General features: G+C 47.2%; 51 protein-coding genes and 1 pseudogene (2 of these 52 cut by a window edge). 14 read left to right on the top strand and 38 right to left on the bottom strand.

Annotated features, from left to right (window positions below; genetic code table 11):
* The 8 genes from AC6EJC_RS15405 to AC6EJC_RS15370 form a co-directional block, all read right to left on the bottom strand.
* Nucleotides 1–1044, bottom strand: partial view of a response regulator gene (locus AC6EJC_RS15405; protein ID WP_444954731.1) — the 5' portion only. 615 nt of this gene lie to the left of the window's left edge; the window shows 1044 of its 1659 coding nt (coding positions 1–1044); it begins with the start codon at nt 1042–1044; its stop codon lies off the left edge, out of view.
* Complete coding sequence (locus tag AC6EJC_RS15400; RefSeq protein WP_444954730.1) at nt 1037–2827, bottom strand: cache domain-containing sensor histidine kinase; 1791 nt, start codon at nt 2825–2827, stop codon at nt 1037–1039. Before AC6EJC_RS15400 ends, AC6EJC_RS15405 begins: the two co-directional genes overlap by 8 nt.
* 179 nt (nt 2828–3006) lie before the next feature.
* Entirely contained in the window at nt 3007–3585 is a 579-nt protein-coding gene (gene def / locus AC6EJC_RS15395) for a peptide deformylase (RefSeq protein ID WP_444954729.1), read from the bottom strand.
* A 391-nt stretch (nt 3586–3976) separates the two neighbouring features.
* Nucleotides 3977–4951, bottom strand: coding sequence for a polysaccharide pyruvyl transferase family protein (locus AC6EJC_RS15390; protein WP_444954728.1), 975 nt, complete (start codon nt 4949–4951; stop codon nt 3977–3979).
* Nucleotides 4926–6305, bottom strand: a complete 1380-nt coding sequence (locus AC6EJC_RS15385; protein ID WP_444954727.1) for a lipopolysaccharide biosynthesis protein — start codon at nt 6303–6305, stop codon at nt 4926–4928. Before AC6EJC_RS15385 ends, AC6EJC_RS15390 begins: the two co-directional genes overlap by 26 nt.
* Before the next feature lie 72 nt (nt 6306–6377).
* Nucleotides 6378–7331, bottom strand: a complete 954-nt coding sequence (locus tag AC6EJC_RS15380; RefSeq protein WP_444954813.1) for a glycosyltransferase family 2 protein — start codon at nt 7329–7331, stop codon at nt 6378–6380.
* A 39-nt stretch (nt 7332–7370) separates the two neighbouring features.
* Nucleotides 7371–8312: a glycosyltransferase family 2 protein gene (locus tag AC6EJC_RS15375; RefSeq protein WP_444954726.1), complete on the bottom strand. Its 942-nt coding sequence runs from the start codon at nt 8310–8312 to the stop codon at nt 7371–7373.
* 205 nt (nt 8313–8517) lie between these two features.
* Nucleotides 8518–9318, bottom strand: coding sequence for a DUF1836 domain-containing protein (locus AC6EJC_RS15370; protein WP_444954725.1), 801 nt, complete (start codon nt 9316–9318; stop codon nt 8518–8520).
* 225 nt (nt 9319–9543) lie between these two features.
* On the opposite strand from AC6EJC_RS15370, the gene AC6EJC_RS15365 reads away from it, so the two are divergent.
* Both AC6EJC_RS15365 and bacA read left to right on the top strand, forming a co-directional pair.
* A complete protein-coding gene (locus AC6EJC_RS15365; RefSeq protein ID WP_444954724.1) occupies nt 9544–10914 on the top strand; it encodes a hemolysin family protein in 1371 nt (456 codons plus the stop codon).
* 125 nt (nt 10915–11039) lie between these two features.
* Nucleotides 11040–11837: an undecaprenyl-diphosphate phosphatase gene (gene bacA, locus AC6EJC_RS15360; RefSeq protein ID WP_444954723.1), complete on the top strand. Its 798-nt coding sequence runs from the start codon at nt 11040–11042 to the stop codon at nt 11835–11837.
* A 129-nt stretch (nt 11838–11966) separates the two neighbouring features.
* On the opposite strand, the gene AC6EJC_RS15355 is transcribed toward bacA, so the two are convergent.
* Nucleotides 11967–12293, bottom strand: a complete 327-nt coding sequence (locus tag AC6EJC_RS15355) for a thioredoxin family protein (protein WP_013312008.1) — start codon at nt 12291–12293, stop codon at nt 11967–11969.
* A 208-nt stretch (nt 12294–12501) separates the two neighbouring features.
* The gene (locus AC6EJC_RS15350; protein WP_444954722.1) at nt 12502–13413 is read right to left on the bottom strand and encodes an aldo/keto reductase; all 912 of its coding nucleotides are present in this window, start codon (nt 13411–13413) and stop codon (nt 12502–12504) included.
* A 224-nt stretch (nt 13414–13637) separates the two neighbouring features.
* Between AC6EJC_RS15350 and AC6EJC_RS15345 the strand changes: the two genes are divergently transcribed.
* Together AC6EJC_RS15345 and AC6EJC_RS15340 are read left to right on the top strand one after the other, a co-directional pair.
* Nucleotides 13638–14165 carry an RNA polymerase sigma factor gene (locus tag AC6EJC_RS15345; RefSeq protein ID WP_444954721.1) on the top strand — a complete coding sequence of 176 codons (528 nt, stop codon included), beginning with the start codon at nt 13638–13640 and terminating at the stop codon, nt 14163–14165.
* On the top strand, nt 14158–15594 hold the full coding sequence (locus tag AC6EJC_RS15340) for a DUF4179 domain-containing protein (RefSeq protein WP_444954720.1): 1437 nt from the start codon (nt 14158–14160) through the stop codon (nt 15592–15594). Before AC6EJC_RS15345 ends, AC6EJC_RS15340 begins: the two co-directional genes overlap by 8 nt.
* A gap of 101 nt (nt 15595–15695) precedes the next feature.
* On the opposite strand, the gene AC6EJC_RS15335 is transcribed toward AC6EJC_RS15340, so the two are convergent.
* The 5 genes from AC6EJC_RS15335 to AC6EJC_RS15315 are packed head-to-tail and all read right to left on the bottom strand — an operon-like array spanning nt 15696 to nt 20114.
* Entirely contained in the window at nt 15696–16439 is a 744-nt protein-coding gene (locus tag AC6EJC_RS15335; RefSeq protein ID WP_444954719.1) for an alpha/beta hydrolase, read from the bottom strand.
* Nucleotides 16440–16472: 33 nt separating this feature from the next.
* Entirely contained in the window at nt 16473–17456 is a 984-nt protein-coding gene (locus AC6EJC_RS15330) for a siderophore ABC transporter substrate-binding protein (RefSeq protein WP_444954718.1), read from the bottom strand.
* A 12-nt stretch (nt 17457–17468) separates the two neighbouring features.
* Nucleotides 17469–18227: an iron ABC transporter ATP-binding protein gene (locus AC6EJC_RS15325; RefSeq protein WP_444954717.1), complete on the bottom strand. Its 759-nt coding sequence runs from the start codon at nt 18225–18227 to the stop codon at nt 17469–17471.
* On the bottom strand, nt 18221–19171 hold the full coding sequence (locus tag AC6EJC_RS15320; protein WP_444954716.1) for an iron chelate uptake ABC transporter family permease subunit: 951 nt from the start codon (nt 19169–19171) through the stop codon (nt 18221–18223). Before AC6EJC_RS15320 ends, AC6EJC_RS15325 begins: the two co-directional genes overlap by 7 nt.
* Nucleotides 19161–20114, bottom strand: coding sequence for an ABC transporter permease (locus AC6EJC_RS15315; RefSeq protein WP_444954715.1), 954 nt, complete (start codon nt 20112–20114; stop codon nt 19161–19163). Before AC6EJC_RS15315 ends, AC6EJC_RS15320 begins: the two co-directional genes overlap by 11 nt.
* 328 nt (nt 20115–20442) lie before the next feature.
* Here AC6EJC_RS15315 and AC6EJC_RS15310 point away from each other — a divergent pair, with 328 nt between their 5' ends.
* From AC6EJC_RS15310 to AC6EJC_RS15295, 4 genes are all read left to right on the top strand, one after another.
* On the top strand, nt 20443–21120 hold the full coding sequence (locus tag AC6EJC_RS15310; protein WP_444954812.1) for a response regulator transcription factor: 678 nt from the start codon (nt 20443–20445) through the stop codon (nt 21118–21120).
* A gap of 1 nt (nt 21121) precedes the next feature.
* Nucleotides 21122–22039 carry a sensor histidine kinase gene (locus AC6EJC_RS15305; protein WP_444954714.1) on the top strand — a complete coding sequence of 306 codons (918 nt, stop codon included), beginning with the start codon at nt 21122–21124 and terminating at the stop codon, nt 22037–22039.
* 108 nt (nt 22040–22147) lie between these two features.
* A complete protein-coding gene (locus AC6EJC_RS15300; protein WP_444954713.1) occupies nt 22148–22825 on the top strand; it encodes an ABC transporter ATP-binding protein in 678 nt (225 codons plus the stop codon).
* The gene (locus AC6EJC_RS15295) at nt 22822–25380 is read left to right on the top strand and encodes an ABC transporter permease (protein WP_444954712.1); all 2559 of its coding nucleotides are present in this window, start codon (nt 22822–22824) and stop codon (nt 25378–25380) included. The genes AC6EJC_RS15300 and AC6EJC_RS15295 overlap by 4 nt, the downstream gene beginning before the upstream one ends.
* Nucleotides 25381–25934: 554 nt before the next feature.
* On the opposite strand, the pseudogene AC6EJC_RS15290 reads toward AC6EJC_RS15295, so the two are convergent.
* Nucleotides 25935–26450 (bottom strand): annotated as a pseudogene (locus AC6EJC_RS15290) (GNAT family N-acetyltransferase); the annotation flags it as partial.
* Nucleotides 26451–26699: 249 nt separating this feature from the next.
* On the opposite strand from AC6EJC_RS15290, the gene AC6EJC_RS15285 reads away from it, so the two are divergent.
* On the top strand, nt 26700–27671 hold the full coding sequence (locus AC6EJC_RS15285) for a ring-cleaving dioxygenase (RefSeq protein ID WP_061828937.1): 972 nt from the start codon (nt 26700–26702) through the stop codon (nt 27669–27671).
* Nucleotides 27672–27759: 88 nt separating this feature from the next.
* Here the strand turns inward: AC6EJC_RS15285 and AC6EJC_RS15280 are convergent, their stop codons facing one another.
* The 4 genes from AC6EJC_RS15280 to AC6EJC_RS15265 form a co-directional block, all read right to left on the bottom strand.
* On the bottom strand, nt 27760–29457 hold the full coding sequence (locus AC6EJC_RS15280) for a M3 family oligoendopeptidase (protein ID WP_444954711.1): 1698 nt from the start codon (nt 29455–29457) through the stop codon (nt 27760–27762).
* Between the two features lie 255 nt (nt 29458–29712).
* Nucleotides 29713–30522 (bottom strand): bifunctional hydroxymethylpyrimidine kinase/phosphomethylpyrimidine kinase, encoded by an 810-nt coding sequence (gene thiD / locus AC6EJC_RS15275; protein ID WP_444954710.1) that lies wholly within the window; start codon nt 30520–30522, stop codon nt 29713–29715.
* A gap of 196 nt (nt 30523–30718) precedes the next feature.
* Complete coding sequence (locus AC6EJC_RS15270; RefSeq protein ID WP_444954709.1) at nt 30719–32125, bottom strand: DNA-binding protein; 1407 nt, start codon at nt 32123–32125, stop codon at nt 30719–30721.
* 248 nt (nt 32126–32373) lie between these two features.
* Nucleotides 32374–34281, bottom strand: a complete 1908-nt coding sequence (locus AC6EJC_RS15265) for a bifunctional 2',3'-cyclic-nucleotide 2'-phosphodiesterase/3'-nucleotidase (RefSeq protein WP_444954708.1) — start codon at nt 34279–34281, stop codon at nt 32374–32376.
* Nucleotides 34282–34538: 257 nt separating this feature from the next.
* On the opposite strand from AC6EJC_RS15265, the gene AC6EJC_RS15260 reads away from it, so the two are divergent.
* From AC6EJC_RS15260 to phnE (AC6EJC_RS15245), 4 genes are all read left to right on the top strand, one after another.
* Nucleotides 34539–35507 carry a phosphate/phosphite/phosphonate ABC transporter substrate-binding protein gene (locus AC6EJC_RS15260; protein ID WP_444954707.1) on the top strand — a complete coding sequence of 323 codons (969 nt, stop codon included), beginning with the start codon at nt 34539–34541 and terminating at the stop codon, nt 35505–35507.
* A gap of 132 nt (nt 35508–35639) precedes the next feature.
* On the top strand, nt 35640–36410 hold the full coding sequence (gene phnC, locus AC6EJC_RS15255; RefSeq protein WP_023990372.1) for a phosphonate ABC transporter ATP-binding protein: 771 nt from the start codon (nt 35640–35642) through the stop codon (nt 36408–36410).
* Nucleotides 36407–37264, top strand: coding sequence for a phosphonate ABC transporter, permease protein PhnE (gene phnE, locus AC6EJC_RS15250; RefSeq protein WP_444954706.1), 858 nt, complete (start codon nt 36407–36409; stop codon nt 37262–37264). Before phnC ends, phnE (AC6EJC_RS15250) begins: the two co-directional genes overlap by 4 nt.
* Complete coding sequence (phnE, locus tag AC6EJC_RS15245) at nt 37261–38058, top strand: phosphonate ABC transporter, permease protein PhnE (RefSeq protein WP_013312028.1); 798 nt, start codon at nt 37261–37263, stop codon at nt 38056–38058. Before phnE (AC6EJC_RS15250) ends, phnE (AC6EJC_RS15245) begins: the two co-directional genes overlap by 4 nt.
* Nucleotides 38059–38142: 84 nt before the next feature.
* On the opposite strand, the gene AC6EJC_RS15240 is transcribed toward phnE (AC6EJC_RS15245), so the two are convergent.
* From AC6EJC_RS15240 to deoR, 15 genes are all read right to left on the bottom strand, one after another.
* Nucleotides 38143–39273: an aminotransferase class V-fold PLP-dependent enzyme gene (locus AC6EJC_RS15240; RefSeq protein WP_444954705.1), complete on the bottom strand. Its 1131-nt coding sequence runs from the start codon at nt 39271–39273 to the stop codon at nt 38143–38145.
* 162 nt (nt 39274–39435) lie between these two features.
* Nucleotides 39436–40311 carry a sulfate ABC transporter permease subunit CysW gene (gene cysW, locus AC6EJC_RS15235; RefSeq protein WP_444954704.1) on the bottom strand — a complete coding sequence of 292 codons (876 nt, stop codon included), beginning with the start codon at nt 40309–40311 and terminating at the stop codon, nt 39436–39438.
* A 118-nt stretch (nt 40312–40429) separates the two neighbouring features.
* A complete protein-coding gene (cysT, locus tag AC6EJC_RS15230; protein WP_444954703.1) occupies nt 40430–41263 on the bottom strand; it encodes a sulfate ABC transporter permease subunit CysT in 834 nt (277 codons plus the stop codon).
* Nucleotides 41264–41342: 79 nt separating this feature from the next.
* The gene (locus AC6EJC_RS15225; protein WP_444954702.1) at nt 41343–42407 is read right to left on the bottom strand and encodes a sulfate ABC transporter substrate-binding protein; all 1065 of its coding nucleotides are present in this window, start codon (nt 42405–42407) and stop codon (nt 41343–41345) included.
* A gap of 367 nt (nt 42408–42774) precedes the next feature.
* Nucleotides 42775–43458: a hypothetical protein gene (locus tag AC6EJC_RS15220; protein WP_444954701.1), complete on the bottom strand. Its 684-nt coding sequence runs from the start codon at nt 43456–43458 to the stop codon at nt 42775–42777.
* 115 nt (nt 43459–43573) lie between these two features.
* Nucleotides 43574–44068: a hypothetical protein gene (locus AC6EJC_RS15215; RefSeq protein WP_444954700.1), complete on the bottom strand. Its 495-nt coding sequence runs from the start codon at nt 44066–44068 to the stop codon at nt 43574–43576.
* A 131-nt stretch (nt 44069–44199) separates the two neighbouring features.
* Entirely contained in the window at nt 44200–45390 is a 1191-nt protein-coding gene (locus AC6EJC_RS15210; protein ID WP_444954699.1) for an MFS transporter, read from the bottom strand.
* A 48-nt stretch (nt 45391–45438) separates the two neighbouring features.
* Nucleotides 45439–46011, bottom strand: coding sequence for a TetR/AcrR family transcriptional regulator (locus AC6EJC_RS15205; protein ID WP_444954698.1), 573 nt, complete (start codon nt 46009–46011; stop codon nt 45439–45441).
* A 205-nt stretch (nt 46012–46216) separates the two neighbouring features.
* Nucleotides 46217–47518: a pyrimidine-nucleoside phosphorylase gene (locus AC6EJC_RS15200; RefSeq protein ID WP_444954697.1), complete on the bottom strand. Its 1302-nt coding sequence runs from the start codon at nt 47516–47518 to the stop codon at nt 46217–46219.
* A 32-nt stretch (nt 47519–47550) separates the two neighbouring features.
* A complete protein-coding gene (gene deoD / locus AC6EJC_RS15195; RefSeq protein ID WP_013312036.1) occupies nt 47551–48258 on the bottom strand; it encodes a purine-nucleoside phosphorylase in 708 nt (235 codons plus the stop codon).
* 39 nt (nt 48259–48297) lie between these two features.
* Nucleotides 48298–49482, bottom strand: a complete 1185-nt coding sequence (deoB, locus tag AC6EJC_RS15190) for a phosphopentomutase (RefSeq protein WP_444954696.1) — start codon at nt 49480–49482, stop codon at nt 48298–48300.
* Nucleotides 49483–49511: 29 nt separating this feature from the next.
* Nucleotides 49512–50690 (bottom strand): NupC/NupG family nucleoside CNT transporter, encoded by a 1179-nt coding sequence (locus AC6EJC_RS15185; RefSeq protein WP_235306383.1) that lies wholly within the window; start codon nt 50688–50690, stop codon nt 49512–49514.
* Between the two features lie 76 nt (nt 50691–50766).
* On the bottom strand, nt 50767–51162 hold the full coding sequence (locus AC6EJC_RS15180; RefSeq protein ID WP_444954695.1) for a cytidine deaminase: 396 nt from the start codon (nt 51160–51162) through the stop codon (nt 50767–50769).
* A 30-nt stretch (nt 51163–51192) separates the two neighbouring features.
* Complete coding sequence (deoC, locus tag AC6EJC_RS15175) at nt 51193–51855, bottom strand: deoxyribose-phosphate aldolase (RefSeq protein WP_444954694.1); 663 nt, start codon at nt 51853–51855, stop codon at nt 51193–51195.
* Between the two features lie 211 nt (nt 51856–52066).
* Complete coding sequence (gene deoR, locus AC6EJC_RS15170) at nt 52067–53002, bottom strand: DNA-binding transcriptional repressor DeoR (protein ID WP_444954693.1); 936 nt, start codon at nt 53000–53002, stop codon at nt 52067–52069.
* Nucleotides 53003–53278: 276 nt separating this feature from the next.
* Here deoR and AC6EJC_RS15165 point away from each other — a divergent pair, with 276 nt between their 5' ends.
* A complete protein-coding gene (locus AC6EJC_RS15165; RefSeq protein ID WP_444954692.1) occupies nt 53279–53692 on the top strand; it encodes a chemotaxis protein CheW in 414 nt (137 codons plus the stop codon).
* Between the two features lie 59 nt (nt 53693–53751).
* Here AC6EJC_RS15165 and AC6EJC_RS15160 read toward each other — a convergent pair whose 3' ends face one another.
* From AC6EJC_RS15160 to AC6EJC_RS15150, 3 genes are all read right to left on the bottom strand, one after another.
* Nucleotides 53752–54870 (bottom strand): slipin family protein, encoded by a 1119-nt coding sequence (locus tag AC6EJC_RS15160; RefSeq protein WP_444954691.1) that lies wholly within the window; start codon nt 54868–54870, stop codon nt 53752–53754.
* Nucleotides 54871–55215: 345 nt separating this feature from the next.
* Nucleotides 55216–55353, bottom strand: coding sequence for a hypothetical protein (locus AC6EJC_RS15155; protein ID WP_444954690.1), 138 nt, complete (start codon nt 55351–55353; stop codon nt 55216–55218).
* A 354-nt stretch (nt 55354–55707) separates the two neighbouring features.
* Nucleotides 55708–57671: the 3' portion of a glycosyl hydrolase gene (locus AC6EJC_RS15150; protein WP_444954689.1), read on the bottom strand. The gene runs 949 nt beyond the window's last position; only the last 1964 of its 2913 coding nucleotides appear in the window; its start codon lies off the right edge, out of view — the gene reads right to left on this strand; its stop codon occupies nt 55708–55710.

Raw genomic sequence — 57671 nt, 5'->3', positions numbered from 1 at the left:
CATATCCAGTGCATAGTACAGCTTTTCTGCATAGCGTATGGGATCATCCGCGGCTCTATCATTCAATGCATCCATTCCAGCATCAACAGTCTCCAATTCGTGTAGATCACCGGGAAGCATTACCCTTTCTGCCCGGAACAAAAACGTACGCTCCAATAATCGTAGCGCCTGCTCAAAAGATCTGGCGATATCGTTAAGAATGTCTACCGGATCACCGGCAGCCACATAGATTTCCGTTACCCACGGCTGTAGCTCCTGTCGCCAAGAAGCCAGTAGCTGAACAGCATCTTCCTCCGTTTTTAACGTGGCGGGAAGCAATAGGCCCGTATATATTCCGGCTTCAAACACAATGCCTCTGCCCTGCTCACGGCACATTTCTGTTAGTCGCTGCTTTGATGCCGACTGCCGGGCTTGCCGATCCCAGTCGGGTATACGCAAATCCAGCAAAATGACCTGATAGCTACCCCAGTCCAATGCTGGTAACGCCAGCTGTTGTCCGTGTTTTCCATCGCCGCTTTGATGTTCAGCTTCCTTGGATGCTCTGTGAAGAGAGTTGCTGCGTTCCACATCATCAGGAGCCTGCTCTCCATGAACCGGAAACAGTAGTGCTTCGATCCAATCACGCTCATAGGAAGGCGGACTCCCCCATTTGCCGTCTTCCTTTTCGTCCTCAATGCTTTGCCGTACCCGTTTCAGCTCTGTCGTCATTTCTTCCTCATCAACTGGCTTCAATAGATAACCATCCACCCCGAAGCCCATGGCTTGCCGTGCATAATCAAAGTCTGCATATCCGCTTAATATGAGAAAATGAAACGGCTCCCCGTTCATTTCACGTATGCTTCGTATGACCTCCAGTCCACTCATCCCGGGCATACGAATATCTACAATGACCAGTTCCGGCCGATGCTCTCCGAATTTTTCCAAAGCCTCGCGTCCGTTCCCTGCCGTATCTACAATACGGAAGCCACAATCCCCCCAGTCAATAATGGAGGACAATCCTTCACGAATCGCGGGCTCATCATCTACAATCATTGCTTTATACATTCGACTCTTCCTCCCTTGGTATGGAAAAGTATACGGTTGTTCCTGCCTGTAATGCGCTTTCAATATGCAGACCATAACGTTCACCATACATCAACGTTAGACGTTGGTGAACATTACGCAGACCAATACTGCTCCCTTCCGGCTCATCCGTACCCGTGATACGAGCCAGCAGACGGGTCAGTTGCTCCGCTTCCATGCCAATCCCATCATCCGCCACTTTAATTTGCAGCTCTCTTGGTTCTATCGTAATATCCACTTTCACGGTAACTGGCTCTTCTTTATTTTCTAGGCCATGAATGACTGCATTTTCCACCAGCGGCTGTATAATTAAGGGAGGAATCGACATGTCCTTCGCGCTTTCATCCAAGTTCACTTCATAGATCAAGCGATTTCCAAACCTGAACTGCTGAATTTGCAAATAGGATCGCACCATATCCAGCTCCTGAAGTACCGTCGTTTTGCCACTGCCAATCTCCAGATTCCTGCGCATCAGCCTGCCAAGCAAACGCACCGTCGTTGCAATCTCCGCTTCCCCGTTCAGATGTGCTTTCATTCGGATGGACTCCAGCGCATTAAACAGGAAATGCGGATTAATTTGGCTGGCCATCATTTTTAGCTTGATATCCTTTTGCGCCAATTCAAGCCTGTTGTTGTGCTCACTCGTTTCATAGACCTGCGCCATGAGCTGGCGGATACTACTCACCATATAGTTGAAACGGCGGGATAAATCCCCGATCTCGTCCCTTCCCTCCACACTCGATACCACATGAAAATCGCCCGCAGCTACCTTACCCAGTTCATAGCTCAACCGCTGTAGCCGTTTGGTAATAAGCCAGGAAATGATGGTAATCAGAATCAGCGCCATAACCAGCACTGCAAGAACACACAAAGCACCAATCAGGCTGATTCGGTTTGCTCCCTGCACGATATGTTCTGTCGAAAACACCGAAATAATCGTAAATCCGCTCACACTAGAGGCTGGAAGCAGCTCATCTACGATGATGTTTGAGGGCTTTCCGTTTATTTTTGCTTCATATATACCCTTACCCGCACGCTGGACATCAAAGCCCAAATGTAAATCCGTCAACGTCTGACCCACCGACTGGGGACGAGTAGCTGCGACCACAATTCCGTTACGATCCGCAATCAGTGTTTCAAACGGCTCCTTGCTCAACATATGATTCAACTCGGTCTGACTCAGCGCTATCATCAGAACTCCCTTGGTATTGTATTCGGGAAATGGAATTTGCCGTACCAGACTCAGGCGATTGATCGGGTTATCCTCCTTATCCTGAATGTAAAACCAGTTAATCGCCGTCCCCTTCAAGGCCGTCTGGAACCACGGCTGCTGCTCAATGTTGGAGTTCACAGGAATAAACTCCAGATTATTGACGAGCGTCGGATTGTACGAATAGAACCGGATGCTAGCAATCTCTCTATATTGCTGGGCATACTCATTAAAATCCTTGTATTGATGATACGCATTCATCAGCTCTACCATACCCGAATAACGTCGGTTCGACATATCCCTCAGCCTTTTATCGAACATGAGCCCATTTGAAATATCCGTTGGCACTCGTAGTAAATTCGCCGTCTGACTCTTGATCTTTTCCACATTATTTACCGTCTGGGCAATCGCACTATTCAATGCCTGCTCTCGCAAATAAAAAGTAACGCAGCCGCCAACCACCAGCACCGGAATCATGACAATTAGTACGTAGGAGAACAGCAGCTTATTCCGCATACGCATATTATTCATCAGAAGCCGTACGCCACGATACATGCCATCCCCCCATAAGATAAGCGCTTACATTTTTATGTATATTTCATATACTCCATCCCATACTCCATCACTACCTACATGTTTCCAGTTTAAAGCTTCGCAACATCTATATCTATATTTTTTTGCAAATTAAAAAAATGTGGCGAACGGAGTCACCACACTTTACGGATCATGAACAATTAACGTACAAAAGGTTCGATATGCACTCCCTGCGGCAGCTTATGCGGATCTTCCGGGTTGATACGGTCATAGAACATAATACCGTCCAAATGGTCCATTTCATGCTGTACTACAATCGCTGCATAGCCTCTGAAGGTCAGTAGTTCCTGAGTTCCGTCCGGCAAATTGGCCTTAATGCGAATTTTTTCATAACGCGGAACATATCCGGGTATGTAACGATCCACTGACAAGCATCCTTCACCCTGTTCCAAATAAATCATGGATGTAGAGTGGCTGACCAGCTTCGGATTAAACAGCGCATACTCTATCGTTTTGTCTCCATCCTCATAATAGATAGCGCACATTCTTTTATTCAACCCTACCTGGTTGGCGGATAGCCCCACACCCGGGCGTAGATCATAGCGGGTGGCCAGCTCTTCATTTTGGCTATTTTTCAGATAATCCAGCATCCATTGCATCTGTTGAAGGTCCTCTTCAGACAGCGGCAGGCATACCGGATCAACCTTTGTGCGCAAAATCGGTTCCCCTTCACGCACGATATCCTTCGTGAGAAGCATGTCCATCGATTGATTGCTCATTCGTCAGCCTCGATTCATTTAAATAAATATACTTTCATGTGATGTACTGCCATGTGATGTGCTGCAAAAAATGGGGAATTCCCCGGTTTTCTGCAAGTTTTATCCCATAAATTATATCTATTGATGAAATGAATTGTCAAAATAAAGCGACATTTGAAGGGAAGGTTGGCGCAATAGAGGCCGCTACGCTTCTTCAGAACGATTCCGCCCTCTTCGCTACTGTTTTTTTAGATCATGTCATTAAATATTCATTGCCTTATTTGTTCATCACATTAAACCATATCTTTGTTCTACATAGAACGAAACAGAAAACCTCCTAAACCAATTAATGATCAGGAGGTTTTGAATGTTTTAGTGCGTTAGAAGCCGCCTCTCAATAATTTTCTTTCTATTAAGAGGGCTGCTCCAACGTATTTGGAGCTTCGCTGAACAGCTTCGCCTTCGGATTCGGCTGTGTCCAGGTATTATAATATTGCGAGTTCTTGCCGTAGGAATTGTCAATGACCACATGCGGCATGTCAAGCAGGCAGGCCAGAATGTGACCGTGCAGCCGTGAAGTGCGAACCTCGCGGTAAGAACTGAACAGCGTAACCGCCTTGTTCATGAGATGGTCGGTATACTTGTACCAGAATGTACGCGTAGGCAACGGGCCGCCGATTTTCTTATCCAGACGGTAAAACTTCTGGAAATAAACGATCCCCTTCACTTCCAGCGGAGTGAACAAAGTGTCCCAGTCCAGACGGTGGGCGGCATCTGCCTCGTCATCGAATTTCTTTTGCCCTCCCACCGTTTCAATATCCGTGCGCAGGAAGTACAATACATCCTTCACTGTTTCCGTAGTCGGCTTCAATGGCCAGAGCTGGTGCGCCATATCAGGACATAGTGTGATACTGCACTGATTCAGCTTGTCCTTAGCCCACTGATAAGAGCGTGTATCCCGCACAAACATATGTAGATCCGGGTGAGCATTAAACAGGGCAGCGACCTCATTGGCCTTCTGTTCAGACTGAAAGTGGATCGTCTGCGGCATGATTACAATTCGGTGGTCAGGGAAATCCCGAACGATGCGTTCCCGCAAATTTTGGTGATTAGAATATAGATCGCCGAAGTTGCCGCCGCCGTGGCACACGATAATCCAGTCGCCCGGAATTTGAAGCTGATCGGGGATATCCATAGCACTGTAACGGGCACGAACACGGATTCCATTATCCTTGAAGAACGCCTCGGTGCCTTTCATGATGAGTACATCCCCACCGTTATTATAGACGGGATAGTCGACATAAATAATATTCGAACCTTGGGGGACCACGTCGAGAATGACGCTCAGCTTATTTTTCAGTTTAGCCATGGGATGCAAATTCGGCATCTTTCAGTTCTCCCTTCCTGCGCTTCTTTTGTATAGTCTGAATGACAAATGTAATATCACTTTTATCAAAAATGATCCGTGATAGCGGAACATTGAAAAACATCGGGAACGAGAACAGTGAGAACGCCAACCGTATACAAGCGCCTACAAGCAAAGCAATAGCAATGCCGTCCAGACCGAAGATCGGTGTACAGATAAAAAACAGACCGACGGTGATCGCATAGGCTACAATTTGCCGGAAGAGCACAAGCCCCGGACGCCCCAGCGCGTTAAAGGCCGAAGCCAAAATCCATGATCCGCCACCGATGATACATTCCAGTGACAGCAGGTAGAACGTTAGCGATGCTTCCAGAAAAGCGGGGCCGTACAGCAGACCCAGCATGTATCGTCCAATGAAGAGAGCAGGCACAATGACGATTAGCATCGCAGCCATGGAGATGCGAAAAGCACGGCCCACCGTTTCGACAATCTTGCTGTGCTCCATCCCCGTCACCTTTGGAAAGGTTACGTTAGTGACGGCATTTTGCACCACATTGAACACACGAGACAAGGCGTAGACGACAGAGTACAGACCGAATGCTTTGGGTGACAGCAGCGCCACAATGACGATTTTGTCCGTTTGTGTGGACAGCGTCCCCATCAACTCCATCCCGTAGACCCTCGCTCCATAGCTATAATAAGGGCGAAGCACTTGGCCGCTGGTCAACGGGCGAAATGCGCGCAAATTCATATGCTTGCGCAAACGGAGGAACGCCCACACTAGTGCAAGGAAACTCGCGGCAAAATTCACTGCCCCCGCCAGCTGCACATTGAGTAAGCCCATCAGCCACAGTGTCACCAGACCGATGAAATTCAGTAACGGGTAGTAAAACAGCAGGCCATTATATACGCTAAACCGATCCAGCCCTTGCGACAATGCTGTCGTGAGCGCCGTAAGCACCGCCAGCGGTACCGCTGCTGCACAATAAAGCTGGGACAGTTGGATGATGTCCGCACCATAACCATTCAGCCACAGCGGCATGCATATCCAAGCCACTGCTCCCGCCAACAAGCTGGCAGGCAACTGAATCCAGAGCGACAACGCCAGCAGTTCTTCCGTCGTACCTGTTTTCTTTTTGAGGTTATAAATTAATGACGTTGGCAAGCCGAAGCTCAACACACTGCCGATCAGCGTAGGCCAGAACAGAACCGCCGCCAGTTCTCCTTTCCCCTCTACTCCGAGCATACGTGCGGTCAGGATGGAAGTCAGGGTCGTGACGATTAGCACAAAAAAATTGTTAAAGCTCGTGCGCATGATCGTTTTGGCGAGACTGTCACCCGTGAATACTTTCCTTGCTGCTGTCCATGTGCTCATGTTACGTCCAACTCCTGTTCCTATTAAGCCTCTCGTCTCTATGCTCGCATTGCGTCTTTTGACGCACCTCCATCAGCCTACCGTTTTTTTGGAATTGCGTTCAGGCAACTGCCCTCCGCCAACAGGCTCCTTCGGACTTGAAAAGATCGCTTTCAGCGCTCTTCTATAGCCTTGAATGGCAGTATGATTTTTCTTGGGCTTTTCTCTCAAAATCTGATACAACGTCGTCCAATATAGTGCTGCATAACCGATCGGTCCAGATCCCTCTTCACGCAGTAGATGAATATGATTCATCACCCGCATATAAGTAACCTGCTCCATATTGTCGCGTGAGGACGGCGATTCGTGATGAAGCAACGTAAGCGCCGGGTTAATGTATAATGGGCCGCTTTTCATTGCGATGCGCGAAAGTAACAAATCCTCCCCTACGCTATAGCTTTGCAACCAAGGTACCGGCTCCAGACCGCGAATCGCCTCACGACGAAATGACATATTACAGCCATGGAAAAACTGGGTCCTAAACGTCTTCTTGGCCTTGTGCCAGTTGTACATCGAGCCGGACTGACCGCTGAGGGACAGCCTTCCTTTGGACAAAGACTGCTGGAATGACAGCAAGCAACGAATAGTCCCCATAAAGCTGTTACTCATTCCCTGTGCAATGCCGCCGACACCAGCGGCCTGCGGGTAAGCCTCATAGGTACGCATCAACTCAGTCAAATAGTTGCTCGGCAGCTCAACATCATCGTCAAGGAACAAAATGATGTCACCCTGCGCAAGCTCAGCCGTCTTTACACGTGATAACCATAACCCCGGCTGCTCCTTGCGATGATATCGGTAGGTAATTCCCGCTCTGCCCAACTGACGCTCATAACGTTCCAGCACATGCTTCGGCAGTTCTCCGTCGTCAATAATCCATAGCTCGGTTTCACATGCCTCCGGTGCTCCCCCAATGGCAATTGAATTAATGCATCGGGTCAGATCGTCAACCCGATTTCGGGTACACAGAGCAATGGACAAGCTTAACATCATACTCCCCCTTTATCCTGTAAATGTGTATGAAACGGTTTACTGAACCGCTGGGCCTAAATATTCGTTATATTTTGGCTTACGCGGGTTCAGAATGAACAACACCCCCTGCTTGTATCCATCTGCGGCATTAAAATTGCGGCGCAGCGTTTCTTTGAGCATCAAGTAGGATAAGGTCCATAAAAGGGCCCCATACTGAATCACTCCCGCGTTTTTCAGGGCAAGAAAATAATAGTGGTTAATCGCCGTAGCCTTGGCTACTTTGCCCGCCTTGTCGCGCGAACTTGGGGATTCATGATGGATGATAGTTAAGTCGGGATTGATAACCAATTTGCCGTAACGGCTTGCCAACTGGCACATGTACAAATCGTCAGCCACGGCATAACTGGTCATCCACGGATACGGCTTCATGTCCCGAAGCGCATCCTTCCGAAATGACATATTACAGCCATGGAAAAATTCTGTATCAAAAACCTCAGTTGCTTCGCCCCAACGCAGCAATGAACCTGCCAGACTACTGGGCGAGAGCTTGCCGAGGGAGGAAGACATCTGAAATGTCAAAACGCCCAGCAGCTTTCCTGCCCGGCTCGAATGTAGTCCCTTTGCAATCCCTCCAACACCCACAATCGTTTCATCCTGATCATAGGTATCGAGCAAGCGCCGGATATAGAGTTTATCGTCCAGTTCGGCATCATCGTCAAAATACAGCACAATATCATACCGCACAAGAGACAAGGCCTCATAGCGGGATAACCAAACGCCGGGACGACTTTTTTTATAATATTTCAGAACGCCTTGAGGCAATCCGGATACCATGTGACGGTACTGCTCGATCTGTTGGTCGGAAATATCGCCGTCATCAACAATCAGCAGTTCTACAGCCGTATGCTCCAATTGCTGCTGTACTGCAATAGATTGTATACAGCGTGTCAGGTCTTCGATCCGGTTGCGGGTACAAATGATGATGGAGACATCGGACATGCCATTACCTCCTGTGTGTGTATCCAGATGCTTTGGAAGAGATATTCAAAGTTTTTCCAATTGCTGGATTATATATGTTTATTGTATCTTTGACAGCGTTTGAGTGTATATACCTCTTTTGTATACTTTTTCAGTCTCCAAAAGGGTAGACAATCCTCGAAAAAGAGCAAAAAAAATAGGATCGGCTTCTAGCGCCAATCCTGATCTACCCTTGGAAGTCCAGAAACAACGTCGCATTCACATACCGACGTGCCATGGACAAAAAATAACTATTTTGCACCGATACCGCTGCCACCAGCAAAGTATTACGCACCGCTTCACACTGGCTAGGGGTCAAATGCTGTAAACGACGGGTGTATTGATCAGCCGCCTGAATCAGCAGCTCCTCTGTCGCACCTTCCTGACGCTGCTGTCCTGTAGCGGAATTCCCGTTTTCTTTTGCATACCCTGCTCCTGCCACATCCAGCAGTTGGTCTCCGTTCGCATCCAGCTCCTCAAATAATGCTGAATATGCGGCGTACAAATCGACCGGCTGAATCAGATCGTCCGTATCATCTTCGGGTTGTTGGAACAGGATATGAAATAGCTGACGGATGGATTCAAAATCAAGACATGATTTTAAATCTTCCACAATGAGCAATATAGCCGCCTGGTTGACGGAGTATTTTTTGCCGATCTTCGGAGCGCCGAGAAATTCCTTGAAGTCGCGTTTGACCCAATTTTGCATAGAGGCCAGTGAGACATGGCTGTATTCGACCAGTTGGCCTAGTGAAACGATCTCCTGTAGCGAAAAGGCTGCACTGTGCTTGCCCTTGATGATTTTATCCAGCACAGGCGTCACGTCGGTGTATAAAAATGTCGGCATGGTACTGCTGGTGCGGGCGAGATGGCTATGGGTGCGCCTCCAAGCGTCCTGAAGAACGGCCAAAGGCTGCAATTCGCGGCGACCTTCCATGGCCAGCAGCAAATGGGCCATATCACGGCGAGTAAGGGTAAAAGACTCCATCTGCTTTCCTCCCTTTGTTACATTTCAAGTTCATTTGAACTCATCATACGCCCTTAAACCAGGCTTGTAAAGTGAAGCAATGAGCCGTGTGGGTTCTATTATGTCTTATTTTTCGTGTAAATTGGAGGTAGGTGACCTGCTATGATTCCATATGAACCTTGTATATTTCCTTTTAAGTTCTTAAAATAAGTTCAAGTGAACTTAAAATGGAGTTCCTTAAAAAAATTGACCGAAAAAGGGATGAGTGAAAATTATATGGGTATAGGTGTCAGTCTATTTTTGTTTGCGGTGTTGATTTTATTTAGTGCTTTCTTCGTGGCTACCGAGTTTGCGATTATTAAAATCCGTTCCAGCCGGGTAGATCAGCTGGTCGTGGAGAACCGTAAAAACGCACTGGCGCTACAAAAGGTCGTCAATAATCTGGACGGCTACCTGTCCGCCTGTCAGCTTGGTATTACGATTACAGCCTTGGGACTCGGCTGGCTCGGTGAACCGACCGTGGTCAAATTGCTGGAGCCTCTCTTTCAACAGCTCAACATCAATGGGGAATTTTCACATATCCTGGCCTTTATTATTTCATTTGTCATTGTAACTTACCTGCACGTGGTAATCGGCGAGCTGGCTCCCAAAACATTGGCGATCCGCAAAGCAGAAGCTGTCAGCCTGTTAACCTCTCCAGTCATCGTGTGGTTTAACCGGATTATGTATCCGTTTATTTGGCTCCTTAACGGCTCGGCCAATCGTCTGGTTCGTCTGTTTGGTCTTCAACCGGCTAGTGAGCATGAAGAAGCGCACTCTCAGGAAGAAATTCAGATCATTTTGTCCGAAAGCGTGGAAAGTGGTAAGATCAATAACACCGAATATGGCTACGTGAATCGTATCTTTGCTTTTGACGAGACCGTTGCCAAAGAAATTATGGTGCCACGTACAGATATGGTATGCTTGTTTACGAATCGCTCGCTGAAAGAAAACATGCTGACTATTCACGAAGAGCAGTATACCCGTTTTCCGGTGGCGACAGACAGCAAGGATCAGATCATTGGTATGATTAATACCAAGCAGCTATTCCTTGAGTATGATCGCAACCCCGAGCTTCTTTTCGATAGCCTGATTCAACCGATCTTGACCGTTCCGGAAGTTATCCCCGTCAACACACTGCTGAAACGTATGCAGAAGGAGCAGGTTCATATCGCTCTCCTTGTCGATGAATATGGCGGAACCTCTGGCCTCATTACCATTGAGGACATTTTGGAGGAGATTGTTGGCGAAATCCGGGACGAATTCGATAAGGATGAACGGAAGGAAATCGAGAAACTGACGGAGAACAGTTATTTGATGGATGGTAAAGTGATGCTTTCCGATCTGAGTGATCTGACTGGCTTGACATTGGACGATGAAGACGTGGATACTGTCGGAGGGTGGGTGTATAGCCGGGTTCCGGAACCGAGACAGGGCAAGGAATTCATAGAAGATGATGTGAAATTTATCATTCGTGAAATGGGTAAAAATCGTATTCGTCGGGTGGAGATTATTTTACACCACAAATCCACCGCATCGGAATTGGAAGCAGAATCGGACACTTCTTCCCGGGAGTGAACCGTGTGACCTGAGCGTCTGTCATTGCACTTGACACTTGCGTTCACTCCTACTGAAATGACATATTTCCAGGGCAAACGGCTTAGGTCGTTTGCCCTGCACGCGTGTAAGGAGGAGCTAGTAAAGTGGATATTTTATCTTCTATTATTATGGGAATTATTGAAGGGCTGACAGAGTTTTTGCCGGTCTCTTCGACGGGTCACATGATCCTGACAGCCAGTCTTTTGGGGCTGGACACCGAGAATGACACGGTCAAAACATTCGAGGTTATTGTACAATTGGGTGCTGTACTGGCGGTCGTCGTATTGTATTGGCGCAGGTTCCTAAGCCTGTTTGATTTTAGACGCAGAATCTCAACCAAGCCACGTCTAAACCTGTTACATATTATTTTAGCCATGATCCCTGCGGGTCTGATTGGCGTGTTGTTCCGAGATGTAATCAAGCAATATTTATTTGGTCCTGAAACGGTTCTGTACAGCCTGGTCATCGGGGGCTTGCTGATGATCGCAGCTGAGAAATTCCATCCGCCCATTAAATCACATACGGTGGATGAGATCACGTACAAACAGGCCTTTACGATTGGTATGTTCCAGATCCTAGCTCTATGGCCTGGTTTCTCCCGTTCGGGCTCAACCATGTCTGGGGGCCTATTCGCACGTGTAAGTCATACGGCAGCCGCTGAATTTACATTTTTGGTATCTGTTCCGGTTATGTTGGGAGCATCGGGCATTGATATGATCAAAAGTATGGATCATTTATCCATGAGTGATTTTCCAGTTTTCGCGGCAGGTTTTATTACCTCCTTTATTGTCGGTATGCTAGCGATCAAAACATTCCTTGGTCTACTCAAACGCCTAAGCCTGACTTCGTTCGCCATTTACCGCTTCGTGCTGGCGGCTGTGTTCTTTTTCATTATTTTATAAGCCGTTGTTTGATGCTCTATAATCAAAAAGGGATATCCTTGTGGCCTGAATGATCAGCCCTTGGATATCCCTTTTACTATTTTGCTGAAAGGATAGATAGTCTTGAACTATCCCTATCGTGCGTTCTGATTATTGTTTGGATTCCAGCGTAGTCAAATATTCCGAGATTTGAGCTGGCGTTTTGGCGTATTTGCTGTGCAAATGAGCAATTTTTTCGCCGTTACGGAAAACGAGCAGACTCGGAATGCCACGCACTTGATTTTCTTCGGCAATCGGCTGGAATTTCTCTGCATCAAGCGCAAAGAAACGCTTATCCGCGTTTTCCTCAATAATGCCGTCCATAAATTTATCCAGTGTCTTGCAATCCGGACACCAAGTTGTATCAAATTTCACGACGGTCAGGCCGTCACCGTTAATTAAATCCTGATATTGCTGCTGAGATTCGATGCGTTCCATTCGTTGGTCCCTCCTAGAGTGTATTTATAACGTCTCCATATTCACATATGGATTATAAACCGAGGCTTATTCCTATATTGTAATGATTCTTTCATATATTGCAACTGGGGCGAGTACATGTTGGAGCGTGTACTTCGGTTATAGACTGAAATGTAGCGTTTATAGCTAAGAGCAACAGAAGACCACGCTTGTCCTATCATTGCTCGTATCAGCGGTATTGCGCATCATAACGATTGGCTCGGCTGATTTGCTGCAGCGTCTGACGCTCCTGTTGGGTTAGCGGCGCAATATCCGCTGCTGAAATATTGTGCTCCAATTGTCCCAATGAGCTTGCACCCGGGATGACAGCAGCGACAGTCGGATGAGACAGGCTATAACGGATAGCTGTCTGCCCCATACTGCGATCTGACCCTGCAAATGCCTTTAATTGCTTACGCACGTCCAGTAACTCAGCTTCTTCGTAGTCCAGATAGCCCTTGGCTGCCTTTCCTTCCCCTTCATCGGCCAATACGCCGCTGGCCACAGGCCCGCGTGCAATCACGCTAATCCCCCGCTCCTGAAGCAAAGGCAGTACCTCTTCCTCTGCACGCCGATCCAGCAAACTATACTGATTCATGACACTAACGATGTTCGAGCGTTCGACATATTGACGGATGACATGAGGACGAATCGAGGAAATACCATAATAACGGATGATGCCCTCCCGCTGGAGTTGCTCAAAAGCTTCAATGGTTTCGTCAATCGGATCGTCAATCGTCCCTCCGTGCAGCTGATACAGGTCGATGTAGTCCGTTCCAAGGCGGCGCAGGCTCTCTTTAACGGCAGACAGGATGTATTTCTTGGACGGATCCCATCCCCAGCCTTCCTGCCCTGGTATACGCCGATTGCCGACCTTGGTCGCCAGGATGACATTCTGCCGCCGTCCACGGATCGCTGCACCCACAATTTCCTCATTGCGTCCGTGCTGGTACAAATCCGCCGTATCCAACAGGTTTACGCCCCTGTCTAACGCTTCATGAATCAAGTAAACACCTTGCTGCTCCTCCGTACCGACCGACATACATCCCAAGCCAATCTCACCTACCAGCAAATCCGAAGATCCCAGACGTTTTTTTTTCATGTATACTCCCCCTTGCGTCCATTGTTGTATAACATCAGGTATTGAATATTTCTTTATTATACGTATTCAAGTGGCCTGAACCAAACATGAACCTAGTCCATCAAGACATAGTACAGATGTAACCAGTATAAAAAAATAAAACGTTTTGAGTCTTCATATCCATCCTTATCTACAGATGTACATGAACTGGCCGGATATGGCAGATGAAAAAAAGGGAGGTTCGCATGGAAGACAAAGAACTTGCAAACTCAGCCTGCCAAGGGGATGAGGATGCATTTTTCACCTTAATGACCAGACATAACCGACGCCTTTACGGCATTGCTTACAGCTACCTTCGTAATGAAGCGGATGCCTTGGACATGCTTCAGGAAGCCACTTACCGGGCGTGGTCTCAATGCAGCAAATTAAGAGATCCCGGGGCATTGATTCCATGGATCATCCGTATTCTGATGAACTGCTGTACGGAAGAGCTAAAGCGGCAAAAGCGGCAACGCTCCCCGATCCATTCTCTTGCCACGGAAGGGATTGCCGAAATGGTAAGCGACAGCAAACTGGACATGCAGCAGGTCTTGAACCGCCTCAAGCCCAAATATCGGCAAGCACTCCTGCTAAGATATTACGATGACATGACTGTACCCGATATTGCGAAGGTGCTTGGCAAATCAGAAGGAACCATCAAGACATGGCTGCATCAGGGGCTAAAACAGTTGCGGCACAAAATCCATCACGGAGGTGAAATACAGCATGGCTGATCAAGAGGAGTTGTTGTTTAAGCAGCAGGTACAGGAGGCCAAACAAGCTGCCCGACGCATTTCTGATGAAGCGATAGATCTGGCCGTGCGGCGCGGTATGCAACAAGCAAATAGAAAAAAAGCCCATCGGAGCACAGGATTTTGGTACTCGTATAAAAGTAGGCTAAAAATCATAGCCATTGCTCTGCTCGTCCTGTGCATAGGAGGCGGAATCTGGGGAACCCAGCATTTGCTGAAACAGCAATTAGCGACAAAGCCGGTGCAGCGACATCCTGAAATCCCCACCTACGTAAGTCAGATTTTCGGTGAACTGGACAATTTTACACTGGCGCTTCGAGCAGCAGCAGCACATGATATTTATTGGCCGGTAGGCCAAACCTTTATATCCGGAGATTATAAGGTAACCATTGATGGAATGGCTGCAGATAGCCAAAGGATTATTATTTTATATACGGCTGAAAATAAAGGCTCCAAATTCCCCTTGCAGCTGCAAAGCAATACCAAGCCCAAACTGCTTGGTTCAGACGGCAAACCGCTAAACGGTTCTTTTACTTGGGATACCCGCAGCAAAGCTCGTCCTGATCAGACCGTTGTCTCCAACGTCATGGTCTTTGATTTTGAAGGGCCGGGGCAAATTCCCGACGCTCTGACCTTATCCGCAGTCTGGCAGACTCAGGCCCGGCAAGGCTCGTCTGTAAAGCCCAAGGCAGAGCAATTCAGCATTCCCTTGACTTTGAAGCGAGGGCCGGATGCTGCACTGCGCGAAGTGAAGGACCTCAACCGGGACGTTGCCATTGAAGACCAGCACATCGAACTGCGGCGGCTCACCAGGACACCGTTAAGAACGGATGTGGAAATCCGTTTTAAACCTACAGGAGGACGGGAGATTGTAGACACGGATCTTTTTATGAATCTGGTTTCCAACAAAGTTAGCCGTTCTACCCGTTTAACCTATGATGACTTGCTGAAATACGATCGCAGGATTACAACCAAGCAAGGACAAACCTATTACTTTACAAGCAGCTTTTTCTCAGAGCATAAAGAGCTTTGGCTTAATATCTTCGGACTAACATTGAAGCCTGATAAAAATACACCGATTACCATTAATACGATAACAAAAACCATCGTTAAATCTTCTGATGAGCGTATTAAACTCGACAATTATATCGATAACCCGACACATCATCGGCTTCGTATATATCTAAATTATCATTTTACGGAAACCTCAGGCGGTACCTATTTTCGAATGGCGAATTCATTCACTGACGGCAAGGGACAGCGACACAAGCTAGCTGAACCAAGTACGGGATTGAATGGATTCGTAATCTCTAACCATAAGCAGTATCCGCAGCCGCTTACTTTTGAAATCATTGATTATGGAGGACATTCTCGAGCATTTCCAGAACCCCTGGAAATTCAGGTACGTTAAAATCCACCACCTGTAGATTGTATAAAATAAACGCCAAAGTATTGGAGATTTCGTCACTCCTGTCCTTTGGCGTTTATTATTTACAACCAACATAAAAAGCTTTATCCAAGCAACCACGCGACAGCTTTGGGGAATTGTTGCCGGAAGTGGTTTATGTTATGCACTGCTCCCTCATCCTTTACCAGCCGTACCTCATGCTCCGTCAAACCATGGGCAAGCAGGACATCACACACCTGGAGCGTCAGCGGAACCATATCTTTTTGTACATTCGTCTTCCCTTCTCCTTCACGGGTCCCCACAGATATATAAAAGCGGTGTGTCCCAGCTATTACAGTTGCAAAAGATGCAGATTGCATATAATCGATCATACCAGGATACCAATACGAGCCCGAGATCGAACCAATGCGTCCGAATACATCCTTATACTTGAAGGCTGCATACATGGAAATCAATCCGCCCAACGAGGCACCGATCATTCCCGTATGTTCCGATCCAGTTTGTACTGGATATCTTGCCTCGACGTACGGCATTACTTTTGTAACCACAAACGCCAGATAAGCATCTCCGCCACCGCCAAAAGCAGGTCTTCCTTCTACTAAAGCGGTTGCCTTCCAAGGCGTATAATCATCCAGCCGATTCACAGGCTGAATGCCCACCAGCACGACACGGGGTAGCCTCCCCGTAGAAAAACACCTTTCCAGCTCATCCAATCCACTTAGAAATAATGAGCTGCCATCCTGCACATACAGCACAGGATACAGCTCATTATGATTCACGGAGACGGGAGGTGTATAGACGTGTACAAGGTACCCATCTAATGGAATTTCATCTACATGACCTTTCATCCTACACAGTCCTCCATGATGTGAATGTATTCATTACAGTGCAGCATCCATTTCCTTGATCATTTCAGATACGGATTCCAGGCCATTACCTGACAGGTACCAGTAGTTAGGATCAAGATATACAATATGACCGTTTTTAAATGCATTGGTTTTCTTTACCAGTTCATTCTCAATGGTTTGTTTACCTGTAACCTGTTCCTTGCCTTCCTCGACCACCACAGCCCCACGGTCAACAACAAAAATATAATCCGGATTTTTTTGCTGTACATATTCAAACGAAACCTTTTGTCCATGCGTGGATACTTTAATGTCAGGGTCTACAGGTGTTACGCCAAAAGCGTCATGAATGATACCGAAGCGGGATTGTGAACCATATGCGCTCAGGCTTCCTTCATTCGTCAGTACAATCAGTCCTTTAGCTTTGCTCGCTACAGCCTTGTCATGTACAGCCTTGATAGAGCTATCAATCGTAGCCAGTTCCTGTTTGGCAGCATCCTCTTTGTCGAAGATCTGCCCCAGTGTTTCAACGTTTTTCTTAAAGGAATTGATATAATCCTTGGTGTCTACAGCCAACGAAATGGTGGGTGCAATTTTGCTCAACTCTTTGTATGCATCTGCTTGTCTACCACCGATGATAATCAGTTCAGGAGACAGATCGCTGATTTTCTCGTAATCCGGTTCAAACAGCGTGCCTGCACTTGCATATTTGGAATCTTTATATTTGCTCAAATACGTAGGAAGATCCTGCTGCGCTACTGCCGCAACGTCAACACCCAGCTTATCCAACGTATCCAATGAGCCAAAATCAAACACAACGACATTTTTCGGATTGACTTTGACTTGGACCGGATTTTCATCCAGTGCGTGTTTGACCGAGATGGTTTTAGATTCAGTTGTCGCAGCAGAAGAGGAGCCGTTTCCAGCCACTTCCTGTGTTGCCGGAGCCGCTTTGCCACATGCTGACACGATCAGTACCAGTGCAAGTATCAGCGTTAAAAACATCATATTTTTCTTCATTTTATATTCCCCCTAAGTGAAATACACACAAATTTTGTGGTCACCGATCTGTTGAATTGGAATATCCATATCATACAAGTCCTTTAATACCTGGCTATCAATCATCTCGTCAGCCGTTCCTTGTTTCAGCAATCTGCCATCCTTCATCCCCACAATATAGTCTGAATAGCAGGATGCAAAATTAATGTCGTGAAGCACGACCAGGATCGTTTTGCCGAGATCATTCACCAAACCGCGTAGCGTCTTCATAATCTGAACCGAATGCTTCATATCCAAATTGTTCAGCGGCTCATCCAGCAGGATATATTCTGTGTCCTGAGCCAAAATCATGGCAATAAAAGCCCGCTGTCGCTGTCCCCCGCTAAGCAAATCAATATGCTTGTCCTTCATATCCTCCAGTCCCATGTAGGCCATAGACTGCTCCACCATTTTGCGATCCTCGCTGTTCAATCTGCCCTTGGAATACGGAAAACGGCCGAAGCTGACCAGCTCCTTCACGGTTAAGCGGATATTGACATCGTTGGTCTGTTTTAAAATAGATATCTTCCGGGCTAGCTCCTCGCTTTTGGTCAGGCTCACGGCCTGCCCGTCAATAAGGATTTCTCCCTCATCACTGTCTGTCAGGCGACTGATCATCGACAACAAAGTGCTTTTACCAGCGCCATTAGGTCCAATAAAGGAGGTAATCGTACCTTTAGGTACAGTGACGGATACCTGATCCACCACATTTTTATTCCCGTAGCGTTTGGATACGTTTTTGACTTCTACCATGATTTATTCTCCCGCAGCAAAAGATACAGGAAGTACACCCCCCCGATAAAGTTAATAATGACGCTGACCGTTGTCGATAAGTCGAATACTCTTTCTGCCAGCAGTTGGCATCCTGCCAACGCAATGACACTGACACAGATAGAGGCCGGAATAATATAACGATGCTGATAGGTTTTCATCACCTGATAAGCCACATTGGCCACAATTAATCCGAGAAACGTAATCGGTCCGACCAGTGCCGTGGAAATGTAGATGAGAATCGCTACGATAACCAGCAGTCTTTTAATGATAAAACCATAAGGGAGCCCTAAATTAATCGCATGCTCTCGTCCGAGCGACAGCACGTCCAGATACTTGATGAATCTCCACGCATAAGCAAATACGAGCACAAGAATGAATACAGAAAGCCACAATAGCTCGGTATTTACGTTACTGAAGCTGGCAAAGCTCTTGTCCTGGATTTTCGCAAATTCGTTCGGATCAATCAGTACCTCCATAAAGGTAGATAAACTGTTAAACAGCGTGCCGAACACCAGACCAATCAGCAAAAGTACATAAATCCCGCGTCCGTCTTTGCGAAAAATTAATTTGTATAGCAGTCCCGCAAACAGCACCATCAGCCCCACCGACAGCAAAAAGCTCAATTCTTTGCTGGTCGAAATGAAAGGGACGGAACCAAATGCAAAAATAATCGTCGTCTGAATCAGCATATACAGTGAATCCAGTCCGATAATACCCGGAGTCAAAATCTTATTATTCGTAACCGTCTGGAAAATAACGGTTGCAAAAGCAATGGAGCCACCTGTCAGAATGAAGGCTGCGATCTTTTTTAATCGTCGTGGCAGCGCGTAATGCCAGGTATGCGGAAGATCTATAAACACGAAAGCAGCAATCAACACAAGCGCGGCAGCGGCTAATATTTCGATTTTTAATTTAGGATTCATAAGCCCTTCTCCTCAGCAGCAAATACAAGAACAACGCGCTCCCGATCACACCAACCGTAAGCCCTACAGAAATTTCATACGGATAAATGATCACCCGTCCCAAAATGTCGCAAAACAGCACAAAGACGGCGCCCAGGATCGCTGTATGGGCCAGGCTTTTTTTCAGATTATCCCCCATATACATGCTGACCAGATTGGGTACAACCAGCCCCAAAAAGGGAATCGTCCCAACCGTTAAGATGACAACAGAGGAAACCAAAGCCACGATCACCAAACCGACATTGACGGTGCGCTTGTAATGTACACCCAAGTTGGCCGCAAAATCCTCACCCATACCTGCAATTGTGAAACGATTCGCATATATGTACGCCAACGCAACCAAAGGAACACTAAGATATAGCATCTCGTAGCGACCACTCATCACTAGTGAAAAATCACCCTGCATCCACGAAGAAATGCTCTGGATCAGATTGTATTTATAAGCAAAAAAGGTCGTCACCGAATTTAAAATGCCCCCGAACATCAAACCGACAAGCGGGATAAATACCGGGTCCTTGAAACGGATTTTATCCAGTATTTTCATAAAAATCAGTGTTCCCCCTAGAGCAAATCCAAAAGCCGTCAGCATCTTCGTCCAAAATCCTGCCGCTCCAAACACCATAATAGCCATCAGCACACCCAATCGTGCCGCATCCATCGTCCCTGCGGTGGTGGGCGATACGAATCGGTTCCGGGTAAGCTGCTGCATGATCAATCCACAGATACTCATACTCGCCCCTGCGATAATGATACTGATCAAACGTGGGAATCTGCTAATCAGGAGCACCTGCGCCTGATCGTTGGTTAAGTGGAACAAATCAAGTGGAGTTACATCATGAACACCAATAAAAACCGAGGCGAAGGCCAGTACCAGAAAAGCCAGTATTAAATAACGCAATTTCATGTTCTAACCAAGGGAGCCTGTTCTCCAACAACCTGTATCAAGCTTCGGCCCTGTCCTCCCCTCCAATAATGATAATGATTATCAAAATCAACTAGCATAAATTATATCAGTCAACTCGTATCTGTCAATTTTTTTGCAATGAATAAACCATGTCAAAAAAGGTGCTAGCAAAACCTGAATAGTCTGAAGAGCGAATGAGCAAATAAGAGCAATATCCTGTAAAATAGAGATGGAAGATTTGGGGCCCCTCTTTTCCATTTTTACTGTAGGCAGTTCTTGGAATTCGGGATTCATTAACTTGATGAATCAAAAAAACAGGAGGAACATGATGAATTACATATTAATCGTCGAGGATGATATTGCCTTGAGTAACGGTATTGTTCTTGCTCTTAAAGAACCTAACAACGTATTTGTGCAAACGTATGACATAGCTACTGCAAAAGAACAATTGAACATTACTCCCTTTGAATTAGTCATCCTTGATATTAATTTACCAGATGGAAACGGGCTTGATCTTTTAACAGATATACGTAAAACAAAAGCTTTGCCAGTCATTGTTCTGACGGCGAATGATATGGAAACTGATGAAATCACTGGTTTTGAGATGGGTGCTGACGACTATATCACCAAACCTTTCAGTCTCATGGTACTGAGAGCAAGAGTCGGCGTTCAGCTAAAAAGAGCTAGGTATCCACTTGCCGATTCCTTTCAGCTAGACAATTTTTCTTTTTCATTCGAGAGAATGGAATTTATTAAGAATGGTACACCTATTGAACTAAGTAAAACGGAGCAAAAATTGTTGCGCATCCTAATCAACAATCGAGGAAATACCGTTTCGCGTGATCATTTGATAGACAGCATCTGGACTGACGGGGCTGAGTATGTAGGTGAAAATGCCTTGTCAGTTACGATAAAAAGGCTACGTGACAAACTGGAGGATCATCCTTCCTCCCCACAATATATTAAAACGGTTTATGGGCTGGGCTACACATGGGCGTTGAAATGAGATGACAACACTCCTCTATATATGTATTGGAATTGCCGTTGTTGCTGTATGCACCGCTGTATGTGCTATTATGCTTTATCGCAGGAGCATCCAAAGAACAATGAAAACTATTGAGAACATGCTGGATGCCGCGATAAATGGCAGCTTCTCGGAGGATGTCTTTGATGAATCCGTTCTCTCTGCAATAGAAGCTAAATTTGTGAGATTTCTTTCCATTTGTTCCGTGTCCTCCAAAAATCTGCTTGCTGAAAAGAATAAAATAAATGAGCTGATTTCCGATATTTCACACCAAACGAAAACACCATTGGCCAACATCCTGCTTTATTCCCAACTACTTAGCGAATACGAACTATCACAGGATACCTCCACTTGTGTGAAAGCTCTATCTGCACAGGCCGAAAAGCTTAACTTTCTTATCCAGGCATTGTTGAAAACATCGCGGCTTGAAACGGGGATTATCACGGTAGCGCCAAGGCGAGAATCTGTTCAAAAGCTCCTTGATGCTGCACTGGAGCAAATGATGCCAAAAGCAGATGCCAAAGGGATTTCAGTTGTTATGGAGGACACAGTTATCCATGCTTATTTTGACCTAAAGTGGACGAGTGAAGCTGTCTATAACATTATGGATAACGCCATAAAATATACAGAGACAGGCGGAAGCATGAATATAAAAGTAATGGCATACGATTTGTTTTGTCGAATTGATATTATCGATAGCGGCATAGGCATTGCAGAAGAAGAACAAGGGAAGATCTTTACCCGCTTCTATCGCTCCCCCACCGTTTACACGCAGGAGGGGGTCGGGATTGGGTTGTTTTTAGCTAGAGAAATCATCGCTGCAGAGGGGGGTTACATCAAGGTACAATCACGCTACGGCCGTGGTTCTACCTTCTCTATTTTTCTTTCTATGGATACTTAATTCTTTCAATACCGTTAGATTTCAGAAAGATTGTAGAAAGATCAGTGTGTTAATGTCTGTACTGTAGATGACTACGATACAGACATTTTTTTGTGGAGGAGAATGTATATGGGCCTATTGAAAACTCAGGCATTAAAGAAACATTACGGGAACGGAGATACTGCTGTTCATGCCTTAGATGGTGTGAATTTCGAGGTGGAAAGCGGAGAATTTGTCGCTATTGTTGGTACGTCCGGGAGCGGCAAATCTACCCTTCTGCATATGCTAGGTGGACTGGATCGACCGACAAGCGGAAGTGTTACGATTGACGGCAAAGATATTTTCTCTCTCAAAGATGAAGAATTGACCATTTTCCGCAGACGAAAGATTGGCTTCATTTTTCAAAATTACAACCTGGTGCCCGTTTTGAATGTCTACGAAAATATCGTGCTCCCCATTGAACTGGATGGGAAACAACCAGACAAAGCCTATCTGACCCAAATTACGAATACGCTGGGGCTTAAGAACAAATTAAACAATCTACCAAGTAATCTTTCGGGAGGTCAGCAGCAGCGAGTCGCCATTGCGAGAGCACTGGCGACGAAACCAGCCATTATTTTGGCTGACGAGCCTACTGGCAACCTGGACAGTAAAACCAGTCTGGATGTCATAGGGTTGATCAAGGTATCCAGCCAACAGTTCGCCCAAACGATGGTGATGATTACTCATAATGAAGAAATCGCGCAGATGGCAGATCGCATCATCCGCATTGAGGACGGTAAAATAGTAGGTGGTGCGACCCGATGATCAAAATAAAAAACAGTAAGGCGGTTCGTAATTTATCAGATAAAAGTTTTAAAGCCAATAAAATCCGCAATATTATTGCGATTATCGCTATTTCCTTAACCACTTTGTTATTTACATCTCTATTTACTATGGGGCTTGGCGCGATGGATAGCTTCCAACAGGCAACGATGCGACAGGCTGGTGGGGGAGGGCAGGGTATTCTCAAATATATCAACGATGAGGAATTTAATCGCGTCAAAGACCACCCTCTTATTAAAGAGATAGCGTATAGCCGCGTGTTAAGTGGAAAGGTGACAAACGAGCAATTTTCAAAGCGCAAAACGGAGTTCTGGTATCATGACGATGTAGGGCTAAAGCTAGGATTGATTGAGCTAGAAAAAGGCCACAAACCGGTGGCAGAAAATGAGGTTATCTCGGACTCTAGCACCTTACAGTTACTGGGTATCCCCCTGAAAGAGGGCGCCCCATTGACCTTGAAGCTTGAGGTTCACGGCAAAATGGTACAGCGTGAATTTATCCTCTCCGGCTGGTGGAAGAGTGACCCCGCCGTCGTGGCAAACGTAGGGCAAATCATTGCTTCTAAAGCTTATGTGGATGCACATGCCGAAGAATTACGCTACACATATAAGCAGGATCATGATATGACCGGAGCCATCAATGCAAATATCATGTTCGATAACAGCTCGAACATGCGGGAAAATCTTAATAAAGTGATTACAGAAAGCGGTTATTCCCTAGACCAAAATGCACCGAACTACATTGCAAGTTCTGTGAACTGGGCGTATCTTTCCAACACTTTCAGTTCGAACCCTGAAGCCGTCTTTCCCCTAGCCACTGGTCTGTTACTGATCATGCTTACTGGCTATCTGATCATCTATAATATTTTCCAAATCTCGGTGATGCGTGATATTCGTTTCTACGGTCTTCTAAAAACCATCGGCACAACCAGCAGGCAAATCAGCAGAATCATCCGCAGACAGGCATTATTTCTTTCCTTAATCGGGGTTCCCATCGGCTTGCTCGGGGGTTTTGGTGTCGGCAAATCGCTTATCCCTCTGCTGCTTATGAACAATTATAGGCACGCAAATGCTGAGGTAACCCTATCCACCAGCCCATGGATTTTTATCGGCTCCGCTCTGTTTGCAGTCATAACAGTTATGATCAGTGCATATAAGCCTAGCAGAATTGCGGCGACTGTGTCTCCGATTGAGGCAGTAAGATACGTAGACGGAGCTACCAAAAAGGGTAAGAAAAAACTGAAAAAATCAACTAACGGTGCTAAAATGCCGCTGATGGCTCGAGCCAACTTAGGGCGTAATAAGAAACGGACGATTTTGGTGCTGCTTAGCCTTTCTCTAGGTCTAGTGCTACTGAATACTACTTTTACATTATCCCAAAGTCTGGATATGAATAAGTATGTGTCTAAAAGCCATGACACTGACTTTCTGATTGCACATGCTGATTATTTTCAAGAATATTTCACAGGCCCTGACAATGCAACGACGGAAAGCTATATTCAGGCCGTACAGGCACAACCCGGTTTTGAAGAAGGTGGACGATTGTACAGTGGCAGCAATTTATTCACTGTCGAGTATAAAGAGAACAAAGAGGGGAGGAAGTTGTACGGGGAAATCGTCACTCCTGACGCTCGCGGCAACTTATCTGCACCAGTGTATGGGCTTGAAGATCTCCCCCTTCACCGACTACAATTAATTGATGGTGAGCTTGATTATGGCAAGCTAGCTTCAGGAAAGTATATTTTGGAAGGAATCTGGTTAGACAATTACGATCATCCTGAAATGGAACTATCCGTATACAAAGTAGGTGAAAAGGTTACTCTTCATAACTATATGGACACAGCAAATGCCCAGGAGTATACTAGCCATGAATTCACAGTGCTTGGTCATGTTGGCGTAAAATCATCCAATTCTGGTGTAGCCGTTGCTAGTTATACTGACTTCTATCTCCCGGCGAATATCTACAAAACGCTTGTGAAGAAGCCTGTGGTGATGAGTTATGCCTTTAATGTATCCGATAGTAAAGAAAAAACGATGGAGAGCTTCTTAAAGAACTATACCGAAATAAAGGAGCCCACGATGCATTATAAATCCAAATTCACCTCAATTGCCGAGCTTTCAGGTATGCAAAAAACAATTTTGATGATCGGCGGTACGCTCAGTATTATTATTGGGGTGATTGGCATTATTAATTTTGCAAACGCGCTTCTAACTAGTATTCTGACCCGCCATCAAGAATTTGCTATACTACAAAGTATCGGCATGACCAACAAACAATTAAAAACAATGCTTGTTTATGAGGGGATGTACTATGTGCTCGGCACCAGCATATGCTCCATCTTATTAGGAAGCCTATTTTCCGTCCTGATTGCGAGACCCTTGAGTACTCAAATATGGTTTATGAGTTATAAATTTATTATCTGGCCGCTGATCCTCGTGCTGCCTGTTCTGCTCGCTCTTGGGATATGTCTTCCTCTCGCTATTTATTCTCTGAGCGACAGGAAAACTATCGTAGAACGACTGCGAACAGCAGAATAAATACCTCCTAGTCAAGAAAAGAAATGACCTAGCAAAAACTTCTGGCTAGGTCATTTCTTAGTTACTCAACTGTATAATTAGTACCCGTTCCCTAACCTCCCTGAAATTTATTATAATAATGAGAAAACAGAAGGAACACATAGGACCTTGGCGAAAGAGCAACTGTGGACATCCATCAAGGAGAATAAGCTGATTACGGCACAGAATTGGATCACCTAAGAAACTCATAAATCGTCTTCATAATCGCCCTATGAAGGTATCTATTCGATCGTCTACATGGACGCAGATTTACTATAAAGTCAAGAAAGACGAGGAAATTATAAGCATATCTATAGAACGCAAAAAAAGAAGAAATGTAAACACTTCTCCTTTTCCGCCCTTAATCGTTTAACAAGCAAAAATTCTAATGCGGGAATGCTACCACCAACAGGTGACATTACAATCACAAGAACCACCTTGTGTTTGACAATCTGCGTCACATGAACCAGTACATGTTTTTTGTACCTCCATATCAAACTCCGTGGTTGCCAAAATTTCAAGCTTTTGCTCCCACTCTTCCGTAAAAGCCCCATTCGGATCGAATCATAATACTCTCCATTATAATATCTGCACTTTCGAAGCCTGGCTTCGAGGGTCATGCCCAGCTTCTCCCCAACCTTCATCATCCGATGGTTTCCTGACCAGGTTGTAAAGCCCACTCTTACTAGAGGTAATGTATTAAACAAATGCGTGATCCACAGTCGAAGCGCCCTCGTACCGTACCCACCGCTCCAATACCGCGAATCAAAGATACCTATCCCCATTTCAAGCCATTGGGAAGGCTGATGCTCCCAATAGTAGCTAACCGATCCAATGATCTTGCCTTCCACTTCAATGATCCAAAAGTCATCTTGTCCGATTCGCTTTTCCTTCTCTTTTAAATAATCATCAAAAGAAAGTGGCTTATGTTCATAGTATGGTGCATCCCACTGCTTCCATTCCGGTGCTTCTTCTTTAAAAGTTAACGTCCAAAGAGCCGACAGGTCTTCTTCTGTAACAGGCCTAATCGTTAAATCCTTATCCGTATACATCGAGTACACTCCTTTTATAATAAAATTCGTTCTATCTATATTGGGCTATATCGGGCTTTATTGTATCTGCTTTTGCATTATTTCGAATTTCTATTTTTGTCCGTCTTTGGAGCCAGTGCAAATTCAAGTTGACAAACAATCAAAAATAATATATCTTAATATCAAGATAATAAATATAAAGAAAAGTTTTTCGACTGTTTATTTTGTTTAGAAAAATCTAATCATATAAAAACCAAGGAGGACAATGACATGAAACTGTTAGGATTGCATCACGTATCGGCGATTACAGCGGCGGCGGCTAAAAATGTTGATTTTTATACTCAGGTTATGGGACTTCGGCTGATCAAGAAAACGGTGAACCAGGATGATGTTAGTGTGTATCACCTTTTTTACGGAGATGAGCGTGGAACTGCGGGTACGGAAGTCACATTCTTTGAAATTCCCCATGCGGGACAAACTCGTACAGGGAATAACAGCATTTCGGCGCTCTCCCTGCGGGTACCGAATGACAAGGCACTGGATTACTGGAAAAACCGCTTTGAGCAGCTGGATGTAAAACATGGCGAAATTACGGATCAAGCGGGACGCCTGGCACTTTCGTTTGAGGATTTTGAAGGACAACGCTTCTTCCTCGTTTCAGATGAGCATGATCACGGAATGCGCGGCGGCACGCCTTGGGAGAAAAGCCCTGTCCCTGCCGAATACGGCATTGTAGGACTTGGACCGGTTCATCTGACTATTCCCAAAGCGGAGAATACCATTCTTATTCTTGAACAGGTTATGGGCTTCCGCAAAAAGGGCTCTTACCCTTCCCCCGTTGCCGGACAACCGGATGTGGTCATCTATGAAACGGGTGAAGGCGGTACAGGAACCGAAGTTCATCTGGAAGAGCGCAACGATCTGCCACAAGAGCGACCAGGACGCGGCAGTGTGCATCACGTAGCCTTCCGTGTTGAAACTGAGGAAGAGCTCAAACAGTGGGTAGACCGTATTGGGCAGCTGCAAATTTCCAACTCAGGCTTTGTAGATCGCTTTTACTTCCGTTCATTGTATTTCCGTGAGCCGAACGGCATTCTGTTTGAATTGGCAACCGATGGACCCGGCTTTGATACGGATGAAGAACTGGAGTTTCTGGGTGAATCGCTGGCGTTACCGCCATTTTTGGAATCGCGCCGTGCCTCTATTGAAGCCAATCTTAAACCACTTAACACCAAACATTAATTAAAGTTGCTTTTACACAAAAGGGCATTCCGCCATCTGCAAGCTTTTCAGCTTTGACAGGTAAGCGAAATGCCCTTTTTAGCTATGCTTACAGCTTTTTATCATCCACACTGTTCAGCCATGCTTCGATTTCTCCGATTACAGAGGCGATACAGCCATCTTGGAACGGCGAGATCAGTCCAGCCAGCTCAACCAATCCGGTAAAGGATCGACTTCCCCCGGCACGACATAGCTTCAAATAATCTTCCCACGCAGCTGTCTGGTCGATACTCATGCGTTTCCAGAATTGGAACGCGCACAGTTGCGCGAGTGTATAGTCAATATAGTAGAACGGGGATTGAAAAATATGACCCTGTTTGTGCCAAAATCCGCCCTGCTCCAGATACTCGTTGCCTTCATAATCCAGATGCGGTTTATACTTACGTTCAATGGAGCGCCATGCGCTTTTACGTTCGGCGGGGGTCCAGTCTGGATGTTCGTATACGGCATGCTGGAATTCGTCCACGGCTACACCGTAAGGCACGAACAGCAACGATGAAGATAGATGTTCAAAGTGATATTTGTCCGTATCTTCCTCGAAGAACAGATTCATCCAAGGCCATGCGAAAAACTCCATACTCATAGAGTGGATCTCAGCCGCCTCCATGGTTGGCCAATGGTACTCAGGAATTTCAAAATGTCGGCTTTCATAGACCTGGAAGGCATGACCTGCTTCATGCGTCAATACGTCGATGTCACCGGATGTACCATTGAAATTGGAGAAAATAAACGGCGTGCCATATTCGCTCAAAAATGTACAATAGCCTCCGCTTTGCTTGCCCTTTTTGCTGATCAGATCCATCAATCCACGTTCGATCATAAAGCTGAAAAATTCATGTGTTTCCGGTGAAAGTTCCTCATACATACGTGCTCCATTACGAATGATCCACTCCGGGTCACCTTTAGGCGTAGGATTGCCTGACAGGAAGTTGAAGCCTTCGTCATAATAGCGAAGCTGATCTACTCCGATCCGTTCGCGCTGACGCTCCTTCAGCTTGGTTGCCAGAGGAACAATGTGCTTCAGCACCTGCTCGCGGAAATTAGCTACCATCTCCGCATTGTAATCTGTACGTCCCAAGCGGGCATAGCCCAATTCTACGAAGTTGTCATAGCCCAGCTTGTGTGCCATGCGCGTGCGTACCTTCACCAGTTCATCATAAATCCGGTCCAGCTCGTCCTCATGCTCACTCATAAATTGATATTTAGCCTCGGAGGCCTGTTTGCGTGTCTCTCGGTTGGTAGCCATTTCAAAAGGCAGGAGCTGCGACAATGTGCGTTCTTCTCCCTCGAACGGGATCTTCGCTGAAGCAATAAGCTGAGCATATTCAGAGGTCAGCTTATTCTCCTGCTGCAAATCCTCAATGATATCCGGGTGGAACGACTTGAGTGCTACCTCGGCAATACTGAAAAGCTGGCTGCCCCATTGACTCTCCAACTCGGCTCGGAATGGAGAATCCACCAATGCCCGGTAGTAATCGGTTACATACTCCTGAATAACCGGCATGAAATCATCAGCGTACTCTTGCTCCGCTTTGTAAAAGGCGTCCTCCGTATCAATGGAGTGCCGAACTTCCACCAATTGCAATTGCGTTTCCACGTTACTGCGCAGTTTGTTAATCGCATGAATCACTTCATTTTGACGCTCTACGCTATCTGCTTGACGAAACTGTTGTAAAAGCGTTTTAAACCGCTGTTCAATTTCTGGTTGCTCTGGTCGACTGTAAGCCATTTGGCTGAATAATGTCATTGCTTCGGTTCCTCCTTAAATGTAATAAATCTGATGCCTATTATACAGTACGATTAGACCAAACTGGAAGCTGAAATTCCAAAAAAATACAACCTCAAAAGCCGCAATACCATGTATTGCGGCTTTTGGAGCCAAGCTGGCTCTTATCTACAGATATCTTTGCCTCAAGCAATTATTATATATATGCAGCCTATTGGAGATTTATAAGACCTCTTTGTTACACACTATCAATGCTTATTTATAGATTTTGCAAGCTTATTGATTCTGCAAACGATGTGCCGCATGCAGGGTCGGACCGACAAATTCATTCAGCTTGAAGCTACCTTCAATCGCCTGTGTAATGAATCTCTTGGCCTGATCCACTGCTTCACGTACAGTCAGCCCTTGTGCCAAACCAGCCGTTACCGCTGCCGAAGTGGTGCAGCCTGCACCGTGGGTAAAGTTTGTTTTTACAACATCGGCTTCAAACCAGTCAAAAGTGATTCCGTCATACAGCAGATCCATTGCTTTACCTGCGCGAATTTTGCCACGGTCCTTGATCAGCACATGCTTAGCTCCACGCTCATGGATAATCGCAGCCGCTTCCTGCATCTGCTCGAGCGTCGTGATCGGTCCATTCTTCGCCAGTTGCGAAGCCTCGAACAAGTTCGGTGTTACCAGGTCGGCGCCAGGAATCAGCAATTCCAGCATCGCCTCTGTATTTTCCGGCTGAAGCACTTCATCCGTACCTTTGCAGACCATAACCGGGTCAATCACGATCCGTTTCAGATCATGCTTCCTCAAATGGCTGGCAACCAGCTCGATAATATCTACGGAACCAAGCATACCGGTCTTCATCGCATCAAAACCGATACCTTCCAATACAGTACGCAGTTGCGCTTCTACCACATCCAACGCAACAGGATATACAAGATGGTCCCAGGTTTTAGGTTCCATCGCAACTACGGTTGTCAATACGGTCATACCATATACGCCAAGCTCTTGAAAGGTTTTCAGGTCTGCCTGAATACCCGCTCCACCGCTTGTGTCGGAGCCGGCTATCGTTAATGTTTTGGGAATCGTCATTTTGTACATGCTCTCCTTCACTTTCTGTGCTGCATTTATCCTAATCCTGCATGCGAAACTTGTCAACGCGCAAACTGTCCTTTCTATACTAAAAGTCACAAGAAGCAGCAACAACTAAAAAACGAGAACATCCCCTTTGAAACGGGAACATCCTCGCAAGAACGTGTTATATGAAGAATTCGAATGAAACTTGGAATTACAAATACCCACCGGTACTGTGATCGTAGGCATGATTCTTTTCATTTGCCCGTACGCCCAGGCACAGACTCTGATACAACTGCTGCTGTTCCGGGGTAGCAAAATTCCGGTGCTGCTCAAATAAAGCCATACAACCAATGATATGCTCGGTATAGTAATTATCGACAGACAGTTGCAAGCAATGCAGTGTTTGTCCCAATCCCTCGGGGTAATCGCCTTTTCGAAAATGATATTCCGCATACACCTTACAAAAGGATGCAAAGCGAAATGCATTAAAGTGCTTGCGATAATGTGTGTCCCATTGTTCCGGTGCAAGCTCCCAGAAGCTCTTGAGTTGCTGACTGAACAGTGCCAGCTCGGCATCCGCGAAATAACCGAACCGATTCGCCGATTCAAGCAATGTGTTCAAACCTTCCAGTGTCTCATCCGGATGCTCGCGTAGATAAGTAATATATTCATAGATTGCAGAAGTGTTGCCCATTTTAATTTCAATACAAAGTCGATTGCCCTGTGCGTATACACGGTGCATGTTGACCACTTTCCAGCCTTCCTCGTCCAAGCCCTCAAACCAGCTCAAATCTGCATAACCTTCAATCCATTGCTTGGATTCCTCATATCTGCCCTGAAACTCATAGCAGCTGGCCTTGAGCAGATGCCCCTGAGCATAGTAATAAACAAGCGGCTTAAGCAGCTCCAGGTGCTCATCTCCAAAACGGTTCCGATTGCGATACAATGCCTGCGCCAGCTCTCTTAGCTCGTCCGCATACATTTCCATCTCGGACCATTGCATTTTTAAAGCAAACACTTGAGATAGCATATGTAAGCCTTCCAATGCGTAAGTTTCCGGTAGACGACTACGGTACAAATGGAACTGTACAGCAGCCTTCAAGTTCCGTTTGTTATCCTTAATCTGAATCTGGAATATGCGAAAATAGCTGATCGCCAACCTTTCGGAGTGGGTATACTTCTCACTCTCGATGACACAATCATACAGAAGCATGGAGGCTTCATGTCTGCCATCCTCAAACATCGCTTCTGCCGTCTCAAAAATAGCTGGAATGTTCGATAAATCGTCCATCAAATAGCCAAGCACACTGCGTATACAGTCCAGCTTGTTCAACTCTGAGCAACGGAGAAGAAACGGACGCAACCTCCTCCAGTGTGGTAAGGAATGAATAAAACATTCATCCACATACATCTCGAACAAAGATCCTTCTTCCAAACCCATCGCCTCGGTAATCAGATCAAGCTGATTGACTGAGATAGGCCGTGGTGGGTTCCGGTTAAGTATACCGCTAAGTGTACCCGGATTTACCTTGGAAGCATCTGCAAAACATTGCATCGAAATGCCTTCACTTTGAATATACTTTTCTATTTCTGCGCGGATCGTGGTGTTTTTTTCCAAAGGGACACCCCCTCAAACGAATGATGGTGACTTTTTCATTACCTTTTAAACCAAAATTTGTTTAATCAAAGTATATGTCTAATTATACGGGAGGTCAACAACTTAAACGCGACTCTGGACATATAAAATCACGAACTTCGTACGATTTTAAATCCGTTTTATGAAAAAAGACCGCGCCCGAGGGTTTGGTCTGTTCATGGGTTGTAATACTGTAAATTTATGAGGGTAGAACATAGTTTACTATGGATTTAGAGACGCCCAAAATCAATGGCAAACTTAGCGTATCCTTCTATTGTTAATCCTTCATAAAGCAGCTCCGAATAGGCATTGGCGGCATCCATTGCTTGCGACGAGGTCAGGAAGGTCACATGCGGACGACCCGGCCATGGGGCGAGGGACCAATGACCATCTGCTTTTGGCGTCAGTGTCTTCATATGCCGCACATATTCGGTCAGCACATGTCGGTTTTCATCCGGTGAAGCAAGTATAATCCGCTCTCCACCTGGATTGACCAGTGCAGAGGAAAACGCGCGATAGTTGTTCGTGACTACCAGATAATTTCGCTGCATATCCATCGGTTCGCCATCAAAAGACATCTGAATGATTCTGTGCGCATCTGGGTCCTTTAATTCTCCGGCAGCATCATATCTGGCAGGCTGTGTTACATCAATCTGATACCTGATGCCGTCGATGATATCAAAATTAAAGCTCGGAAAATCAGAATTAATCAGCTCCTGCTCCTGTTCTGCTGAAGGATCAATTTGTCGGAACTGGCCGGCAGACCACTCGAGCCATTCCCGAATTTCGGCCCCAGACAGTCGAACGACATGCAGCGTATTCGGAAAATTGTACAGATCCGCGATATGCTTGATCGCCAACGTCCCCGCCGGAATATCGGTGTAATAGGTCGGGCCGTATCTGCCGCCTGTTTTAAAAGGAGCTGCTGCCGACAGAACAGGTAACCCTTCGTACTCGCTCCCTTGCATCTGCTGCTTCACATACCAAATTTGCGCGTTATTCACGAGCTGAACCGAAGCATCATCCATCACCTGGGCAAAAAAGCTGTTCACCGCCACCGTCGTCTGACCTACAGATGCGCGAATATACTCCAGTGTTCCGGCGTGCTCTTCTGCTACCGACTGCTGAATGGCAGTATCCGGTTGTACCAGCGCCTCCTTGCGTATCGGATCATACACCGGGCGTACCTCGGCAGCAGAGGCAACCACTTGCCACTTCCCTTCACTAAAGATCAGGTCCAGATCAATGACACCCAGGTGATCTCCCCAGAAGCCCGGCTCTACCGCTGGAATATCGTGGATGGTACCTCGCTCTGCATCGACACCTGTTTTACCCATAAACGAAGGGTTGGGGAATACTTTATGTGCATGGCCAAACACAATAGCGTCGATCCCTTCCACCCTGCTCAGATGCAGCACCGCATTTTCCATATAAGGCGTTTCGGGAATATCTTCGAAGCCCGCATGGGGCATGGCAATGATCAGATCGGCTCCCGCCGCCTTCATTTGTGGAATAAATCGTCTTGCCGTTTCCAGCATATCTTTGACGATGATTTTTCCTTCCAGCCACGCCTTGTCCCATTGCATAATTTGCGGAGGCACAAAGCCGATGACCCCCACCTTCAACAGATGCTTACCGCCTGCTTGATCCTCTACCGTCTTATCCAGCAATAGATAAGGTGTGAAGTAATTTCGTTCTTTTTCTCCCGCTATATAAATGTTGGCATTAACATAAGGAAATTGCGCTCCTCGAAGGCAAGTCTGCAAATATTCCAATCCATAATTAAATTCATGATTACCGATATTGCCTGCCTCATATCCAAGCAGATTCATGGCTTTATAGGCGGGATGCACCGCGCTTGGGTCCTGTTGAAGGCGTTGTACAGCATAATCTCCCATCGGATTCCCTTGAATAACATCTCCGTTATCCAACAGCAGGTGGTTGGGCACCTCCGCCCGGGCCGTTTGAATCAGACTGGCGGTTTGCGCCAGACCGTAATGCAACGTTTCCTGATCCGTATAATAATCGTAATTCCACAAGCTGACATGCAGATCGGTTGTAACCATAATGCGGAACTTCACCCTCACAGGACCTACATTTTCCTGGCCTGCCTTTTCATTAATATCCAAAATATCCAATCTCGTTCTCTCCCTCAGCTTCGGTCATAGAGCTTGAACAAGTCTAACAGAGCACTGTTAAGAGAATGTTAAAAGAAGCATTTTGCATAAATCCAGAAGGCGGTTTTCAGCATACGATAAATTTTACATAGGTTTTACCAAAGTCAGGAGTGGTTTTTACCCTAGCTGCGGGACGAGCTGTTAAGATTTGGTTTGTCACAGAATTTACAGGTTTTTTAATTTTATTTCGTTATTACTATGTTTAGGGGGAAATTATTTTGTTCAAAAAAGCACTGGCCTTGTGCATGACCTTCACACTGGCAGCGGGTCTGGCCGCTTGTGGCTCCAATGCAAGCAATAACAACAGCGCGTCCACTCCGGGTACAGATGGCTCTAAAAGCGAAAGCACAGCCTATGTTCCTAAAGAGTTAAAGGTACAGTTCGTTCCTTCCCAAAATGCAGATACACTCGAAGCCAAAGCCAAACCGCTCGAAAAGCTGCTGGGGGACAAGCTCGGAATCCCGGTGAAAGTCACCGTATCTCCTGACTACAATACGATTGTAGAAGCCATGTCTTCCAAACAGGTAGATGTAGGATTCCTTCCGCCAAATGCTTATGTACTGGCCCACGATAACCGTAAAGCAGCCGACTTGCTGCTGCAAGCTCAACGCTACGGCATTGAAGATGCCACAGGCAAGGACACGACTGAAAAAGTAAACTTTTATAAAGCGATGATCGTGGTGAAAAAGGATTCTCCGATTCAAACCCTGGCTGATCTGAAAGGTAAGAAGGTCGGCTGGCAAAATGTAACCTCCTCCGCAGGCTACGTGTACCCCGCAGCAGAACTGAAAAAAGCTGGCGTGGACCCGGACACGGATGTGCAGGGTGTAACGATCAAAGGCCACGATGCTGCTATTCTGGCGCTGCTGAACGGTCAGGTTGATGCTGTCGCTGTTTTTCAGGATGCACGTAACACGGTGAAGAAGGAGATCCCCGATGTATTTGAAAAAACACGCGTCATTCATTACACAGCTAAAATTCCAAATGACACAGTCAGCGTACGTTCCGATATGGATCAAGCGTGGAGAGACAAAATCAGCCAAGCCTTTATTGACATTGCCAAAGACCCTGAAGGCGGCGAAATCATTAAAGAAATTTACACCCATGTAGGTTATGAAAAGGGCGACGATAAAAACTTCGACTCTGTGCGTGAATACGCCGAAGCCGTCGGCCAAGCGGTTAAGTAACAGGAGCAAACAAGGTACTGTATGAAGTAACAGCTACGAAACAGGCTTTACGAATGACAGGGCAGCACCGTCCATGTATTCATGGCGGTGTTGTTTTCATTCCACCCCATCGGGGGAGAAAGTTGGGAGCATATGATCGAATTCCGTAACGTATCGAAAACATACCCGAACGGCACCAAGGGGTTGAACAATATTAATTTGACGATTCAGGAGGGAGAAATGGTCGTCATTGTCGGCTTATCCGGTGCAGGTAAGTCTACCTTGCTGCGTTCCATTAATCGACTGCATGACATTACGTCCGGCGACATTGTCGTGGGTGGCAGGTCTGTCACGTCTGCTGGAAGCAGCGAGCTGCGGCGCATTCGCCGTGATATCGGCATGATCTTTCAAAGCTTCAATCTGGTTAAGCGTTCGACGGTGCTCCGCAATGTACTTTCCGGCCGCGTCGGCTATCACTCGACGCTGCGGACCATTCTCGGTCTCTTTCCGAAGGAGGATATCGAACTGGCACTAACGGCGCTGGAACGCGTGAACATCCGCGAAAAAGCCTATAGCCGAGCCGATGAGCTGTCCGGTGGTCAACAGCAGCGTGTATCCATCGCCCGCGCACTGGCGCAGGAGGCTAAAATCATTCTGGCGGACGAGCCTGTGGCGTCGCTTGATCCGCTGACTACCCGCCAGGTTATGGACGACCTCCAGCGGATCAACCGTGAAATGCAGATTACGACCATCGTCAATCTGCATTTCATTGATCTGGCGCGCGAATATGCGACGCGCATCATCGGACTGCGCGCCGGAGAAGTCGTCTTTGACGGCACACCGGAGGAAGCTACGGACGAGGCCTTTGCGGAGATCTACGGCCGGGCCATCAAGCATGATGAACTGCTGGGAGTGGGATCATGAAGCCCGACTCTACTGCCCAACCGCTCTCTTCGACGCAACCGTCACCGCATGCTGGACCGCCGCAGCCAAGCAAGCCGCCCGCAGCAGGGCCACCCTTGCCAGGGCGTTATAAGCGTTACGCCACCTGGATGATTTTTATCGTGGTGCTGGTAGCCTGCTCCATTCATACGGATGCCACACCTTACCAGTTGATCGTCGGTTTGCCGGAGATGGGCAAATTGCTGGGCGAAATGTTTCCACCTGACTGGAGCTACCTGCCTACCATCTGGAAACCGATGCTGGAAACGATCCAGATCGCCATTGTCGGCACGACACTGGGAGCAATACTGGCGATCCCTGTTGCGTTGCTATGCGCCTACAATGTGATGCCGCGCAAGCTGATTTCGCTGCCGATGCGCACGATCCTGAATCTGGTGCGGACGATTCCCGATTTGCTGTTTGCCTCGATCTTTGTGGCGGTGTTCGGCATCGGGCCGTTTGCAGGGATGCTCGCCCTGCTCTTCTTCTCCTTCGGTATCATAGCCAAGCTGACCTTTGAGGCAATTGAAGCCATTGATCCCGGGCCGCTGGAAGCCATGACTGCTGTTGGCGCGAGCCGCATTCAAGTCATCGCCTTCGGTGTGGTGCCGCAGGCGCTGCCTTATTTTGTGTCGTACTTGCTGTACACCTTTGAGGTTAATGTGCGCGCGGCTTCCGTTCTGGGTCTGGTCGGCGCTGGCGGTATCGGTCTGCTGCTTGACCGTTCCCTTGGGCTGTTCCGATATGACCGGGCAAGCATCATTATTCTACTGACCCTCGTCATCGTCCTTGCGATTGATTACGGCAGTAACCTGCTACGGAGGAAATTATTATGAATGATCCTACGCTTCGCAGACCTATTGGCTCCCGCCTGCGCTTATGGGCGATCGCTATTCTGCTAATCATCATTTATATTTGGGCTTTTCGCGGGATGCAGTTTGAAGGATTGCAGGGAACGGCCAAAAGTGTCTCTGTCGCTATATTGGACGGCTTCCTTCATCCCGACTGGTCGTTCGTCTACATCCCTGAGGGAGAGGATTTGCTGCGCGGGTTGCTGGATACGCTGGTCATTTCAGTGCTCGGAACCTTCGTGTCTGCATTTGTCTGCCTTCCGTTCGCCTTTTGGGCGTCCAGCAATATGACCCGTCTGCGTCCCTTATCGGGTAGCGGGAAATTTGTACTTAGTGTCATCCGGGTATTTCCCGAAATGATCGTCGCCATCTTATTTATCAAAGCCGTTGGACCCGGCTCGTTTGCGGGTGTGCTTGCCCTCGGCATTCACTCCATCGGCATGCTGGCGAAGCTTTTCTCGGAAACGATCGAAAGCGTCGATCACGGGCCCCAGGAAGCTTTGATCGCGTGCGGTGCCAACCGTTGGCAGGTGATTTTCTTCGCCGTGCTACCGCAGGTGATTCCACAGTTTCTTTCGTATTCGCTTTACCGTTTTGAAATTAACATCCGTTCCGCTACCACGCTCGGTCTGGTCGGTGCAGGTGGTATTGGTACTCCACTGCTGTTTGCACTCCAAATGCGCAATTGGAACCGTGTAGGCGTTATCTTGCTCGGCATTGTGGTCCTGATCATTTTGACGGATCTGATTTCCGGCTGGCTGCGCAAACGGATCGTATAATTAGAATTTTCGACGCCAAAAAAGCCTCTCCAGTGTAAAAGGGGAATGTTATGCTCCCATTCACTCGGAAGAGGCTTTTGATGCTCAACAACTCCCAGCCAGTTCATCTATTACCCGTCGGACTTCCTCTGCCGTATTGTAAAAATGCGGAGCCACACGGATAACATCCTTTCGTGCTGACACGATCATATTTTGGCTTCTCAAACGCCTCTCCACAGCCGACACATCGGCTACTTCAACAGCAAGCAGGCTTGGTAATGTGCCTCCTCTGTAAGGTGTACGTATGTGTAACCCTTTGCGGCGTCCATATTCAACGGAAAAATCCAACAACTCACTCATATAGACCTGAATGTTCGTAACCCCAATCTCCAGCAGCAGCTTTAAGGCGGCATTGGCGGCAAAAATGCTAATGAAAGAAGGCAATCCCGTCTCAAAGCGTCGGGCTCCCGCTGCCAGAACCGGGTGAGCAATATCAAACCGGGAAGCGGACTCCTGTCCAAGCCAGCCTGTAAGACGGGGCTTGAAGCGGTCTATTCGATCCTTGCTTACATAAAGAAAAGCCACTCCCGGAATTCCCAGCATATATTTGCGTGCTCCCGCGACCAGAATATCTACGTTCATTTTTTTTACATCCACCGGAATAATTCCTGCAGACTGATAGGCATCCACAAACAGTAATGCCTGATTTCGGTGAGCTATATCTGCAATGGATTTTAGATCCTGCTGAAACCCATTGGTATAGTTCACATGGGATACCATAACGAGCGCAGTTTTCTCCGTAACATGCTCTTCATACTGCTCTATCATCACTTCTCCCTCGGTGGAAGGGATACAGCGGATGTGATCACGGAACATATCCTGTGCCTGCCAGATGTGTCCTACCGTCGGAAAGTCGGTATCCGCATACACAATTCCTTCTTTTCCCAGTACATAAGAAAGGGCTGTGGCCACCCCGGCAATCGCCTCAGAGGCTGAGGACAGCACCGCAATTTCGTCAGGCTCCGCCCCGATTAGCTTGGCAAAATGCCTTCTGGCTTCTTCCAAACGTGCCATAGACAGGTCACCGTTATGACCGTGTTGCAGCAAACTTCGATGGTATTCCTCAATGGCAGCGGAAACCGGCCTCGATACGGCCCCCTGGGAACAACTCCCTACATGGATATGTGAGGACAGCACTGGAAACAGCTGACGGTAGGACTGAAACGGATGTTTCATATTTCCCTTCGCTCCTCCTGGGCACACCAACGTGCCTTGATATGATCATTTTATTATCCATATAAGCCACCTTAGAACAAGGGCCTCCCTTCCCATCTTCTCGCCGTTAACAGACGATAGACGCAAAGAGAGGCCCTATGGGATCATATACAGAATCATAAATTAATGCACGCGTTTGCGTCCAAACCAGCTTTTAAGCACCAAGGTTGCCAGAGCAAGTAACAACAGCAACGAGGCCACCGCAAAGGATGCCGAGAACTGATATTCGTTATACAAAATTTCTACATGCAGCGGAAGTGTGTTCGTCTCTCCACGGATATGTCCCGAGACGACGGACACCGCACCGAACTCACCCATGGCTCGCGCATTACACAAAATGATGCCATACAGCAGACCCCATTTGATGTTCGGCAGCGTCACTTTCCAGAAAATACGCCAGCCGTGCGCGCCCAGTGTGACTGCCGCTTCCTCCTCCTGCTGTCCCTGATCTTCCATCAGCGGAATGAGCTCGCGCGCCACAAAAGGAAATGTGATGAACAGCGTCGCTAAAATAATGCCCGGCAAAGCAAATATAATTTTAATATCATGCTCGTCCAGCCACGGCCCCAGCCAGCCCTGTGCGCCGAACACTAACACATACATCAGTCCTCCGACGACAGGAGAGATGGCAAAGGGTAAATCAATCAAGGTGACCAGCAAGCCTTTGCCGCGAAATTGAAATTTCGTGATCAGCCAGGCGGCAGCTACACCAAATACCGTATTCAGCGGGACCGTTATCGCTGCCACCAGCAGCGTCAACCGCAATGCGGACATGGCATCCGGGTCCCGTAACGCTTCAACGTATACACTCCATCCCTGCTTGAGCGCTTCGGTAAGCACGACGATTAGCGGCAATACCAGCACCCACAGCAAAGCTAGAAAAGCAGCACCAATCAGCGTCCACTTCACCCAAGGTGCTTCGGTTGTGACTCTATTGGGCGGTGCGGATGAAGGCACTGGTGCAGAAGCAAGCTCCTGCCCAGTTATCGCTTGTGACATGATGTGTCCCTCCTTAGAACGCGGGGTATAATGCGCAGCCCTGCATGTTAACGTTAGACAGTTACATTAGACAGTTACATTAGACAGTTACATTAGACAGTTACATTAGACAGTTGTGTTAGACAGCACGCCGCCGTGACCAGCGCTGAATGCTGTTAATTACGAGTAGCAGCACGAATGATATCACCAATAGCATCAACGCTACCGCCGTAGCCCCGGCATAGTCATTTTGCTCCAGCTTGGACATTATGAGCAGTGGAGCAATCTCAGTCTTCATCGGCATATTGCCAGAGATGAAGACGACAGAGCCGTACTCGCCAATGCCACGGGCAAAGGCGAGCGCAAAACCCGTCAGCAGCGGTGGCACCAGCTCCGGCACAATAACGCTGCGGAAGGTACGCCATCTGCCCGCCCCCAGCGTAGCAGCGACCTCCTCCTCGTCCTTGTCCAGTTCCTCCAGCACCGGCTGAACTGTCCGTACGACGAACGGAATGCCGATAAACATCAGCGCGAGTGTAATCCCCGTCTGTGAGTACGCCATTCTCCACCCAAGCGGTTCGAACAACGAACCGATCCAGCCATTTTGCGCATATAGAGCGGTTAAAGCGACCCCCGCCACAGCCGTAGGCAAAGCAAAGGGCAGATCAATTACCGCATCAAAAATCCGTTTCCCCGGAAAATCATAACGCACCAGCACCCAGGCTATCAATAAACCGAGAAACAGGTCGATCAGCGCCGCAGCCGCGGCACACAAGAAACTCACCTTGTAGGAAGCCAGCACCCTGGCATCCGTTGCCACATCCCAAAACTTCTCCCACGTCAGTCCGGTTGAATTCAGGAGCAGTGCCGATAAAGGCACCAGCACCACCAGACTGAGATACAGCACACTATAACCCATTGTTAACCCGAACCCGGGAAGTACGCGTTTTCGGGTGGCTTGCACTTGACTCATGTTCTGTCCATCCCTCTCTGAATCCATTCACTATGACACTCGCGGCTACCGATCCAATCGCCTTCACAGTCAACTTATTTTATGAACTGCCGGGTACATAAATCTGGTCAAAAATGCCCTTGTCGCTGAAATGCTTCTGCTGCGTCTCCTTCCATGTTCCGAATACATCCTTCAAGGTTACGAGCTCCAGTTTAGGAAATTGATCCTTGAACTTTGCCGTCACGCTCTCCAATGTTGGGCGATAATAATTCTCGGCAGCAATGGTCTGCCCTTCTTCACTGTACAAATATTTCAGGTACGCGTCCGCCACCTCACGTGTACCTTTTTTATCTACCACCTTATCGACTACCGCCACCGGAGGTTCAGCCAAAATACTGATCGACGGATACACGATATCGAATTTATCCGCACCCAGCTCCTTCACAGAGAGCAGTGCTTCATTTTCCCAAGCAATCAGCACATCGCCAATTCCACGCTCTACGAAAGTCGTTGTCGCTCCACGTGCTCCGCTATCCAGTACCGGCACATGCTTATACAGCTCTTGTACAAACTGCTGGGCTTTGGCTTCATCGTTATTGTTCTTCTTGAGCGCATAGGCCCAGGCTGCAAGATAGTTCCAACGGGCTCCGCCCGAAGTTTTAGGATTCGGTGTAATGACTTGCACATCACCACGGATTAAATCGTCCCAGTCCTTGATCCCTTTCGGGTTCCCTTTACGCACCAGTAGCACGATGGTTGAAGTGTATGGAGAGCTGTTATGCTCATATTTACTTTGCCACCCCTCTTTAACAAGTCCTTTATCCTGGAGCGCATCAATATCATAGCCCAGGGCCAGGGTGACCACATCCGCATCCAGCCCATCCTGCACAGAACGACTTTGCTTGCCAGATCCCCCGTGAGATTGCTTGATCGTAACCTTCTGCCCTTTCTCCTTCTCCCAATGGGCAGCAAACGCTTTATTATATGCCTCATACAATTCACGGGTCGGATCATAAGAAACATTCAGCAACTCCACGTCCTTGGAACCGGCAGTAGAGCTACCATCCGCCTGCGTCCCTTCCTTGCTTGCCCCACAAGCACTTAGCATAATCGTTAAAACCAAAGATAGTCCGAGAATAAGTCCACTTTTCCATTTCCTCTTCATCAAGCCACCCCTAATTCTATGTAATTTGTAAATATACATTCATTTACGCCTGTTATTTACAGACATAATCAAAAAAGAGCGGAGAATTCCCTGATGCAGCCCTGATAGGTCAAACCTGTCGCGTGGACAGTGTCTGCCTGCTGTTCCTAGAGGTTCTCCGCCAAAATGGCGAGATCATACTTTAATTCTTTAATTCCTACCTGTTTAATGAGTTATATGGATATAATACGAGAGTTTATGAGTGATGTCAAACCTTTTTTTAGTATGGATGATCTGTACTTTGCTTTCTTCAAAGGGGGGGGGACAGTCAGAAACATTATATATGTTTCCGACCACCTAGAGGCTATTTGCACACGCGGAGTACGACTTAGTTGGCTACCGTCTCAAGATTGATCGAAAAGACTCCAAAAAGCTTCGGATTATTCGTAGCTCTTCTCAACCACAGCTCACCCGATCCCACCATGACTCCCTGATAATTGACAAACAAATCATCTGTCTTTTGATTGACCAGCGCCTCGCGAATCGCGTCCGTAAAAATCTGATCATACTTGGCAATAAAATCTTCCTTATTCGGAATCGTTAGCGACTTTTCACTATCATTGACACGCAGAGGGTACAAAATATAATTGGCTACCTTTTCCTTGTCATTGTCGGCAACAGCCTTCTGCAACGCTTTGAATGTGTTCAAAAACGCTTTAGGGTCTTGAATACCAGCTACCTCAAAAGGATTTTGCGATGAATTGGGGGCAGACGGAGAAGAAGATGTATCCGATGAAGTAGCTGGGGCCGAAGGAGTTGACTTTTGTGCATCATTACCGCTGTTTTCTGCACTCCCGCTCTCTTTCGCTGCTTTGTCACTTTGGGCTGAACCGCTACGATTGCCACCAGCTCCATTCTCGATCACGCTTGTACTGCCTCCGGCATCACTGGTTTCAGCATTCTTATCCTGGCCACAGCCAGCAAGTGCTACAAATGTAAGTGTAAGTAAAATGGCTGTGAGTGACAGCCTCCGTGACATCTTTTGATTACCGAATTCATGGGTTTTGGGCACAACGGGTCATCCTTTCTGCTTTCTGCTCTGACCTATTCTGTTCATTAAGTCTTCAACCGTTCTATTGTAACATAAGTAGGCTAATGACCGCATGTCGTGCCCATTCTGGAAGCAGTTACAGTGTAATATATGCGAAGGTTTTAACAATTCCTTGCGATCCATCGTCCGTACTTACTTTCAAAATCAGCTCTTTCAAGGAGTCATTTACAGCTTCATCCTGCCCCTCCGGCTTTATAAACAGCAGATCGTGGCGTTCTCCCGGCTGCAACGTTCGTTTAGTAAACCCGCTCGTTGTACCTTGCAAGTCTGACCCATTCGAACTATTGAGCTTGTATTGTACGGGTTGCTTACCTGTATTCTTGATACTGATGTACAGCTTGCGCCCCTCTTCAAATTTAAAGCTCGTTTCGCCTTGTCCTTCAAAATGCATTCTTTGATCATGTACGATACGCTTCGCTGCGCCCCCATTCTCACTCTGCGCGCTAAGCGGTACTGCCGGATGCGTCACACTCGACGTTGATGTAGTATATGTGTTTGTCGATATGTTGGCAAAAGTAACATAACCTACGATTGCTCCGGCAACCCCAACCCAAACCCATTTCTCCACCATTTCATGTCCTCCTTCGTAAAAAAAGCCGAACTCATATCTATTATGAGTCCGACTGTCATATTTTTCAAACTTGATCAAAGGCATCCATACGCCAGCGCACTATCATACATTCCGAATTCCGTAATAGTAGCTTATACGTTCAGCGTGTTACGGGACTTTTTCTTATCCAATACGCTATAAACCACAAATATAATGAGATAGGCAGCAATCAGCAAAGTGGAGAACAAGTACATCGTTTGATAAGAGGTTAACCCCGCAACCATCCCTAGAATCAAAGAGCCTCCTCCAATCCCCAAATCGAAGAAATTATAAAAGGAGCCGACAGCGTCCTCTCGCTCATCTTCTCCGACCACACTGATTGCCCAAGCCTGTAAAGCCGGGAAAATAGCTCCAAAGCTCAAACCATACAGCACAGCAGCGATCAAAAATTGTAACTCGGTCCGCGATGAGGCCACCATAACGATGGCAGCGATAAGCACGATCCCTGCAGGAATCAGGATATAAGCTGGACCTTTAGTATCAAAAATTCTACCGGACACCAGCCGGACGAGGAAGCTTGCCATAGCCACCGTAAAGAAGAACCATGCCGCGTTGGTAAAGCCCTGCTCCTTGGCAAATAAGGCCACGAAAGACATCACTCCACCTGCCACCACGCCAACCAGCAGTACAAGACAAGATTGCAGCAGCACTCTTTTTTCAAATAATTTAAATGGAACTTTCGTTTTTTCCTTCGCTGTATCCGCCGTCGTGGGTTTCGCAGAACGGCGACGAACCAATACGCTCATAACGAGCGACAGCAGCAGAATTACAGCTCCCGTGGAAAATAGCCCGTTAAAACCTGACGCATGAAGCATCCATATGCCGATCAGTGGTCCCACTGAAATCGCTACGGTTTCACCTACGCCAAAGTAGCCCATTCCTTCCCCCATACGATGAGGCGGCAAATCATCTGATGCTGAGGTAGCATATAACGTGCTCGCAATGCCGAATCCAAAGCCATGCACCAGCCGAAATACTAACAGCAGTACCAAACTGGTGGAAAGCATGTAGCTTCCCGTTGCCAGCATACAAATCACAACTCCGATAATCAGAACGTACTTCTTGTCTAAAAGCTGGATCAGCGTACCGGAAAATGGACGAATCAATATAGCTGAACACATAAACACGCCTGTCACTAATCCAATCTGTGAAGGACTGCCGCCAAGGCTTTCCACAAACAGCGGCAGCGTGGGCATAAGCATTTCAAATGCCATGAACAATAAAGCGTTGGAAATCATCAAAAATATAAAGTTTCTGGACCAAAAGGTTCCTTTCACAGACACTGCTCTCTTCCCCCAATAAAATCATGTTTACTTCAAGTGCTCAGATGTTCAGGCCTGAATCAAGCCATGCCAGTAAATATCCCAAGAGCTGTCCAGACGCGGATCAAAACTGGCGGTGCCGTTGTACACCAGTTCTACCAGCATGCCTTCAATTAAATTCATATAGGCTGTCGCGGCAGATTGAGCTGGAACACGAAGCTTAACCGATGTTTCTGCTGCCAGCCGATCATACACTAAGCTGGTTTTATGCTGTACATAGCGTGTGACCAAAGCCTGAACCTGGTTTTCCAACGCAGATGGAATCAGAAAGCCGACATACAGAATCAAACGCAAATTCATGGCGCTCTCATAGCGTTCCTTGAATTCAACGATTAACCCACGCAGGACAACTTCAAGTGACTGTTCGGATTGATCTTGAAAATAACGATCCAGCTCCAAAATCTCTTGATCCACCGCATCCGCAAATATGTCTAAAAACAAATCATCTTTGCTTTTAAAATGGGCATAAATAGACTGCTTTTTAATCCCTACCTCATCAGCAATCAGTTGCAGAGAAGCCGCATCGTATCCCTTTCTCGCAAATTGCTGCAAGCTAACTGTTTTGATTTTTTGTAGTGTCATGTTCTTCCTCCAATTACCTTACGAACGGTCGTCAGTTTATAAGTTCAGTATAGTGTCCGCACTAGAAATTGACAACCGCATTTTTTAAACTCTGCCGTTCAGTGCCTGAGAACGAGAACAACAAAAAAGCCGGAAGCCCCCTAAACTGAGGGCTCCGGCTTCAAAACCATGCTACTGTTACGACTTTATGAATATGGCTTACCAATTACTCTGTCACTGTTCCGTAGATCAGCACTGGCGCTTCCGCGTGATCCGCAATACGGATGTTCGCGTAGATTTTCTCCAGCACTTGGGCTACGTCTTCACGGTTCGCATGGATGGTAACCAGCGAATCGCCTTTTTGAACAGTATCCCCGACCTTTTTGTTCAGCATCAGGCCGACAGCCAAATCAATCTCTGATTCTTTGGTCGCACGACCTGCTCCCAGCAGCATCGCGGCAGTACCGATTTCGTCAGCCACGATTTCAGCTACCACACCATCCTGCTTCGCAGGCACTTCAATGAGATACTGTGCTTGTGGCAAGCGTTCAGGATGATCCACTACAGAAGCGTCGCCGCCCTGATTCGCAATAAACTCTTTGAATTTCTCCAGTGCTTTGCCATTGCGAATGACTTCTCTGAGCTTCTCTTCGGCGTTTTCAAGGGAATCTGCTTTCCCTGCCAAAAATACCATCTGACTGCCCAAAGCCATACACAGCTCTTCCAGATCTTTGGGTCCTTCGCCACGCAGCGTATCAATCGCTTCTTTAACTTCCAGCGAGTTACCGATGGCCAGACCCAGCGGCTGACTCATATCGGAGATAACCGCCATTGTCTTGCGACCCACATTGTTACCGATGCTTACCATTGCATGTGCCAGTTCTTTGGCATCATCTACGGTTTTCATAAATGCGCCTGCACCTGTTTTTACATCGAGCACGATGGCATCGGAGCCGGCAGCGATTTTCTTACTCATAATCGAGCTGGCAATCAGCGGAATGGAGTTTACCGTCGCCGTAACGTCACGCAAGGCATACAGCTTTTTGTCCGCAGGCGTCAGGTTGCCGCTTTGTCCGATTACCGCAATTTTGCTGCGATTTACCAGATCCACGAATTCGTCCTTGCTGATTTCTACGTGGAAACCTGCAATAGCCTCCAGCTTGTCGATCGTTCCACCGGTATGTCCGAGACCGCGGCCTGACATTTTTGCTACCGGAATGTCCAAAGCCGCTACGAGTGGAGCCAGTACCAGTGTTGTCGTATCGCCCACACCACCAGTGGAGTGCTTATCTACCTTTACACCTTCAATCGCGGACAAATCAATCGTATCCCCTGAATGAACCATTGCCATCGTTAAATCAGCACGTTCCCGTTCCGTCATATCTTTGAAGAAAATGGACATCGCCAATGCACTGACCTGATAGTCAGGAATTTCCCCCTGAGTGTAGCCTTGGATAATAAAGTTAATTTCCTCAGTTGTCAGTTCTTTTCCATCACGTTTTTTCTCGATCAAGTCTACCATTCTCATATGTCATTTCTCCTCACTGTACGTATGATCGTTTACAGGGATACTGCTGTATCCAGTGCAACTTCCATCATTTCTTTAAAGGTTGTTTGCCGTTCTTCCGCTGTCGTTTCTTCACCTGTCAGCAAATGATCGCTTACCGTCAGAATCGTCAGTGCGTTTACGCCAAACTTGGCAGCCAGCGTATATAAAGCCGAAGTCTCCATCTCCACACCCAGCACGCCGTACTCCATCAGCTTTTGTACAACTGATTTGTCATCACGGTAAAAGCTGTCTGAGCTGAATACGTTGCCGACATGCATATTCAAGCCTTTGGCAACACCGCGATCATAAGCACCCTTCAACAGATCGAAGCTGGCAATTGGCGAGTAGTCGTAGCCGCCAAAGATATGGCGGTTCATGCCGGAATCCGTACAGGATGCCTGTGCCAAAATCACGTCACGAACGTGCACATGCTCCTTCATCCCGCCGCATGTACCCACGCGGAACAAGTTTTTCACACCATACTCGCTAATCAGCTCGTTGACATAAATACTGATAGACGGTAGCCCCATTCCAGTTCCTTGTACAGACAGGCGTTTGCCTTGGTACGTTCCCGTAAATCCGAGCATTCCGCGTACCTCGTTGTAGCAGGTCACGTCCTCCAGATACGTTTCAGCAATAAACTTCGCCCGTAACGGGTCTCCTGGCAGCAAAATCGTTTCAGCAATCTCTCCAGGTTTGGCTCCAATGTGTACACTCATGTTTTTATTCCTCCGTCCCATTTGTCCGTGCTTATATCATTATTGAAGTTCTGCCAAAAAGCTCGTTCCGTGCTCTGGCAGTTTTACACCAAAGTTGTCCGCTACCGTCGCACCAATATCAGCAAACGTTTTACGAACTGCTAGCTCCTTACCTCCAGCTGTAAAACGCGGGGAATACGCCAGCAAAGGCACATATTCGCGGGTATGATCCGTACCCCGATACGTCGGGTCATTCCCATGGTCTGCAGTGATGATCAGCAGATCGTCATCGGTCATTTTGGCAAAAACCTCCGGCAGGCGGGCATCGTAATCGTCCAAAGCTTGACCGTATCCCTGCGGATCACGGCGGTGACCGTATACAGCGTCAAAGTCCACCAAATTCAGGAAGCTTAATCCGGTAAAATCCTCATCCAGCGTAGCCACCAGCTTATCCATGCCGTCCATATTGGACACCGTGCGCACTGCCTTCGTCACACCCTCGCCGTCATAAATGTCGGAGATTTTACCCAAGGCGATCACATCCAGGCCTGCATCTTTCAGCTCGTTCATTGTGGTGCGACCAAACGGCTTGAGCGCATAATCATGTCGATTGGAAGTGCGGGAAAAGTTCCCTGCCTCGCCTACGAACGGACGTGCAATAATGCGACCCAGCATGTACGGATCTTCCAGCGTGATTTTACGGCAGAACTCGCAAATCTCATAGAGCTCCTTCAAAGGTACAACTTCCTCATGCGCCGCAATTTGCAGCACAGAGTCCGCCGAGGTATAGATGATGAGCGCTCCAGTTTTCACGTGTTCTTCGCCCAGCTCATCAATGATTTCCGTTCCGCTGGCAGGCTTGTTGCCAATGACTTTGCGGCCTGTGTGCTCCTCAATGCGCTGAATCAGCTCATCTGGGAAACCATCGGGGAATACACGGAAAGGAACCGCAATATTCAAGCCCATGATTTCCCAATGGCCAGTCATCGTATCCTTGCCATTGGACGCTTCCTGCATTTTGGTGTAATACGCGAGCGGCTTTTCGGCCGCTGGCACCCCTTCTATGGAACGAATATTGGACAGACCGAGCTTACCCATATTCGGCATCTTCAGACCGCCACGTTCGCGGGCAATATGACCGAGTGTATCTACATCGTAATCATCAAACTGGGCAGCATCCGGCGCTTCGCCGATACCAACCGAGTCCATAACAACCAAGTGAATCCGTTTGAATTTAGACATCATAAAAATCCTTTCCTAACTCGCTGTTTTTTTTACAAAAACAACCCTGCAATCGTCGCCGACAGCACGCTAACCAGCGTCGCCCCGTACAACAGCTTCAGACCAAAGCGGGCCACCACATTTCCCTGTTTTTCATGCAGACCCTTCACAGCCCCGGAAATGATACCGATGGATGAGAAGTTTGCAAAGGATACGAGGAATACCGATACGATCCCGACCGTGCGCTCAGACAAGCCTGTTTGCTTGGTCAGATCCAGCATGGCCACAAATTCGTTGGATACGAGTTTGGTTGCCATAATGCTACCCGCCTGAACGGCTTCGTTCCACGGAATACCCATGACAAAAGCGAATGGCGCAAACACATATCCAAGCAACGCCTGAAAGCTGATTCCAAACAACCAGGAGAAAATCCCGTTAACCATGGCAATCAGCGCCACAAAACCGATCAGCATCGCAGCTACCGTAATAGCAACCTTGAAACCGTCCATAATATACTCCCCGAGCATTTCGAAGAAGGACTGCTTCTCTTCCTCCTGAACCTCCAGTAAATCATCTTCTTTTTCAATCTTGTACGGATTAATAATCGAAGCGATTATAAAGCCGCCGAACAGGTTCAATACCAAAGCTGTGACCACATATTTGGGATTTAACATTTGCATGTAAGCTCCCACAATCGACATGGACACCGTAGACATCGCAGACGCACACAGCGTATACAACCGATGTTTTGGCAGCAGACCAATTTGCTTCTTAACGGAAATAAATACCTCGGATTGACCCAAGATAGCCGAAGCTACAGCGTTGTAGGATTCCAGTTTACCCATTCCGTTTACTTTGCTCAAGACAAGCCCGATATATTTAATAATAAAAGGTAACACTTTTACATATTGCAAAATACCAATCAGCGCGGATATGAACACGATTGGCAGCAATACACCGATAAAGAACGGTGCTGCTCCTTCATTCGCAATTCCGCCAAAAACAAAGTTAATCCCTTCAGTCGCATATGCCAAAAGACTATTAAAACCTTCTGCAAAGCCTTTGACCAAAAATTCGCCAATTCCTGTGTGCAGTAATACGAAAGCAAGTGCAGCCTGCAAAACAACCATAACTATCAGCGGACGATACCTGATTTTACGCTTGTCACTGCTGGCAACGTAAGTAAGTGCAAATACAACGAGCAGTCCCACCAGAGCGATTACATATTTCATTTTATTTTCCCCCTTATTACATTAAGCGCTTACATTAGGCATAAAAAGAATGCGCCCCGAAAGAGGCATTCTTTTTTTATTTCCCCAAATCAGCAGGTCGAAAAGCACCCGGCAGTAATTTATCCATCGTCCACTCTTCCGTGTTGCCATGAAGGTTTGTCAGATAAATTTTGGTATCTTGATGAGCAAATTCAGAAATGACCTGACGACACGCCCCACATGGAGACACAGGCCCTTCTGTGTCAGCTACAACCGCAATCGAATCAATTTTACGGCAGCCTTCGGATACCATTTTGAAAATCGCTGTGCGCTCTGCACAATTGCATAAGCCGTAGGAGGCATTTTCCACATTACATCCGTGATAAACCGTGCCATCGCTTCCGAGAACCGCAGCACCCACTTGAAAATTTGAATACGGAACATATGCCTGTTTACGCGCCTCAAGCGCTTTCTGAATCAATTGATCCTTCATCGCGAATCCCTCCATGACTTTAAAATAAACTTAGTAGGAAGATGTAGACTGCTCGCCCTCGATGATTTTCACACCGGAACTTGCACCGATCCGACTTGCGCCAGCTTCTACTAATTTTTGTACGTCTTCCAGACTGCGTACGCCGCCAGAAGCTTTAACACCAATCTCAGGCCCTACAGTTTTGCGCATCAAAGCTACGTCTTCCACAGTAGCTCCGCCTGTAGAGAAGCCTGTCGAGGTTTTCACGAAATTTGCTCCTGCTTTGACAGACAGCTCACATGCCAGTACCTTTTCTTCGTCTGTCAGCAGGCATGTTTCGATAATCACTTTTACCAGTGTACCGGCAGCTGCTTCCACGACCGCACGGATGTCCTGCTCAACGAGCTGTAAATCACGTGCCTTCAAAGCGCCTATATTAATAACCATATCAACCTCAGTCGCACCGTTAGCAATAGCATCTTTCGTTTCAAACGCTTTCGTTGCGGACGTGCTCGCTCCCAGCGGGAAACCGATAACCGTACAGATGGCCACGCCCGTACCTGCCAGTTGCTCTGCCGAATAAGCTACCCACGCCGGATTCACACATACAGAAGCAAACTGATATTTTTTCGCCTCAGCGGTCAATTTCGTAATTTCATCCTTCGTCGCATCTGCACGCAACAATGTATGGTCAATCAATCCTGCAATGTTCATTCTCTAAACGCTCCTTCAATGAAAAATAGTGTGAAGACAATAGTCCTTTATTTCTCTGTGATGAGATCATCATAGCACGGCTTTGAACATATGTAAAACACATTTTGAAATTATGTTCACGCTTGTACATAGGGCGTTCACCTACAATACATGTTACCCTGTAGGCACACGCCATAACCGTATGTTTATTCTGGATTGAAGCCGACATGCTCTATTGTAAAAGTGCTTGTGCCGTAAATTGATCCGTCACCAAGATATTCGCATACTTGCCACGCAGCGATGCCCGAATAGCCTCCACTTTGCGCTGGCCTCCAGCTACGAGAATGGACTTCTCCTTCTTTCGCAAATCAGGCAAATCAATCCCGACGGTACGGCTGTTAATTTCCTGACTGCATATGTTGCCCTCATCATCAAAAAAGCGCGAGCAAATATCGCCCTTGCCGATTCTTTGCAGCAGCTTCTGCTCTTCCCCGTTAAAATAACCCAATCGGAACAGCAACGCATCCTCCTTAACCGTCCCCACCGTAAACACCGCGATGTTCGCCTGCTTGCCAAGTTCGATGATACGCTGGATATGCCGATCCTCCTCGACCATTTTCTTAACGGCGTGACTGTCGAAAATCACAGGCAGCGGCAAATACCTTGCTATGGTATGAAAGGCTTCTGCGAACAAATTCACTGTTTCCACGGCATATGTGTTGACATGTGAATGGCTCACGCCTCCTTTGAGCTGAACCACCTCAACACCCTTGACCTGCTTTTGTTGGAGATGAAGCGCCACGGCATGCATTGTTGTTCCCCATGTCACTCCGATAATATCAGCATCTTGTACCGTTTCATGCAAATAATCGGCAGCCTTTTTGCTAATATGCTTCTTGATCTCTTGATATTCATTTAACGGCGAATAACAGACCAACACGGTATCCAGCCCGTATTTCTTCTTCACCTGCTCTCCGAGCGCGTCCATATCCTCCATCGGGTCCACAATATTAATCCGCACGTATCCCTGTTCCTTTGCAGCCTGAAGTAACCGCGATACCGTAGGACGCGAAACCCCGAGTTTGACCGCGATATCTTGCTGGCTGTAGTCGTTCAGATAGTATAATCTGGCTGCCTCGATACTTAATCGCTGCTTTTCATGATCCATTCTACCTCAACCCGCTTATCTTAAAATGTAGTGCCATCGGACACAGCCTTAGTCCCAAACATTATATATGTAGGGGAAACTTAAAGCCACGCCTTGGCCGTATGGTTGTTATTTTGGAAGATTTAACTGCTCATTTGTGATATTCTGTGATTAACTACAACCATTTTACCGCATCCTCCACTTTATCGTTCCATCTGTCAAAACGCAATAGTTAACCCATTTTACCGCTCATTCACAACCTGTGATGGCTTATCTGAATATGTAAGGAGAATTGCTATGTCTGAATTTATTGTGTGCAGTCTGGCGGACAAAAAGTTCGCTTTAAACTTTGTGGAAGTAGAAGAAGTCATGAATGCCAAGAAGGGGACGCCGCTTCCCTTTTCCGAGGCGTGGCATGAAGGAATGGTGACTATCCGCGGTGACGTATTTACGATCCTTAATTTACGCAAAAAGCTGCTTCTTCCCGCTTCAAGTGATTCCTCCGAGGACAAAATGATTTTGCTCAGCCGTGCGAAGATTGCTCTGCTTGTCGATCAGGTGGAGGACACAGCTTCTGCCGAGGACAGTCAGCTACAAAGCAATGAGGAAGAGTGGCAACGCGAGTTGTTCCCTACCGTGATGGAGCATCAGGGTGCCCTCATTCCAGTGATCGATATGGACGCTTTTCTTGCATCCACCAAGACAAACTAAAATGCACAATACTCCCGAACCTTGAGCCGGCTTGCACTCATCGTTCGGGAGTATTTTAGTTATTGAAGCCCCTGTCCGTCCTTCATGTGAACCAGCGTGTTCAGCTGCTCCAGCAACGTATTCCCGCCCGTCAGCGAAATGGTGCCAATCTTCTCGCAGATTTTTTCCAGAAACTCCAGCTCTTTGAGACGATAAAGGGTGGCGTTTTCGTCCATGAGCTTGGCCGTATTGAGCAGACTACGAGTGGACGCCGTCTCCTCACGTCGTGTGATGAGGTTGGCTTGTGCCTTCTTCTCGGCCAATAGCACCGTATTCAGAATATCCTTGATATCCCCCGGCAAAATAATATCCTTTACTCCTGCGGACGTAAAAGTAACTCCATATTCGCCGCTCTGTTCATTCAGTCGAGTCAAGACATATTCCGCAATCTCCTGCTTCATTTTCAGCAAATCATCCAGCTTCATTGTGCCAACGTATTCACGTAACAACAGTTGAAGCATAATGTATATTTGCTCCTCGTATGCCCGGAATTCCAACGCCCGCAACGGGTCGATGATACGGTACTGACAGACGAAGTTGAGGCGCAGCGTGATTTTATCCTCTGTCATGATTTCTTGCCCCATCAGGTCCATCTGCTGCTGTCGCATATCTATCGTTTTGATCTCTGTATTCACCGTGGACATCCAAAAATAATATTTGCCCGGCTTCAACTCACCTTGCAACACGTTATCGTAATACAGGAAGCCCATTTCATAGCTGGCCACCTGAAGTGCCTTCCAGAAGCCCGGTGTCTTGGACAAAAATGCTTGCCCCAATGCCTTATCAATCGCGGGCTGCCGGGTATCTGCACGAACAAAACGATGCTCCTTGAGCATGTTCCAAAATGCATATTTTCCTGCCGTCAGCAGCTCTACAAACCGATTATCCTCATAATGCAGCACATATTCATAGTCCTCTACATCGACGACATTCAATTGCTCCAGCAATAGGGGATCTGTCAAAAACAAACGAATATCATGATCTGGTACAAAAAACGGTTCGGCTACATTCAAAATTTCAACTGTTTCCTGCTGAAATGTCTTCAATAGGTAAGTTCCTGGGTGCAACAACTTGTGATAGCTTCCTTTTTTGAACAGCAGCCCGCGCTCATCGGATTTAATCGTTATCTTCTTAAACATCGTATCACTCCTAGTATTTAAAATCCTCCACTTAAAAGTATGCTTCTTTCTATGTGTGGCGGCTCCGCGGTCCATTTGATCTTCCGATCGCTGTTGCCACTGAATTTTTAGAATGGATGAACCCGTTAAAGGGTTAAAATTCAGTGGCAAAGGCGAACGCTTCGCTTCTTCAGATTCAAATGGGCCGCTCCGCTGCTATCCGCCTTAAAATCAACACACTTTTAAAATGAGGATTTTTTATTTTTATTCGTTGTAGTAGGGATAGAACCCTTGCAGAGCATCCCTCCGGTGTGGACGGCGGGGTCAAGCTTGAGGAAAAAGGAAGATACCGCCTGTTTCCGTGTTCTAGGGATGGGATTCATCAGCCCAACATCGACTGTGAATCTGTATCCCCGAAGCCTCGAACCCTGTCGGTGCTTGCTCTCTCCGGTATCCGTTGGCCGCATAGCCATCGCCCCAGTATCTGTCATCGAGACCAGACATGGGATGCTCTCATCCGGGTCTTTTCATTGTTTTTATTCGGTCATTCGAATACTCTAACCATGAGTCGCGTGGAAGGCGATTGGGAATCGAACCCTAAATGTTGGTGAATACATCAGATTTACAGGATACCTGACCCAATCAGGGCAGGCACTGCGGGACCTTTGGAAATCCTCGCCTCGGTAATATCTTCCTGTATCAGCCTTTATCATTATCGCGCACCCTTGAACTCACGAACATGGCGAAAGTATTACGACCCTATAAAAAAACAAAAAAGACACGGGAGAAGCATATGTGCTTCCCTCGTGTCTTTCTTTCTATAGTTAATTGTCGCTTTCGTATCTTGGGCCTGATCCACTAGGATGTTTTTTCGAAAACGTGATCAACGCTCGGTAACGGAAATTCTGGAACGCCTGTCGTTGTAGAGGCATTCTGCTGGTGTGTATAGCTGAATGAAGGGGTCTCGTATTGCAACCCCGCCTTTTCATAGGTAAACCAATAGCTGACGGCCTTCCCGATATCGAGACCTGTAACCCGCTGCTCCCAGACACCGCCGTTGTTTGTCATCCGGTAATTGAGCTGTTGTCCACCTGCTAAAGTATAATGCACGTCCACATAGGCGGAGGCTGTTTTGGGTGTAAATTGAAGCAGTGCTTCACGATCGCTAACAAATCTGGCTTGTGCGGTGTAATCTTCCGTTTCTCCGCCACCCTCATTACCGCCAGATGCTTCCGTAGTTACTGTTACAGCATTGCTTGCCGCAGACAGATTGCCAGCTGCATCGCGAGCCTTAACGGTAAATCTGTAAGCGGTGGCTGCTTTCAGCCCTGTAACTGAAGTCGAAGTACCGCTTACCTCCGCCGCCTGAGCCCCGTCCTTATAAACGATATAACCCGTAACACCAACATTGTCCTTGGCTGCATCCCACTCGAGAGTGACCGTCGAAGCCGTTTTTGTCCTAGCTCGCACATTCGCCGGGATGGATGGAGCCTCCATATCCGGTTGCGGATCGCCGCCGCTTCCATTTCCGGTATTAAAGCTGTTCGGCTGCACGGTAATGCTGTGCCCGTCTGAGAAGGTTACTATTTTGACCTGGTTTGTAAAGTTGTAGGCCACATAGGTTTTCACCCCGTTTTTATGAAATACGGCATAGATAGGTGAATTGGCGGTGATGCTGCGGTCGATGTTGCCTAAAGCATCCAAATTATAAATCCAGTGGTAGGCATTCGCCTTGGAATTCCCCGCTTCCGGTGTCATGGCCGCTACGCGTGCACTAAATTTGGCCTTGGCATCGGATGGGTCAGAGATCGCTCTGTACATATACACAATATCTTCCCACGGACTGAAATTCCCCCCGCTTTTTCGCAGCAGATCGTTATAATTCTTAGCCGCATACTCCGAATATTGCGTCAGATACAAGGAGGCCGAGGTAATCGGTAGCCAGTTAATACCATGCACCTCTGCGGCATTATTGGTCCACCATGTTGCATTCCCTACCGTTTTACCGCCCCAGATCATGCTTGCCGTCGCGCTTTGCATCCCTGCAGGGGTGTTTGTGCCATGCACATCAAACCAGTATTCGTTAATCGCATTCATTTCAGTTGTATATAGATAAATGCCCAGATCACGAGTTTGAGTATTTCCCGTCGCCTCGCCCCATAAAATAAGACCGGCCCAAGCATTCATCGCCTCCGAGGAGGATTCATTGTTGTTGCCGTCGCCAAATTTGGCATGGCCGGAAGCCCAGGTGTGCCCGGCATAGGGATCAAAATTACGCAAATACGGAAATTGCGAATCAGACCTGTCGATATTGGCAATGTCGCGAATGAGAAGCTGTACCATTTGCCCCCATTGGGAATTGGAAGCCCAACTCTTGTCCACACGTGCAATTTCGGCCGCAGCCTTAATAAAGTAGCCATAATGGAAATGATGGTCATTTAATTCTACCGCACTGCCAAAGCTGTCGGGATAACCGATCAATGTCCCCCAATGGTTGTTATACACAAATAGATTGGAGCTTTTCATATTCGCCGAGCTGTCACTGGCCTTAAACCAGTCCTGCAGCCGGCTTTTGATCTCATTGCGGAACTGGGTCGCTGCAGCGGTATTGCCAACCTGGTCGGCGATCGGCGCCAGCGTTGCCAGCTTGCCGAGACGTTTTCCAGTCCAGTACGTGTCTCTATCGCCGGAGTAGACTTCCGCTTTCGCTTCATTTACGTAGCTGTTCAGCGTATTTTTATCATAGGACCCCAAATTGGGCAGGGAAGGGAGTACCCCTGTAAATTTCATCTTCGTTTGAAACGAAGCACCTTCCGCTGTTT

The sequence above is a fragment of the Paenibacillus sp. TY11 genome (assembly GCF_059772165.1).
The sequence above is the reverse complement of the archived record's forward strand: the minus strand, read 5'-3'. Positions and strand labels throughout refer to the sequence as shown.

Excerpts from the sequence above, each read along its gene's own strand:
- deoC (WP_444954694.1), bottom strand. The coding sequence starts at position 51,855 with ATGAACATTGCAGGATTGATTGACCATACATTGTTGCGTGCAGATGCG.
- AC6EJC_RS15215 (WP_444954700.1), bottom strand. The coding sequence starts at position 44,068 with ATGGTGGAGAAATGGGTTTGGGTTGGGGTTGCCGGAGCAATCGTAGGT.
- AC6EJC_RS15345 (WP_444954721.1), top strand. The coding sequence starts at position 13,638 with ATGGAAGACAAAGAACTTGCAAACTCAGCCTGCCAAGGGGATGAGGAT.
- AC6EJC_RS15185 (WP_235306383.1), bottom strand. The coding sequence starts at position 50,690 with ATGAAATATGTAATCGCTCTGGTGGGACTGCTCGTTGTATTTGCACTT.
- AC6EJC_RS15380 (WP_444954813.1), bottom strand. The coding sequence starts at position 7,331 with ATGTTAAGCTTGTCCATTGCTCTGTGTACCCGAAATCGGGTTGACGAT.
- AC6EJC_RS15370 (WP_444954725.1), bottom strand. The coding sequence starts at position 9,318 with ATGGAGTCTTTTACCCTTACTCGCCGTGATATGGCCCATTTGCTGCTG.
- AC6EJC_RS15180 (WP_444954695.1), bottom strand. The coding sequence starts at position 51,162 with ATGAAGGATCAATTGATTCAGAAAGCGCTTGAGGCGCGTAAACAGGCA.
- AC6EJC_RS15305 (WP_444954714.1), top strand. The coding sequence starts at position 21,122 with ATGACAACACTCCTCTATATATGTATTGGAATTGCCGTTGTTGCTGTA.
- cysW (WP_444954704.1), bottom strand. The coding sequence starts at position 40,311 with ATGTCACAAGCGATAACTGGGCAGGAGCTTGCTTCTGCACCAGTGCCT.
- phnE (WP_013312028.1), top strand. The coding sequence starts at position 37,261 with ATGAATGATCCTACGCTTCGCAGACCTATTGGCTCCCGCCTGCGCTTA.
- AC6EJC_RS15165 (WP_444954692.1), top strand. The coding sequence starts at position 53,279 with ATGTCTGAATTTATTGTGTGCAGTCTGGCGGACAAAAAGTTCGCTTTA.
- AC6EJC_RS15285 (WP_061828937.1), top strand. The coding sequence starts at position 26,700 with ATGAAACTGTTAGGATTGCATCACGTATCGGCGATTACAGCGGCGGCG.
- AC6EJC_RS15340 (WP_444954720.1), top strand. The coding sequence starts at position 14,158 with ATGGCTGATCAAGAGGAGTTGTTGTTTAAGCAGCAGGTACAGGAGGCC.
- AC6EJC_RS15160 (WP_444954691.1), bottom strand. The coding sequence starts at position 54,870 with ATGTTTAAGAAGATAACGATTAAATCCGATGAGCGCGGGCTGCTGTTC.
- AC6EJC_RS15315 (WP_444954715.1), bottom strand. The coding sequence starts at position 20,114 with ATGAAATTGCGTTATTTAATACTGGCTTTTCTGGTACTGGCCTTCGCC.
- AC6EJC_RS15300 (WP_444954713.1), top strand. The coding sequence starts at position 22,148 with ATGGGCCTATTGAAAACTCAGGCATTAAAGAAACATTACGGGAACGGA.
- AC6EJC_RS15325 (WP_444954717.1), bottom strand. The coding sequence starts at position 18,227 with ATGGTAGAAGTCAAAAACGTATCCAAACGCTACGGGAATAAAAATGTG.
- AC6EJC_RS15240 (WP_444954705.1), bottom strand. The coding sequence starts at position 39,273 with ATGAAACATCCGTTTCAGTCCTACCGTCAGCTGTTTCCAGTGCTGTCC.
- AC6EJC_RS15355 (WP_013312008.1), bottom strand. The coding sequence starts at position 12,293 with ATGGAACGCATCGAATCTCAGCAGCAATATCAGGATTTAATTAACGGT.
- phnE (WP_444954706.1), top strand. The coding sequence starts at position 36,407 with ATGAAGCCCGACTCTACTGCCCAACCGCTCTCTTCGACGCAACCGTCA.
- AC6EJC_RS15205 (WP_444954698.1), bottom strand. The coding sequence starts at position 46,011 with ATGACACTACAAAAAATCAAAACAGTTAGCTTGCAGCAATTTGCGAGA.
- AC6EJC_RS15200 (WP_444954697.1), bottom strand. The coding sequence starts at position 47,518 with ATGAGAATGGTAGACTTGATCGAGAAAAAACGTGATGGAAAAGAACTG.
- cysT (WP_444954703.1), bottom strand. The coding sequence starts at position 41,263 with ATGAGTCAAGTGCAAGCCACCCGAAAACGCGTACTTCCCGGGTTCGGG.
- AC6EJC_RS15280 (WP_444954711.1), bottom strand. The coding sequence starts at position 29,457 with ATGACATTATTCAGCCAAATGGCTTACAGTCGACCAGAGCAACCAGAA.
- deoD (WP_013312036.1), bottom strand. The coding sequence starts at position 48,258 with ATGAGTGTACACATTGGAGCCAAACCTGGAGAGATTGCTGAAACGATT.
- phnC (WP_023990372.1), top strand. The coding sequence starts at position 35,640 with ATGATCGAATTCCGTAACGTATCGAAAACATACCCGAACGGCACCAAG.
- AC6EJC_RS15375 (WP_444954726.1), bottom strand. The coding sequence starts at position 8,312 with ATGTCCGATGTCTCCATCATCATTTGTACCCGCAACCGGATCGAAGAC.
- def (WP_444954729.1), bottom strand. The coding sequence starts at position 3,585 with ATGAGCAATCAATCGATGGACATGCTTCTCACGAAGGATATCGTGCGT.
- AC6EJC_RS15335 (WP_444954719.1), bottom strand. The coding sequence starts at position 16,439 with ATGAAAGGTCATGTAGATGAAATTCCATTAGATGGGTACCTTGTACAC.
- AC6EJC_RS15320 (WP_444954716.1), bottom strand. The coding sequence starts at position 19,171 with ATGAATCCTAAATTAAAAATCGAAATATTAGCCGCTGCCGCGCTTGTG.
- AC6EJC_RS15390 (WP_444954728.1), bottom strand. The coding sequence starts at position 4,951 with ATGCCGAATTTGCATCCCATGGCTAAACTGAAAAATAAGCTGAGCGTC.
- deoB (WP_444954696.1), bottom strand. The coding sequence starts at position 49,482 with ATGATGTCTAAATTCAAACGGATTCACTTGGTTGTTATGGACTCGGTT.
- AC6EJC_RS15295 (WP_444954712.1), top strand. The coding sequence starts at position 22,822 with ATGATCAAAATAAAAAACAGTAAGGCGGTTCGTAATTTATCAGATAAA.
- AC6EJC_RS15350 (WP_444954722.1), bottom strand. The coding sequence starts at position 13,413 with ATGAAAAAAAAACGTCTGGGATCTTCGGATTTGCTGGTAGGTGAGATT.
- AC6EJC_RS15385 (WP_444954727.1), bottom strand. The coding sequence starts at position 6,305 with ATGAGCACATGGACAGCAGCAAGGAAAGTATTCACGGGTGACAGTCTC.
- thiD (WP_444954710.1), bottom strand. The coding sequence starts at position 30,522 with ATGACGATTCCCAAAACATTAACGATAGCCGGCTCCGACACAAGCGGT.
- AC6EJC_RS15400 (WP_444954730.1), bottom strand. The coding sequence starts at position 2,827 with ATGTATCGTGGCGTACGGCTTCTGATGAATAATATGCGTATGCGGAAT.
- AC6EJC_RS15225 (WP_444954702.1), bottom strand. The coding sequence starts at position 42,407 with ATGAAGAGGAAATGGAAAAGTGGACTTATTCTCGGACTATCTTTGGTT.
- deoR (WP_444954693.1), bottom strand. The coding sequence starts at position 53,002 with ATGGATCATGAAAAGCAGCGATTAAGTATCGAGGCAGCCAGATTATAC.
- AC6EJC_RS15330 (WP_444954718.1), bottom strand. The coding sequence starts at position 17,456 with ATGAAGAAAAATATGATGTTTTTAACGCTGATACTTGCACTGGTACTG.
- AC6EJC_RS15310 (WP_444954812.1), top strand. The coding sequence starts at position 20,443 with ATGAATTACATATTAATCGTCGAGGATGATATTGCCTTGAGTAACGGT.
- AC6EJC_RS15155 (WP_444954690.1), bottom strand. The coding sequence starts at position 55,353 with ATGTCTGGTCTCGATGACAGATACTGGGGCGATGGCTATGCGGCCAAC.